Source organism: Hamadaea sp. (genome assembly GCF_013362815.1).
In the GTDB taxonomy this organism is placed as follows: domain Bacteria; phylum Actinomycetota; class Actinomycetes; order Mycobacteriales; family Micromonosporaceae; genus Hamadaea.
This window is the reverse complement of sequence record NZ_JABFVK010000003.1, coordinates 1-50,698: the sequence shown is the minus strand read 5'-3', so window position 1 is coordinate 50,698 and position 50,698 is coordinate 1. Positions and strand designations below refer to the sequence as shown.

32 protein-coding genes and 1 pseudogene are annotated in these 50,698 nt (G+C 68.9%); 11 read left to right on the top strand and 22 right to left on the bottom strand.

The window, feature by feature from the left end; genetic code table 11:
• Both HOV77_RS01550 and HOV77_RS01545 read right to left on the bottom strand, forming a co-directional pair.
• A partial coding sequence (locus HOV77_RS01550; protein WP_290856426.1) for an FAD-binding protein occupies nt 1–960 on the bottom strand: 960 nt, incomplete at its 3' end.
• Nucleotides 961–963: 3 nt separating this feature from the next.
• A complete protein-coding gene (locus HOV77_RS01545) occupies nt 964–1,614 on the bottom strand; it encodes a succinate dehydrogenase cytochrome b subunit (RefSeq protein ID WP_290856440.1) in 651 nt (216 codons plus the stop codon).
• A gap of 201 nt (nt 1,615–1,815) precedes the next feature.
• Here HOV77_RS01545 and HOV77_RS01540 point away from each other — a divergent pair, with 201 nt between their 5' ends.
• The 8 genes and pseudogenes from HOV77_RS01540 (at nt 1,816) to HOV77_RS01505 (ending at nt 11,301) form a co-directional block, all read left to right on the top strand.
• Complete coding sequence (locus tag HOV77_RS01540; protein WP_290856437.1) at nt 1,816–2,751, top strand: LysR family transcriptional regulator; 936 nt, start codon at nt 1,816–1,818, stop codon at nt 2,749–2,751.
• Between the two features lie 32 nt (nt 2,752–2,783).
• Entirely contained in the window at nt 2,784–3,575 is a 792-nt protein-coding gene (locus HOV77_RS01535; protein ID WP_290856420.1) for a TIGR04222 domain-containing membrane protein, read from the top strand.
• Nucleotides 3,572–4,390: a DUF692 domain-containing protein gene (locus HOV77_RS01530; protein WP_290856414.1), complete on the top strand. Its 819-nt coding sequence runs from the start codon at nt 3,572–3,574 to the stop codon at nt 4,388–4,390. Before HOV77_RS01535 ends, HOV77_RS01530 begins: the two co-directional genes overlap by 4 nt.
• Nucleotides 4,387–4,644: pseudogene (locus HOV77_RS01525) on the top strand (hypothetical protein); the annotation flags it as partial. The gene HOV77_RS01530 and the pseudogene HOV77_RS01525, both read left to right, overlap by 4 nt.
• Nucleotides 4,645–4,871: 227 nt before the next feature.
• Nucleotides 4,872–5,996 (top strand): hypothetical protein, encoded by a 1,125-nt coding sequence (locus HOV77_RS01520; RefSeq protein WP_290856411.1) that lies wholly within the window; start codon nt 4,872–4,874, stop codon nt 5,994–5,996.
• An 86-nt stretch (nt 5,997–6,082) separates the two neighbouring features.
• On the top strand, nt 6,083–7,900 hold the full coding sequence (locus HOV77_RS01515; RefSeq protein ID WP_290856409.1) for a beta-propeller domain-containing protein: 1,818 nt from the start codon (nt 6,083–6,085) through the stop codon (nt 7,898–7,900).
• Between the two features lie 39 nt (nt 7,901–7,939).
• Nucleotides 7,940–8,728, top strand: coding sequence for a hypothetical protein (locus HOV77_RS01510; protein ID WP_290856406.1), 789 nt, complete (start codon nt 7,940–7,942; stop codon nt 8,726–8,728).
• A gap of 86 nt (nt 8,729–8,814) precedes the next feature.
• Nucleotides 8,815–11,301, top strand: a complete 2,487-nt coding sequence (locus tag HOV77_RS01505; protein ID WP_290856435.1) for a DEAD/DEAH box helicase — start codon at nt 8,815–8,817, stop codon at nt 11,299–11,301.
• Nucleotides 11,302–11,404: 103 nt separating this feature from the next.
• Here HOV77_RS01505 and HOV77_RS01500 read toward each other — a convergent pair whose 3' ends face one another.
• From HOV77_RS01500 to HOV77_RS01475, 5 genes are all read right to left on the bottom strand, one after another.
• Entirely contained in the window at nt 11,405–12,013 is a 609-nt protein-coding gene (locus HOV77_RS01500) for a hypothetical protein (RefSeq protein WP_290856403.1), read from the bottom strand.
• Complete coding sequence (locus tag HOV77_RS01495; RefSeq protein WP_290856401.1) at nt 12,010–12,342, bottom strand: hypothetical protein; 333 nt, start codon at nt 12,340–12,342, stop codon at nt 12,010–12,012. Before HOV77_RS01495 ends, HOV77_RS01500 begins: the two co-directional genes overlap by 4 nt.
• Nucleotides 12,339–17,186 carry a caspase family protein gene (locus HOV77_RS01490; protein WP_290856399.1) on the bottom strand — a complete coding sequence of 1,616 codons (4,848 nt, stop codon included), beginning with the start codon at nt 17,184–17,186 and terminating at the stop codon, nt 12,339–12,341. Before HOV77_RS01490 ends, HOV77_RS01495 begins: the two co-directional genes overlap by 4 nt.
• 132 nt (nt 17,187–17,318) lie before the next feature.
• Nucleotides 17,319–17,684, bottom strand: a complete 366-nt coding sequence (locus tag HOV77_RS01485; protein ID WP_290856433.1) for an FKBP-type peptidyl-prolyl cis-trans isomerase — start codon at nt 17,682–17,684, stop codon at nt 17,319–17,321.
• 954 nt (nt 17,685–18,638) lie between these two features.
• Nucleotides 18,639–20,108, bottom strand: a complete 1,470-nt coding sequence (locus HOV77_RS01475) for a peptide MFS transporter (protein WP_290856388.1) — start codon at nt 20,106–20,108, stop codon at nt 18,639–18,641.
• Between the two features lie 192 nt (nt 20,109–20,300).
• Here HOV77_RS01475 and HOV77_RS01470 point away from each other — a divergent pair, with 192 nt between their 5' ends.
• Nucleotides 20,301–20,639, top strand: coding sequence for an RNA polymerase-binding protein RbpA (locus tag HOV77_RS01470; RefSeq protein WP_253751942.1), 339 nt, complete (start codon nt 20,301–20,303; stop codon nt 20,637–20,639).
• Between the two features lie 151 nt (nt 20,640–20,790).
• Here HOV77_RS01470 and HOV77_RS01465 read toward each other — a convergent pair whose 3' ends face one another.
• From HOV77_RS01465 to HOV77_RS01410, 12 genes are all read right to left on the bottom strand, one after another.
• Complete coding sequence (locus HOV77_RS01465; RefSeq protein ID WP_290856383.1) at nt 20,791–21,027, bottom strand: DivIVA domain-containing protein; 237 nt, start codon at nt 21,025–21,027, stop codon at nt 20,791–20,793.
• 124 nt (nt 21,028–21,151) lie between these two features.
• Nucleotides 21,152–21,637 (bottom strand): FxsA family protein, encoded by a 486-nt coding sequence (locus tag HOV77_RS01460; RefSeq protein WP_290856431.1) that lies wholly within the window; start codon nt 21,635–21,637, stop codon nt 21,152–21,154.
• A gap of 29 nt (nt 21,638–21,666) precedes the next feature.
• Entirely contained in the window at nt 21,667–23,184 is a 1,518-nt protein-coding gene (gene lnt / locus HOV77_RS01455) for an apolipoprotein N-acyltransferase (protein WP_290856428.1), read from the bottom strand.
• Between the two features lie 128 nt (nt 23,185–23,312).
• Nucleotides 23,313–24,152: an ATP-binding cassette domain-containing protein gene (locus HOV77_RS01450; protein WP_290856381.1), complete on the bottom strand. Its 840-nt coding sequence runs from the start codon at nt 24,150–24,152 to the stop codon at nt 23,313–23,315.
• The gene (locus HOV77_RS01445) at nt 24,149–26,722 is read right to left on the bottom strand and encodes an FtsX-like permease family protein (RefSeq protein WP_290856379.1); all 2,574 of its coding nucleotides are present in this window, start codon (nt 26,720–26,722) and stop codon (nt 24,149–24,151) included. The genes HOV77_RS01450 and HOV77_RS01445 overlap by 4 nt, the downstream gene beginning before the upstream one ends.
• A complete protein-coding gene (locus HOV77_RS01440) occupies nt 26,719–29,709 on the bottom strand; it encodes a hypothetical protein (RefSeq protein ID WP_290856377.1) in 2,991 nt (996 codons plus the stop codon). Before HOV77_RS01440 ends, HOV77_RS01445 begins: the two co-directional genes overlap by 4 nt.
• 229 nt (nt 29,710–29,938) lie before the next feature.
• Nucleotides 29,939–31,234: a glutamate mutase L gene (locus HOV77_RS01435; protein ID WP_290856372.1), complete on the bottom strand. Its 1,296-nt coding sequence runs from the start codon at nt 31,232–31,234 to the stop codon at nt 29,939–29,941.
• Nucleotides 31,235–31,244: 10 nt separating this feature from the next.
• Nucleotides 31,245–31,625: a hotdog domain-containing protein gene (locus HOV77_RS01430; RefSeq protein WP_290856366.1), complete on the bottom strand. Its 381-nt coding sequence runs from the start codon at nt 31,623–31,625 to the stop codon at nt 31,245–31,247.
• Between the two features lie 8 nt (nt 31,626–31,633).
• Entirely contained in the window at nt 31,634–32,383 is a 750-nt protein-coding gene (locus tag HOV77_RS01425; RefSeq protein WP_290856363.1) for an OAM dimerization domain-containing protein, read from the bottom strand.
• Nucleotides 32,380–33,936, bottom strand: a complete 1,557-nt coding sequence (locus tag HOV77_RS01420; protein ID WP_290856361.1) for a lysine 5,6-aminomutase subunit alpha — start codon at nt 33,934–33,936, stop codon at nt 32,380–32,382. The genes HOV77_RS01425 and HOV77_RS01420 overlap by 4 nt, the downstream gene beginning before the upstream one ends.
• Nucleotides 33,929–35,521: an amidohydrolase family protein gene (locus tag HOV77_RS01415; RefSeq protein ID WP_290856358.1), complete on the bottom strand. Its 1,593-nt coding sequence runs from the start codon at nt 35,519–35,521 to the stop codon at nt 33,929–33,931. Before HOV77_RS01415 ends, HOV77_RS01420 begins: the two co-directional genes overlap by 8 nt.
• Nucleotides 35,522–35,525: 4 nt before the next feature.
• Nucleotides 35,526–36,593: a zinc-binding alcohol dehydrogenase gene (locus tag HOV77_RS01410; RefSeq protein ID WP_290856356.1), complete on the bottom strand. Its 1,068-nt coding sequence runs from the start codon at nt 36,591–36,593 to the stop codon at nt 35,526–35,528.
• A gap of 144 nt (nt 36,594–36,737) precedes the next feature.
• Here HOV77_RS01410 and HOV77_RS01405 point away from each other — a divergent pair, with 144 nt between their 5' ends.
• Nucleotides 36,738–38,099: a lysine 2,3-aminomutase gene (locus tag HOV77_RS01405; protein ID WP_290856353.1), complete on the top strand. Its 1,362-nt coding sequence runs from the start codon at nt 36,738–36,740 to the stop codon at nt 38,097–38,099.
• A gap of 64 nt (nt 38,100–38,163) precedes the next feature.
• On the opposite strand, the gene HOV77_RS01400 is transcribed toward HOV77_RS01405, so the two are convergent.
• The 3 genes from HOV77_RS01400 to HOV77_RS01390 form a co-directional block, all read right to left on the bottom strand.
• Entirely contained in the window at nt 38,164–38,643 is a 480-nt protein-coding gene (locus tag HOV77_RS01400) for an SMI1/KNR4 family protein (protein ID WP_290856348.1), read from the bottom strand.
• 4 nt (nt 38,644–38,647) lie between these two features.
• Nucleotides 38,648–49,267 (bottom strand): LamG-like jellyroll fold domain-containing protein, encoded by a 10,620-nt coding sequence (locus HOV77_RS01395; protein ID WP_290856341.1) that lies wholly within the window; start codon nt 49,265–49,267, stop codon nt 38,648–38,650.
• Nucleotides 49,268–49,413: 146 nt separating this feature from the next.
• Nucleotides 49,414–50,148, bottom strand: coding sequence for a methyltransferase domain-containing protein (locus HOV77_RS01390; RefSeq protein ID WP_290856339.1), 735 nt, complete (start codon nt 50,146–50,148; stop codon nt 49,414–49,416).
• A gap of 66 nt (nt 50,149–50,214) precedes the next feature.
• Here HOV77_RS01390 and HOV77_RS01385 point away from each other — a divergent pair.
• The coding region (locus HOV77_RS01385; protein ID WP_290856337.1) for a class I SAM-dependent methyltransferase at nt 50,215–50,698 on the top strand (484 nt) is incomplete at its 3' end.

Genomic DNA, 50,698 nt, shown 5'->3' with positions numbered 1-50,698 from the left:
GTCCTCCGGGATCGCGCCCGGCGCCCGCTGGTCGCCCTTGGCCTTGGGCACCCAGACCCGGCCGTCGTTGCGCAGCGACTCCGACATGAGCGTCAGCTTCGACTGATGGTCGCCGGAGACCGGGATGCAGGTCGGGTGGATCTGCGTATAGCAGGGGTTCGCGAACAGCGCACCCTTGCGGTGCGCCCGCCAGGAGGCGGTCACGTTGCAGCCCTTGGCGTTCGTCGACAGGTAGAAGACGTTGCCGTAACCGCCGGACGCCAGGACGACCGCGTCGGCGAACTCCGTCGTGATCTCACCGCTCACCAGGTCACGGACGACGATGCCGCGCGCCCGTCCGTCGACGACGATCAGCTCCAGCATCTCGTGCCGGGCGTTCATCTCGACGTTGCCCGCGCCGATCTGCCGCTCCAGCGCCTGGTACGCACCCAGCAGCAGCTGCTGCCCTGTCTGCCCCCGGGCGTAGAACGTACGCGACACCTGTGCGCCGCCGAACGAGCGCGTGTCGAGCAGCCCGCCGTACTCACGGGCGAACGGCACGCCCTGGGCGACGCACTGGTCGATGATCTCGACGGAGATCTCGGCCAGCCTGCGTACGTTGGACTCGCGGGACCGGAAGTCGCCGCCCTTGACCGTGTCGTAGAACAGCCGGTGGATGGAGTCGCCGTCACCGCGGTAGTTCTTCGCCGCGTTGATGCCGCCCTGGGCCGCGATCGAGTGCGCCCGGCGCGGGGAGTCCTGGTAGCAGTAGCTCTTGACGTGGTAGCCCAGCTCGGCCAGGGTCGCCGCGGCCGAGCCACCGGCCAGACCGGTGCCGACCACGATGACGGTCAGCTTCCGCTTGTTGGCCGGGTTGACCAGCTTGGCCCCGAACCGGCGGCGTTCCCAGCGGGTCTCGATCGGACCCTCAGGGGCCTTGTCGTCGGCGATGGGATCGCCTTCTACGTAGAACTCGGTCATTGCTCAGCCCACCAATCCGAAGGTCACAGCGAGCGGGACGAGGAGGAAGCCGGCGCTCAGGCCGACCGAGACGACCAGCGCGGCCGCCTTGAGGACGCGCTGCCGCTTGGCGTTGCTGACGCCGAGGGTCTGCAACGCCGACCACAGGCCGTGGCGCAGGTGGAAGCCGATCATCACCATCGCCACGACGTAGAACAGGGTCACCCACCAGCGCTCCGGCGCGAAGTCCTGCACGACCGCGTCGTACGCCTTGCTCCGGTCGCCGACCGGGTTCACCGTGCGCGTGGTGAGGTCGAGGATGTGCCAGACGATGAAGGCCAGGACGATCACACCGCCCCAGCGCATCGTCCGGGCGGCGTAGCTGCCCTGCACCGGCGGGCGGTGGGCGTACTTCACCGGGCGGGCCCGCTTCGCGCGGATGGTCAGCACGGTCGCGGACCAGATGTGCGCGATCACCGCGACGAGCAGGACCGCGCGCTGGATCCAGAGGTACCCCTCGTACGGCACGACCGGCGTGAGGATCGTCCGCAACCAGTGCGCGTAGTGGTCGAACGCCTCGGCGCCGACGAACACCTTCAGGTTGCCGATCATGTGCACGACGAGGAACGCGACCAGGAGCGCGCCGGTCGACGCCATGATCGCCTTGAGCGCGATGGAGCTGCGCTTGCCGACCGGCGCTTTACGGGACGTCGCGCCGCCCGACGTCACGCTGCCGGACGCCGTGCCGCTGGGACTCGCCTTGCTGCCGGGACTCGCGTTGCGGGGAGGAGAAGCTACTGCCACGGGACTGACGCTAGGAACGAGCTGAACCCCGCGTCCAATGCATGCCTGCCCGTTTTCCGATAGCCGTAGACTATCGTCGTGCAGCTCCAACAGCTCCGGTACTTCGTCGCGGTCGCCGAAACCCGGCATTTCACCCAGGCGGCCGACCAGGTCGGTGTGACCCAACCCTCACTGAGTAAGCAGATTCACGCCCTGGAAACCGACCTCGGCGCGGAGCTGTTCACGCGTACGCGGGGCGCCATCGCGCTGACCCCGGCCGGGGAGGCCCTGCTGCCGTTGGCCCGCCGGATCATCGCCGACGCCGACACCGCCCGCGTCGAGGTCCAGGAGCTCGTCGGACTGCGGCGGGGACGGCTGCGCCTGGGTGCGACGCCGAGCCTCTGTGTCAGTCTGGTCGCCCCCATTCTGCGCCGCTACGCCGACGCCTATCCGCGCGTACGCCTGCAGGTGGAGGAGAGTGGCTCCCAGGATCTCGTGCGTCACCTGGTGCAGGGCGCGCTCGACATGGCGATCATCGTGCTGCCTGACGCCGGCACCGATCCCTCGCTGCGAACCGAACCGATCCTGCGCGAGAGTCTGGTGGTGGTGTCGTCGCTGACCATGCCGCCGCCGACGGAGAAGCCGCCGCTGCGGATCACCGAACTGCGCGACCAGCCGCTCGTCATGTTCCGTACCGGCTACGACCTGCGCGACGCCACCGTGGCGGCGTGCGAGCGGGCCGGGTTCACCCCGTCGTTCGCGGTCGAGGGCGGCGAACTGGACGCCGTCCTCGGCTTCGTCGAGGCGGGCCTCGGCGTCGCACTGGTCCCGTCGATGGCGGTGGCCGGGCGCGACCGGCTCCGGATCACCACCCTGGCCAAGCCGGGCGTGCAGCGTACCGTCGCGTTGGCGCACCGCCGTGACGTGACACCTACGCACGCCGCCCGGGCGCTACGGGACACGCTGCTGGCGTACCTGACCGAGGCGTCGGCGTGGAGCACCCTGCCCCCCGGAGTCGACCCCCTCTGAGCGCTGTTGCGCCCAGTACGCACACTGTCGGCATGCGCGATTTCCCGCTCCTCGCCTTCGCTCCGTTCGCGATCGGCGGCCTGATCATCATCATCGTGGTCGTGCGGGCAGTGCGGCAGAGCAACGCCGTCTACACCGGACCCCGGCCGAGTCCGGAAGAGGTGGCCTACTTGGCGGGCGGACGTCCCCGGGCGGTCCAGTCGGCATTGGCCTCGTTGTGGGTCGCCGGTCAGGTCCACCTCCGGCCGATGCACGAGATCCCCGGCGCCACTCCCCTGCAACGGGCGGTCGCGGCCGAACTGGCGCTCGGGCGTACCGGGCGGGCCATCGTCGCAAGTCCCGCCGTCGACAGCGCCCTCCTCGCCATCCGGCAGTCTTTACAGCTCAAAGGGGTGCTGAGCGCATCTGACCGGCGTACGCCGACCGGCAACGCGCTGCTGCGCCAGCATCGCCAGGAGTACGCCTACCTCGCCCCTGCGCAGCAGCCGGCCTGGATGACGTACGGGCCCGCGGCGGCCGGACTCGGCGTCGGGCTGTACGGGACCGCCGCGTTCGCCGGCATCAGCCCGGATCTGCTCGGCTTCTTCCCGCTGCGGACCGCCGCCACGAACAACGCGACGTCGAGCGCGTACTCGTGTGGCGGCTCGGGGACGTCGTGCGGTAGCCCGGTGGACAGCGGGAGTTCCTCGGACGGCGGGTCGAACTGCGGATCGTCCAGCTGCGGTGGCAGCGGATCGAGCTGCGGTGGTAGTGGTTCGAGCTGCGGTGGCGGAAGCTCCTGCGGCGGGGGCGGCGGGGGCGGCGGCTGCGGAGGCGGTTCGTGACCGCGCCGCTCGCCGGAGTCGGCATCGGCTGGCGGCCGGAGATCTCCGGCTACGTCACCGCCCTGCCGGGACTGGCGTTCGCCGAGGTCATCGCCGAATCGGTCCCACATCACGGCCCGCTGCCCGACGGGCTGGCCCGGCTGCGCGGACGCGGCGTGCCGGTCGTCCCGCACGGCGTCAAACTCTCGCTCGGCGGGGCCGAACCGGTGGACCCGCATCGAGTCGAGCACTTCGCGGCCGTCGCCCGCCTCACCGAGGCTCCACTCGTCAGCGAGCACATCGCGTTCGTCCGGGCGGGCGGGCACGAGGCCGGTCACCTGCTGCCCGTTCCGCGGTCGCGGGAAGCAGTGGACGCGATCGCCGCCAACGCCGCGGTCGTGCAGTCCACACTGGACGTTCCGTTGGCGCTGGAACCGATCGCCACCCTCGTGGACTGGCCGGACGACGAGCTGACCGAACCCCAGTTCCTCACCGAGATCCTCGACCGGACCGGCGCGCTGCTGCTGCTCGACGTCGCCAACGTGTACGCCAACGCCGTCAACCGGGGCGAAGACGCGTACGCCCTGCTCGACGCGCTGCCGTGGGAGCGGGTGGCGTACTGCCACGTCGCCGGGGGCGCCGAAGTCGACGGGCTCTACCAGGACACGCACACTGATCGCGTACCCGATGATGTGCTGCAGCTGGTGGCGCATCTCGCCGGGCGGCTGCCCGCGGTCATGCTGGAACGCGACGGCCGATATCCCCCGGCGGCCGAGCTGTCGGCGGAGCTGGACGCGATCGCCGACGCCGCGGGCCTGGACCGGGTGACGGTGTGAGCCTCGCCGAACGGCAAGCCGCCCTGGTCGCAGCGCTCGTGGCCGACGGATCTCCGCCACCGGGCTTCGACCCCGCGCGAGTCGATGCCGTACGCGAACAGCTCCTCCGCAAACGCGCCGGGGAGGTCGCCCGGGTGTGGCCTGCGTTGGCCGCCTCGCTCGGCCCCTCCTGGTACGCCACCTTCCGCACCTGGGCAGTCGGGCGACCTCCTCAGGGGTCCTTGCGGGACGGCTGGGACTTCGCCCGAACCTTGTCCACACTGGACCCGTCGGCCGCTGCCGAGCTGCGCGCTCGCGACGCTCACTGGGCTTACGACGGGCGTACGCCTCCTCGGCGGCGGTCGCGCCTCGCCCGCCTCCTCCGGCCTGCACGTTGATCATGCGCTTGCGGAAGTGATCAGGGCGCTGGGGACACGACACACCGGCCGAGCACGACCGCTAGTTCATGATCGTGCGAACGAAGCGCATTAAGGTGAACCCCGTGACCGCCGCCGCCGAACCCGAGACCGAGACCCGGCCCTGCCTGCACTGCGGCAAACCGGTACCGCAGCGCGCCGGTGCCGGCCGCCCGTTCCGCTACTGCCGCGACAACGACGGCGAGTGCCAGCGGGCCGCCCGCAACACCCGGATGCGCCACCGCACGTCGCCGGGGCTCGCCGGTCAGGTCGCGAAGGCGTACGAGGTCGTCGACCGGCTGGACCAGGTCGTGGAGACGCTGACGGAGGCGCTGCACGCCGAACTCTCCCCCGCCGGGGTCGAGCGGCAGCTCGCCGAAGTGCGGGCCCAGGCCGCTGCCGACGTCGCGGCCGCCCGCAGCGAGGTCACCACCGCAGACGCCCAGGCCGCTCAGCTCCAGTCCGCGATGCGCCGCCTGGAAGAGGAGACCGCGGCCACTCTTCAACGAGTACGCGATGAAGCAGCAGCCACATTGGAGGCTGCGAACGCAGCAGTCGCGGCGGCTGATGCGAACGCGGCCGCGGCCCGGGAAGAGGCGGCGACCGCCGTCGAGCAGGCGCACGCCGAAGCACAGGCCGCGAAGGAGCAGGCCGCGGCGGAGGTCGCCACCGCGCTCGCAGCCGTCGCCTCGTCGGAGGCGGACGCGGCCACCGCTCGGGCAGAGGCGGACGCCGCCCGGGCCGAACGGGACCGGATCGCCAAGGAAGCCGACAACGCCGTCGCGGCGGCCAAGGCTCTGCGCGATGACGCGTACCAGCAGAGGGATCAAGCGCGCGCAGCCGTCGCCGAAACGCAGACCGCCCTGGCCGCGACCGAGAACGAGCAGCGCCGCCTGACCGGCGAGCTGGACCGGGCCACGGCCCGGCTGTCGGCCCTCGACACCCAGGTGACCGGCCTGACCGCCGACCTCGCCGCCGCAACCGCGGACCTGGGCACCGCGACCCGGGAGCGTGACGCCGCCCGACGGGACGCCGACGAAGCCCAGCGGGGCATCGACGTCGCTCAGCGCGACCTTGAGATCGCCCACCGTGACCTCGACGTCGCCCGACGGGACGCGCAGGCCGCCCAGGCGCAGGCAGCTCAGCTCGCCGAGCAGGTCAGCCAGCTCATCGCCGCCGTGGCGCGGCTCGGCGCCCCTACGCCTTCTTGATCAGCGGAAACTCCGCGGTGCCATAACCCCACGTTCACTCCGCTGATCATGGGAACCACCTGTTGTCAGCCTGCGTCACAGGCCTCATGAAGACGAAGCTCGTGGCCACGGTTGCGGCGTTGCTGGCGTTGACGGCGTGCACGGAGGATCCCGCGCCGGCACCCACCCAGGTGGCGGCGCCGGCGTTGCAGCTCGTGTCCTACGACTCCTGCGACAAACTGCTCGCCGACGTACGCACGGCGGCCAAGGCCAGCGTCCAGCCCTGGGGCTTCGGCAACGAGATGCTGTGGCGCGACTTCGCCAGTGGCGGGATGGAACGGGCGACCGGCGGCAAGAACACGGTGCCCGACGCGGCCGGCCCGGCGTACTCGGGGACCAACACCCACGAAGTGGGCGTGGACGAGCCCGACCTGGTCAAGACCGACGGCAAACGCATCGTGACGCTGAGCCGGAGCGCGCTGCGAATCGTCGACGCCGCCCAGCACAAACTTGCCGGGGTGGTGGAGCTGCCAGAGGCGGGCGATCAGCTGCTGCTGTCGGGCGATCACGCGCTGGTCTTCGGGAGTCCCAACTTCGTGTACCGCGGCATCCCGCAGCATCAGCGTACGACGATCTGGCTGGTGGACCTGCCGACCGCGAAGGTGCTGTCCACCTACACCATCGACGGTTCGCTGACCGACGCGCGTCAGATCGGCTCGGTCGCCCGCGTCGTCGTGCGGTCCACCCCGAAGATCGTCTTCAAGCAGGACGCGCGGGGCGATCAGAAGACGCTGATCGCGAACAACCGGAAGGTCATCGACAAGTCGCCGATCGACGCTTGGCTTCCGGCGTACACGAGTGACGGCACCTCGGGCACTGTGGACTGCGGCGACGTCCGCCACCCCGCGACGTTCAGCGGCGCGTCGCTGGTCACCGTGCTGAGCTTCGATCTAGCCGCCGCCCAGCTGGCCGACGGCGTACCGTCCGCGGTGTTCGCCGACGCCGACACGGTCTACGGCTCCGGGGCACACCTCTACCTGGCCAACGACGAACGCTGGCGCGGCCTCGGCACCACGGGCAAGACCGAGCTGTACATGTTCGACATCACCGGCCGCCAGCCGCGCTACGTCGCCGCAGGCACCGTCGGCGGCTGGCTGCTCAGCCAGTACTCGATGTCCGAAAGCGACGGTGTCCTGCGGGTCGCGACCACCACCGGGCATCCGTGGGCCCAGAACACCAAAAGCACTTCCACCGTGTACGCGTTGCGCAGCGACGGAGGCTCGTTACGTGTCGTCGGCAGCATCGGCGGACTCGGCAAAGGCGAGCAGATCTACGCCGTACGCTTCGTCGGCCCGACGGCGTACGTGGTGACCTTCCGGCGGACCGATCCGCTGTACGTGGTCGACCTGCGTGACCCGGCCAAGCCCGTCGTCGCCGGTCAGCTGAAGATCCCGGGCTACAGCGCGTACCTGCATCCGGTGGGCGGCGATCGGCTGCTCGGCGTCGGCCAGGCGGCCGATGACAATGGCCGCGTGCAGGGCACCCAGATCTCGCTGTTCGACGTCGCCGATCCGGCGAACCCGAAGCGGCTGGCCAATCACGAGGTCGGCGACCACGGCTACAGCGAGGCAGAGTTCGACCCGCACGCCTTCCTCTACTGGCCGGACACGAAACTGCTTGTGGTGCCGGTGCAGAAGTGGAACGACGACAAGGGCGACGCGGGAGCGCTGCTGATCAAGGTCGGCGATGGCGGCCTGACCGAGGCCGGCTGGATCAGTCATCCGCAGCAGCCCAAGAACAGCTACTACCCGACGGCGATCCGCCGCAGCCTCGTCATCGGCGACGAGCTCTGGACGGTCTCCGACTCCGGCCTCATGGCCAGCACGCTGGCGAACGGGAAACGGGTCAGCTGGCTGCCCTACTGAGGTGCTAACCTCCGGCGTCGCCGACGATCGGAGAGGTCGATGAACGTACGCCGAGCCGCCGCAGCAGTGGCGACGGGTGTCCTGCTCACCGTGGGGCTCACCGCCACACCGGCGTACGCCGAAGACGTCGACCTCAAAGCCTTCCCGGCGGAGGCCTCCGGAGCTGCCGGGCAGACCGTCGCCGTGACGATCGCCTTCGAGGTACCGACTGCGATCCCCGGGCCGCCCGCGATCCGGCTCGACATCAAGTTCCCGTCGACCGTCACCATCAAGATGGTTCCCTCGCCCGCGTGCCACTATTGGGGTCCGTTTCAGGCCTACTGCTCGTGGGATTCGATCGAAGCGGGCCGCCATGAAGTGAAGCTCCAGGTCACAATGCCTGACACGCCATCGACCAAGGGCACGGCGCACCTGCTGCTCATCGCACAGGGATACACAGATCCAAATACAGCGAATAACACCGGGTCCCTGACGTTGAAGCGGACCGCCGCCACCTCGGCGTCGCCGACGGCGTCGAAGAAGCCGTCCGCCACGCCGACGCCGAAAGCCTCGAAGCGCAGCGCGACGGCGAGCCCGACGACGGAAGAGACCGACGCCGGAGCACCGACCGAGGGCACCCCGACCGACAGCGGCTCGGCGACGGAGATCTCAGCGGTGTCGACCGCAGGGAACGACGACTCCAGCGCCCTGCCCGTGGTGATCTTCGGTGGCGCGGGCGCGCTCGTCGTGGTCGGCGGGTTCCTCCTCTGGCTCGTCCTGCGCCGCCGGTCCGACGAAGACGACGATGACGATGAGTACGCCGACGAGCGGTTCGACCGTTACCGCTGACGACGCGCGCCCGGAGTGAACGGTTCAGGTGACGGCACAGTAACCTTGCGCCGGTGACCTCCGCCTCGCGTACCCTCATCGATCTGCTGCCGCCGCCCGCCGAGGGTGGCGGGCCCAGCGAGCCTGAGGAAGTCCTGCTCGCCTTCGAGGAGTGGGCCGGAAGCCGCGGGCTGAGCCTCTACCCCGCGCAGTCCGAGGCGTTGCTGGAGGTCGTGACCGGCTCCAACGTGATCTTGGCGACCCCGACCGGGTCGGGCAAGAGTCTGGTCGCGGCGGGCGCGCACTTCTCCGCGCTGGCCTCCGGCGAGCGGACCTTCTACACCGCGCCGATCAAGGCGCTGGTCAGCGAGAAGTTCTTCGCGCTGTGCGAGCAGTTCGGGGCGAAGAACGTCGGCATGCTCACCGGGGACGCGGCGGTCAACGAGTCCGCACAGATCATCTGCTGCACCGCGGAAATCCTGGCCAACCTCGCCCTGCGTGAGGGCGCGAAGGCCGACGCGGGCCAGGTCGTGATGGACGAGTTCCACTTCTACGCCGAACCCGACCGGGGCTGGGCCTGGCAGGTGCCGCTGCTGGAGCTGCCGAACACGCAGTTCGTCCTGATGTCGGCCACGCTCGGTGACGTCACCCGATTCCAAGACGACCTGACCCGGCGTACCGGGCGGAACACCGCGGTGGTCACGTCGGCGACCCGGCCGGTGCCGCTGGTGCACGCGTTCTCGCTGACGCCGTTGCAGGAGACCGTCGAGGAGCTGCTCCAGACCCATCAGGCGCCGGTCTACATCGTGCACTTCACCCAGGCCGCCGCGATGGAACAGGCACAAGCCCTGATGAGCGTCAACATGTGTACGCGGGCGGAGAAGGACGCGATCGCCGAGATGATCGGCAATTTCCGGTTCGCCGCGGGCTTCGGCAAGCAGCTTTCCCGGCTGGTGAAGCACGGCATCGGCGTACACCACGCCGGGATGCTGCCGAAGTACCGCCGTCTGGTCGAGCTGCTGGCCCAGGCGGGTCTACTGAAGGTCATCTGCGGGACTGACACCCTGGGCGTCGGAATCAACGTGCCGATCCGGACGGTGCTGTTCACTGCGCTGTCGAAGTTCGACGGCACCAAGATGCGCCACCTGAAGGCCCGGGAGTTCCACCAGATCGCCGGGCGGGCCGGCCGAGCCGGGTTCGACACTCTCGGCCGGGTCATCGTGCAGGCCCCGGAGCACGTGATCGCCAACGAGAAGGCGATCACGAAGTTCGCCGGCGACCAGCGCAAACTCAAGAGCTACGTGAAGAAGAAGCCGCCCGAGGGCATGGTCTCGTGGGGCCAGCCCACCTTCGACAAGTTGGTCGCAGCCGACCCCGAGCCGCTGACCTCCAGCTTCACGGTGACTCACTCGATGATCCTCAACGTCATCGAGCGCGGCGGCGATGTCTTCGCAGATCTGCGCAAACTCCTGACCGACAACCACGAGCCGCGGTCCGCCCAGCTCAAGCTCGTCCGCCGGGCGTTCGCGATCTATCGCGCGCTGCTGGCCGCCGGAGTCGTCGAGCGCGTCTCCGGACCCGGTGAGCCGCTTCGCCTGCGCGTGGTCGAGGATCTGCAGCTCAACTTCGCCCTCAACCAGCCGCTGTCGCCGTTCGCTCTGGCAGCGCTGGAGTTGCTCGACCGCTCGTCGCCCACGTACGCCCTCGACGCGTTGTCGATCATGGAGGCGACCCTGGAGAACCCCCGCCAGGTGCTGTCGGCTCAGCAGTTCAAGGCGAAGGGAGAGGCCGTCGCCCAGATGAAGGCGGACGGGCTCGAATACGACGAGCGCATGGCGCTGCTGGACGAGGTCACGTATCCCAAGCCGCTCGCCGAACTGCTCGAAGCGGCGTACGAGATGTATCGGCGTGGTCATCCGTGGGTGAGCGAGCACGAGGTCGCCCCCAAATCCGTGGTACGCGACATGTTCGAGCGCGCCATGACGTTCACCGAGTACGTCGCCTTCTACGGGCTGGCCCGCTCGGAAGGCATCGTCCTGCGATATCTCGCCGACGCCTACCGCGCGCTGCGGCAGACGATCCCGCCGGACGCGCGTACCGAGGACCTGGAAGACCTCATCGAATGGCTCGGCGAGCTCGTCCGCCAGGTCGACTCCAGCCTGCTCGACGAATGGGAGCAGCTGCGGAACCCGACTGATCCGACGGCTCCCGTCGTGCTGGAGGAGAAGACGCGGGGCGTCACCGCGAACGTGCGGGCCTTCCGCGTACTGGTGCGCAACGCCTTGTTCCGCCGGGTGGAGCTGGCCGCCTTCGAGCGCTACGACACCCTCGCCGAACTCGACCCCGACTTCGACTGGCGTACGCCCCTCGACGCGTACTTCGAGGATCACGACGAGATCGGCGTGGACGGTGAGGCCCGCAGTGCCGGCCTGTTGCTGATCACCGAGGAGAAGGACCGCTGGCAGTGCCGGCAGATCCTCGACGACCCCGACGGCGACCACGACTGGGCGATCACCGCCGAAGTCGACCTCGCCGCCTCCGACGAGGCCGGCACGGCTGTCGTCACAGTGCTGGACCTGTCCCGCCTCGACTGACCCGTTGATCCCCGCCTCTCCCCGTTGATCATGAACTATCGGTCGTGCTCGACCGGCGTGTCGTGCCCCTGGGGCCCTGATCCTTCCCACAACGTGGTGATCGTTAAGGACAGCTCGGGACCTCCCTCAGGAGGCTCACCTTGTCGACCGGAACCCAGAGCTTCGTGTCGACCGGCGACCCGTACTTGCTGGTCACACCGATGTAGCCGGCCCGTTCGAAGGTGACCGGACCGCACGCCACTCCGCCCTCGAAATCCACCCTCATCATCGGCCGAGTCGTCTCGGCGGTCGGCGAGAGCCAGGCGGTGAGCAGCGCCATCGCGATGAGCGCCATCCCGGCGATGGTCCACCGCTTGGCCGCGCCGATGTCCCGGCCAACCCGGTCCACCTCGCCTTCAGTCCATTCGCGCAGGTCTTCCCCGGTGAGCAGGATCCGCTCGTTCGTCTCCCCCGCCGCCGCGCCGAGTGCGAGGAAGATCGCGCGGATCAACGACGCGAACGCGACGACCAGGAGGAAGGCGATCCACCACTGAAGCCACCAGGCGAGCTCCGTGACATCGTCGCGACCCTTGACGATGAACACCGTGCCGAGCAGGGCAGTGACTCCCGTCAGCCCGTTACGCCACGCCTCCGCCTGGCGGCGGGCGACCTCCAGCTGGTTGAACCCCAACTCCCGGGCGCGTTCAGCCCATCGCCGGTCGTCGGAGTTCACGGGAGCATCACCTTCCACGAAGCACCGCACCCGTCGTCGTATGCACTGCCCGGGCGGCCTGCATGGTCATGGCCGCAGTCGCAGTTGATCGTCCGCGGACCAGCTTTCGGGCGTACGACGTCGGGCGAAACGGTCACACCCTTGTAGCCGGGATTGCCGAAATGCCAATCAATCTTGAGATGAGCGCCGCAGGTCGGGCATGAGCCTTCGACCACGTAGCCCGTCCCCTCCGGGTCGGTCATCACGCTGAAGGTCTCCAACAGCCCGAACTCCGTCGGCGCCCACGGCACCGCACGGTGGTTCTCGATGGGCCCTTTCCGCTGCGTCATCCGGCCCTCTCCCCGTCGACTGTCAGGCTGAACAACTCCGCATAGTGGCGTAGCCGGTCAACAATCCATTCCGGAGACTCATCCGTGTGCTCCATCGCTCCCGCGATGTGCTCCTCCGTAGGTGTCCCGCTGATCGCCGGCTCGAACCCGTCGTGAAACTCCGTCAAGATCAAGAGATCCTGCCAGCGAACGATTTCGTCAGAACAAGCGGATGGATCGTATTCGAGCGTCAGACCAAGCGGTGCGAGGCGTTCGAAGCGCTGGTGCGCCTGCTTGACGGTCCAGCCGAATCGACCGGCCGCTCGAACTAGTGAGAGTGGCGTAATCGTACTGACCGGGTTGGTTCCGATGCCCATAGGGCCGGGATCGGCGAGTATCGCCGCGTCACATGCATCGACGTCACCCACGCTGCTGGAGTGCCGTTCCGGGTCGAGAACCGGCAATGGTGCGCCAAGTACCCGGTAGGGCTCAACAGCCGAGAGAACTTCTTCAAGCGGCCGACGCTGTTCCAAGGCCGTGGAGACCAAGCTGTACGCCGTGACGTTCCACTTCGGTTGAGAAGTCCGCCACGTCACAACCGACGATCCGAGTAATGCCTTAGGCATGAATTCAGGCGTCGGATTCGGCAGTGCGTCCAGCACAGACTCTTCGCAATGTGCGAAACCGTCGTCGAACTCCAGCCCGAGATCGAGTCGGGCGATAACCGCCGCAGTGTCTCGTATGCTCAGATCGAGATACCAACTGGCAAGAATCAGCTCGGGTGCGCCGATCCGTCGGCCACGGCAAGCGAATGCGATCAGGTTACGGCACTCCAGGAACCTGCCCGTGGGTCCAAACAGCGGGCGATCGAGCAGCGCATAGAAGATCGACACAACCACATGCCATGAATCCACGAGGACGCCCCGGAAGACAGCGCTGTCGAAGATGACGAAGCGGCTCTGCAATGATTCGCGTTCCGCCTGCGTGGGCAGAAGGTCCGGAAGCGTTCGCACATCGTCAAGGTCTATCAGCCGGGCGTCATGGAGCCTGCTCAATCCCTGTACTACCTCGCCTGTGGTGGACTGAGAGCGGCAGGCGATGGCGAAGATCTGGAATGCCGACAGCTTCGCCCCCACCGATGGCATCAGGCGGAGCGCCTCACGCTCGATCACCGTGGGCACGGCCGGGTAGAGCTCATCCCCGACGACCTGGATGGCCTCAGAACCCCAGGATCGGATTCGGTTCCTCACCTCCTCGATCGACCAGCCCAGCGCGTCACTGGCCGCAACGACGTGCGCCGGTGAGACTTCAGGGCCCACCCAGGGAGCACGCCCGTTCAGGCGAACGCTCAACAGCCGGACGTCCCGCGCGGAGGCGACTTCATCTAGGACACCGGGAGCACGTCGCGCCGGCAAGCCCTCGACCTGCCAGCCGTCCGGCAGGAGCCGACCAAGACGCTGATGCACCTCACGAACGGCCCAGTTGCCTCTCGCCGAAGCTGCGAGGAGCGGCGCAACGTGCGCTCGTCTCGACGAGCCGACAGGAATCGCCGCCGGTAACGCTCTCAACAGCATCCTCATCTCGGTGGATTCGGCGTCGTCAAGATCAGCCGGAATCCGCACGGACGGCAGGTCCCGAGCGGACCTGAGGTCGAGTCCCGCGATCGCGAAGCGGCGAAGGCGCTGGAGATCTTCATAGGGAAGTGCGCGATTTCCCGAGTAGGAGTCAACCAAGTCGTCCGCCTCAGGACGCCCGACCCGCGATAGATAGTTGACGGCTGAGTCCAGATCGGTCAGCGCCAGCGCATCGCGGGGCTCCACCACCGGATAGCCGTCCAGCCGCGCGACGGATGGGATCTCGGCATAGGCAGGTATCAGTCCAGGTAGCTTTCTGTTCCACACTGCCGAACGCCAGACGATCATCCACCACCGATCGGCGAGCGAATACTGCGAATCCTGAAAGAGCTGTTCATCGACAGGAAGGCAGCCGACGTCCATTATCGATGCCGTCAAGCCTTGGCCCCAGGGCCCACCGATGGTGAGATCAAGCCGCCGTCGGCAGGCCTCCTCAAAGATCATCTGAGCCGTGACCGGACTGCTATTCGTCACCTGCCAAAGCCAGTGGAGTGTCAGTCCGGGCCACGCCATCAAGTCCGGGAGCGAACGCTCCATCTGGTCGCGGCCCCAGTCTGCGTTCCAGCTACGGATCTTGTTGCGGTCGATCGTCAGCTGAGGCCGGTTCTGCCCGCGGAGGTTCAGAATCGAGCCGTAAGTCGAATCGCCTGTCCGCAAACCATCCGCCGCAAGACCACCACCGCCGTCGACCCACCACAGGTCATCGCCCACGCGCAACGGTTCGCTGCCGCCGCCCGAGTACCTCAGCTGCTCGGGTTCCCACGTCTCCGCAGCGACATCCACCTCGCTGGCGGTCACCGCGAACTCTGACACCCATAGCAGGCTGCGCAGCGCTCGCAAGACCGACGTTGGTTCGTCTTGAGTGAGGTAGAGCCGCACGCGCGTCCCGCCCGCTGGAATCTCCCGAGAGGGAGTCACCTGGAACAGGCTTCCGCTGCTGGCGATGCGCACCGAAAACGCCTGGCCCGCGATGATGTCGTCCCTACCGACCGGCCGAGTGTGGATCTCGATCTCGTCGGCCAGCATGAAGTAGCTGAAGACACCGACGCCGAACTGGCTGTTCGGGATCATGCGGAGCGGCGGGTCGAGCTCCTGCCACCCGGCTTGCTCCTGCCGGAACTCCGGCCGATACACGAAGCGCTCGCCCGCCGTGGCAAAGGTATGCGCCAGCGTGTATTCGTCCATGCCCACACCGTTGTCCTCGCAATCGATGTAAGCGCGGCCGTTCTCAACCCCCTGCACGAACTTGATTGCGCCCTGCCAAGGTGAGAGGCATCCACTTGTCCTCACCACGTACTCCCGCCGCGTACGCCGGTAGCGGCAGGCATCCAACGCGTTCTGATAGAGCTCACGGATCGCCAGAGACGAGTCGCCATAGACCTGCCGCCCCATGAGCAACTCGCGTACCTTGTCGTCCGACAGGCGAAAGCGTGACAGGGGGATCTTGTACGCGGGCCGTTCGTCCTGGATTTCCGGGCGCAGGCCGCTCGCCGTAACCTTTGCGGGCAGCGCCGCCGCAAGCGAGGCGTCCATCTCGACATCGCTCAAGTTCTTCCGCAGCAGGTTGGCGGCCTCGACGAGATGCTGGAAAGCGTCGTGGAGCGCCGGATGATCACAAACGGCGTGCAGATCCATCGAGCCATCGTCGGCGCGCCGCCAGCGTGCCCGAGCCAGCGCCGTGCGTACGGCGGGCACGGAGAGTTCGGCGGAGATACCTAGGTGGTCGACGATCACCGGCGGCAGGCAGCGGGGATCGAAGGCGAGAACGTTCGCCGTCGCGAGGACTGCTGCAAGTCCGGAAGCGCGAGGGCGGAGCCGCCCGAGTCGCTCCGGATCCACATCGCCGCCGGCCAAGCCGAGCAGACTGCGGAGGTCTTGCGCTACCTCGGCCTCGGTTCGCAGGCCGTCCGTAACCTGGATGATCGATGACGAAAACTGCTTACACAGCTGCATAGCCGATTCCGAGCGCCAGAGCGTGCGCCTGTTCGCAAGCCAGCGATGGACCAGCCACATCGCGACCGCGTCATGAGATCCCCGTGCGCCTCGCTTCGCCAGACCCTCGGCTCGGCGGCAGACGTGCTCATGGATCGCATGGGTAAGCTCCAGGTCCGACCGGGCGCCGTCGGCGTAGGTCCGGCGGAAGTCCGCCGGCGCGATCGCGGCCGCCTCCCGGACTCCGCCCGCGAAGAGGATCTCCCGGAGGAACGGGACGGCGAGCAAGGTCGCGACCTCTCCCGCTGGCAACGAACAGTCCGACAGCAGATCCCCGAGCCGGGCTATGAACCGAATGGGATAGTCGGTATCCGTCCACGGGTCCGACAGGTCGGCCCGGGCCGCCAGGGCCGCTTGCGCCGCAGTCCATCGATTGCTGCACACGGTCAGCAGCCTCATGACTGCCGACCGTGCCGCCATGCGATCGGCGTCGGACCCGACGGCCCGGGTCCACAGCGGCGAGTCCTCCACCGCGCGCCGCCACAAGTCGGTCATGAGGTCGCCGGCACAGATCTCCATGGTGGCCGGGTCGCTGGCCTCGGCCGTTCGCACCCAGACGACGTCGATCTCCTGCGGCTCCGCTTCCACACGTCGCGCCTTGCGCGACATCTGCCGAGTGGCTTCGTCCAGGACCGCCTGAAGGGTACGAGCGGGATTACGGCGGTCCAGCGCCTCCGCCAGTGCCTGGGTGAAGTAGCTTCCGGTATCCGAGTAGAGACTGCGCTGTCCCGGTCGGCAGGCATTGACGAGAACCAGACTTCCACCACCGGGAAGCCGGAGGGCACCGGCCGGAACCTCGGAGGAAGGTGCGCCCGCCGACTGGTCGCGGCACGCGTCCACAGCGAGAACGATCATGCCGGCACGACAGTTCTCCAGACGGCGCGGCAGGAGCGCGACCAGGCTGGCCACGTCGGGTATGCCGTTTGGCTCAAGGTAGGTGTCGCACGGAGCGAGATAGCTCTCACCATCGACTGTGAGTCCGTGCCCGGAGAAGTAGATCAGCAGGACGCCACCCTCGGGGACCTCACTGCAAGCCCTGGAGATCGCGGCTCTGATCCGGCTTCCGGTCGCCTCCTGCCCACTGGGATCGCCGTAACCGCAGTTGCCGATCTGGTACCCCGATTGGCCTAACGACTCGCTGATCCGCAGAACATCGGACTCCACGACGTCGGCGATGTCGCTGAAGCTGCTCGCATCGTAATGAGGTACGCCGATGAGAAGGGCATGCCGTGCGGTCATCCGGGGTCACCTCGAGGACCAAGAGAGCCGGGAAAGATCCACATGATTCCACAGAGGAGCGATCAGCTGGAGCCAATGACAGAAAAGCGACACCGGGGCGAATACCGCCCCGGTGTCGCTGAGCTGACCAGGTCAGGCGTTGATGGAGACGACGTCCACCGCGAAGACCAGCGTCTCGTTCGGGCCGATGACTCCGCCCGCGCCCTGCGCGCCGTAGCCGAGCTCCGGCGGGATGACGATCAGCCGACGGCCACCGACCTTGGCCCCGACGAGGCCCTGGTTCCAGCCCTCGATGACGCGGGCCTGGCCCAGCGGGGCGACGCTGAACGGCTGCGCGCCCCGGTCCCAGGAGGCGTCGAACTGCTTCTGCGTCGACCAGGAGACCCCGACGTACTGCACCGCCACCGAGTCGCCGGCCTTGGCCGCGTCGCCGGTGCCCTCGACGATGTCGGTGACCTGCAGGCTGGACGGCTTCTGGGCGTCACCGCTGAAGGTGATCGTGGGCTTGCTCTTGGTATCGGTGCTGACGTTCACGCCACCGCTGCCTTTCGTCTCAGAGCCGCTGTCGCCGCCACAACCGGCCGCTCCCGCGGCCAGCAGCCCGCCAAGGGCGAGGACGGTCGCGACTCGCTGAATGATTCGCACCCGCGCAGGCTACCCGAGAGATCGCGATCCGCCCGTGCAACCGCGCCCAGCGTCGCATGCGCCTAGACTTGATGGATCTAGTGCGAAGCGCTCGGCGTTCGATCCGCGCTGACGCTGCTTCGGGATGCACATGATGACTGGTCAGATCTCGCCCGATGGCAGGTATCGATGGAACGGCGCACGGTGGGAGCCGCTGTCGCCGGACCGGCGCTGGATTTGGGACGGTTCGCGCTGGCGGCCGGCCCCGGCACCGGCACCGGCGCCGAAACGCCCGTTCTTCTCCATCACGGCGGCGATAGTCGCTGTGGCCAGCGGTCTCGTAGCGCTCTGCTGCGTGGGCATATTCGTGTCTAGCCGCGACCATGATCCCGCACCAGGGCCATCACCGTCGGCGAGCTCGACGAGGCCTACGTCGTCGCCCAGCTCCAACTCTTCGCGGCCGGCGTCGACCGCTCCAGCGTCGCCGAAGCCTGCTACTCCGACTCGGTCCCCGTCGAGCCAGCCGCCGATCGGTCCCCCCACTGCCTCGCCGCCCGCCGTAGCGCCTCCCGAACCCACCTGCCACCCGGGGTACTCGGGCTGCGTACCGATCGCGCCGGACGTCGACTGCGCAGGCGGCACGGGCGATGGACCTGCGTATGTTCAGGGCCCGGTGACGGTCTACGGCGACGACCCGTATCGCCTCGACCGTGATCATGATGGTATCGGCTGCGAAGACGGCTGACCCGTCAGACGTGTAGATCACGGTTACGCAGGCTGAAACGGCGGTGGGAGGCATGCGTACCCGTGATCCGCAGCTGAAAGACGCTAGTGGATGCCCCGCATCAGCGTCCGGATGTGCTTGGTGAACATGAACGCCGCGAGGCCGATGACGGCGGACACGATGCCGAGGATCAGGAAGTACCGGGGTCCGCCGTCGGACAGCTTGGCGACCTGTCCGCCGATGGCGTCGCCGACGGCGGTGGAGAGGAACCAGACGCCCAGCATCTGGCTCGCGTACCAGGCAGGGGCGAGCTTGGTCGTCATCGACAGGCCGACCGGCGACAGCGACAGTTCACCGGCGACCTGGAGGGCGTAGACCGCGACCAGCCACAGCGGCGAGATCAGGTGGTTGAGCGCCTGCTGGGCGGCGGCCGCCATCAGGATGAACGACAGACCGTTGAGGATGAGCGCGACGGCGAACTTCCACGGGGTGGACACGCGCGTGCCGAGCTTCACCCAGAGAGCGGCGGCCAGCGGAGCACCGATGATGATCAGGATCGGGTTGACCGACTGCAGCCACGCGGCCGGGAAGGTGAAGCCGCCGATGGTCCGGTCGGTGTTCTTGTCGGCGAAGGTGTTGAGCACCGAACCGGCCTGGTCGTAGATCATCCAGAAGCAGGCCGCGAAGATGAACAGCCACACGTACGCCCGCATGCGGCTGCGTTCGTCGTCGGTGAGCCGCTTGTCGAGGAAGATCCGGCTGAAGTAGACGACGGCGACCGCCACGGTGAACCAGGCCAGCAGGTCGACGACACTGCCGACGCTGAGCCAGCCGACCAGTGCCAGGAATCCGATGATCACGGCGGCCACCAGTACGCTCACGCCGATCCAGCGCAGCGTCCGCTGACGCTCCGGGCCGACCAGCGGGTGGGTCGGGGCCGCGCCGTTCTCCTTGAGCCGGCGGCTGCCGATGATGTACTGGATGACGGCGAAGGTCATGCCGACCGCGGCGACGCTGAAGCCGACGTGGTAGTTGACGTGGTCGGCGAGCCAGCCCGTGATCAGCGGGGCGACGAAAGCGCCGAGATTGATGCCCATGTAGAAGATCGAGAATCCGGCGTCGCGCCGGGGCGAGTCCTTCTCATAGAGGTTGCCGACCATCTGCGAGATGTTGGGCTTGAGCAGGCCCGTGCCCAGCACGATCAGGATGAGGCCGGGAAAGATGCTCCAGTCGGTCGGGATCGCCATCGTGTAGTGACCGAGGGCGATGACGATGCCGCCGTACAGGACCGAGCGCCGGGCGCCCAGCAACCGGTCGGCAACCCAGCCGCCGGGCAGCGCGGCCAGGTACACCATGCCGACGTAGACGCCGTAGAGCGCGTTGGCCTGGCCGTCCTCCATCCCGAGGCCGCCCTCGGCCGCCGTGGCGGTGAGGAACAGGACCAGGATGGCGCGCATGCCGTAGTAGCTGAAGCGCTCCCACATCTCGGTCAGGAACAGGGTCGACAGCGCTCGGGGATGTCCGAAGAAGGATCGGTCCACGTCTTCCGCGGGGACCGGTTCAGTGATCGACATCCCAGACCTCCGTTTTCGCGATTAACGCCCTAAACTGGACCATAACGGATCTCTCAGGGCGGGTGAGGGCAGTCACCTGATTCCGGGGCCGGGTACCCTTGTGGGAATCTCTGACACAGCCGTGGTCGTTGCACCGTGTGTCCATGGACTGAGCAGGGACCTTGCAAACTTTTCTCGAGGGGTGAGCCGAATATGGGCGAGCGCATGCTGCGCGGAAGCCGACTGGGCGCCGTCAGCTACGAGTCGGACCGCAACACCGAACTGGCTCCGCGTCAGACCCGTGAGTACTTGTGCGCCAACGGCCACCAGTTCGAGGTGCCGTTCGCCGTCGACGCCGAGGTGCCGATCACCTGGGAGTGCAAGTTCGACGGCACGGTGGCCCGCCTGGTCGACGGCTCCGAGCCGGAGCAGAAGAAGGTCAAGCCGCCGCGTACCCACTGGGACATGCTGCTGGAGCGCCGGTCGCTGGAGGAGCTCGAGGAGATCCTCAACGAGCGTCTGGATGAGGTCAGGACCCGCCGGGGTCGTTGATCTCCCGTGCTTCAAGGCCCGCCAGGTTCGCCTGGCGGGCCTTCTTCATGACCTTTATTTCCCAGGTCCGCGGTGGTGCGGACCGCTGCTCCCGCCGGGCACCGGTCGGGCCGCCGCCGGGGAGTGCTTACGCGAGCCGCCAGGAGTGCATTCAGGCGGCCCTCCCTGCCAGCTCCGCTGACAGCCGGTCCAGGTGCGCGTAGACCTGTTCCCGGTCGTAACCGCGCAGCACCACGGGCGGTTTGGCGCGAAAATCTGCGATGGACTGCACCGCCGCTGCGACCACTTCCGGAGTGGGCTGGGCCAGAGCCTCTTGGGCTTTCTGGATCACCTTGTCGACCGACTCCCGGTCATAACCGCGCAGCACTATCACGAAGCTGTGGACCATCAGCTCACGCTAGGCGGGGTGCGCAACCCATCGGCTCGCGGAGCTGGCAGGGAGGGCCGCCAAGCGGCCCGACCGGTGCCTGACGGGAGCGACGGTCTGACCTCCGACGGACCTGGGCGATGACCTAATCGACGATTTCGCCCTCGATGACCTCGTCGGTCTCCGTGGGCTGGGCTGCCTTCGGCGTACGCTGAACGCGCACCTGACGCGGCCCGAACAGGTCGCCCGCTACGTTGGACGGAACACGCTTCTCGGTGATGCCTTGGACGCGGCGCGCCGCGAACTTGCGGATGGGCGGGATGAGCAGGAGCGCCCCGATCACGCCGGTGAAGAAGCCCGGGACGAAGAGCAGCAGCGCGCCGACCGCACCGGCGATCCCGTCGGCCGCCTGGGGCCCGACCGGACTGTTGCTGCGGGCTGCTTCGCGTACTCGCCGCCAGCCGCGCTTGCCTTCGCGGGCGAGCGCGAACATGCCGGCCGCGCTCAGGACGAGGACCGCCAGCAGGGCCCAGCCGAAGCCGATGAGTTGAGCGACGCCCACGAAGACGGCGATCTCGACGATCGCGAGGATCAGCACCGCCAGCGGCACGAAACGCCACCGAGACCGCAAGAGCACCTCCAGAAGTCGGCGCTACAAGCCTACCCGCGCGATCGACGCCGAAGCACCACGGCACCGGCGAGCAACGCCACAGCCGCGAGGCTCAGCACGAGCTCCGGCCAGTACGCCAAGCGCGTCGCCGGCGTCGTCCCGCTGCCCTCGTGCAGCTGGCGTACCTCGACGTCCCGGGTGAAGAAGCCGCTCGCCTGGTGCACCCGTCCCGAGGCGTCCACGAAGCCGGAGATGCCGACGGTCGACGACATCAGCGATTCCCGGCCGTGCTCGACCGCCCGCAACCGCACCATGGCGAGCTGCTGACGGGCCTCGTCGACGTTGAACGTGGCGTTGTTGGTCTGCACGACCAGCAGGCCCGCCCCGTCGGTGACGGTGTCGCGCACCAATCCGTCATACGCGATCTCGAAGCAGATCACGTCGCCGACGGTCGCCGGACCCATCTTCAGTACGCCGGAAGCGTCCCCGGGCTGGAAGTCCGACCGCAGCAGACCGGCTTTGTCGGTGACGATCTTCGCGATCGGCTCGATCCACTTCCGTAGCGGCATGTACTCCGCGAACGGCACCGGATGCTGCTTGGTGTACCGGGCGGTCACGCCCTGCCCGCTCTCCCAGACGAGCCCGACGTTGTAGACCTGGCCCTCCTGCTGGCCGATCAGCACCGCCCCCACGAGGATCGGTACGCCGATCGCCCGAGCGGCCCGGTCGATGGCGTCGGCCGCGTCGGCGTTCCGCAGCGGGTCGATGTCGGAGGAGTTCTCCGGCCAGATCACCAGATCCGGCTTGGGCTGCTTGCCGGAGGCCACATCGGCGGCGAGTTCCTCGGTCGCGGTCACATGGTTGTCGAGTACCGCCCGGCGCTGGGCGTTGAAGTCCAGCCCCATGCGCGGCACGTTGCCCTGGACGATCGCCACTGTGACGGTGGGACCGGACGGTGTGGACAGGGGGACGGCGTACCCGATCACGGTGAGCGCCACCGCGCCGAGCGCCAAGGTCGCCGCCCCGACCCAGCGACGCATCGGCTTCGCCGAAACGGCCGGGCGGGTCAGGGCGAGCAGGAGCAGGCCGCCGGTGACGGCGACGGCGAACGTGACGAGCGGCGCGCCGCCGAGCACCGCGAGGCGCAGCGTCGGAGCGTCGGCCTGACTGAACGCCAGCCGGCCCCAGGGGAAGCCGCCGAACGGCGTCCGGCCGCGCAACGCCTCCTGACCGACCCACAGGACGCCGACGACCAGCGGCCGGCTCCACCGCCAGCGGTCGACGACCGGGCTCACCACGGCCAGGGCCAGCCCCTGCAGGGCGAAGTACGCCGCTTGCAAGCCGACGAGCAGCACCCAGGGCCAGGGGCCGACGTGCGTACTGGTCCAGGAGAGCAGCGGTGCGAAGAACACGACACCGGTGATGAACCCGAACAAAGCCCCCGTACGCGGTCGTCGCCGGTGCACGGCCAGCGCCGAGGCGGCGACTCCGATCGGGGCGAGCCACCAGAGGCTGTAGGACGGGAACGACAGCAGCAGCGCCACTCCGGCGACGGCCGACAGCAGCAGCCCGGCCCAGTAAGGTACTGGCTTCCCGGCGGGCGCGGGATCGGCCTCGGCGACCGGAGTCGGCGGGGCGTCAGGCGGGGCAACGGCTGCGGTCACGGCGCAAACCCTACCGCGTACGCCCGCACTCCTTACGGGGATGCGGGCTTCTCCGCCTCCAGCATGACCGCGCCGTCGACGTCGTCGACCGAGAACAGGGTGCCGGGCGGGTAGCTGGCCAGCATGGCCGGTGGCAACTGCACCGTTCCGTCCCCGGCGACCACCGCGAACTCACGCCCGCCGCGGCCCTCCGCGCCCACGCGGCCGTCGCGGATCGTCACGACCCGGCCGAACGCCTCGCCGACCGCCATGTCGTGGGTCACCGCGACGATGGTCGTCCCGCGGTCGGCGTTGACCCGGTCGAGCGCCTCCAGCACCTCGTCCCGGGCGGCCGGGTCGAGCCGGCTCGTGGGCTCGTCGACCAGCAACAACCCGGGCGACGCCGCCAGTCCGACCGCCAGCGCCGCCCGCTGCTGCGCACCCGGGGGCAGCTGATCGATCCGGCGGTCGCCGTAGCCGAGCAGGCCGACCAGGGCCGCGACCGACTCGGCCGGTTCGACGTCGGCGGGGCGCACTTTGCGTACCCGGCGCTGGGCCAGCCAGATGTTGTCCTCGAGTGTCGCGTACGGCAGGAGGTTCCGGGTGGCTCCCTGCAGCACGACGCCGAGATCCGTGCCCCGCAATCGGGCCAGCTCGCCGTCGGTGAGCTTGCCGATGTCGGTCTGTCCTAGATGGACCCTTCCGGCGCTCGGCCGCATGAGCCCGGCCAGCAACGCGATCAGCGTCGACTTGCCCGAGCCGCTCGGCCCGACGAGGGCGACCTTCTCCCCCGGCGCGATCTCCAGGTCCACCCCGGCGAGGGCGACCACGTCGCCGCCCTCGGCCCGGTAGATCTGCACCACCCGACGGCAGATCACCGCCATTCCGTTCACCGGGTCTCCCCTTCCACCGACCGTCGCAGCACGGTGGCCACGACGAGACTCGTCAGCAACAGAACCACGACCTGGCCCAGCAGGGCGACCGCGAGCAAGCCGGGGCGTTCCGGCAATAGCGGCGTACGCGGGACCCAGCCCCCGTCGGCCACCATCGGCACCACCCCGCGCGCCGTACGCCAGGCCAATCCGGCCACGAGAGTGCCGATCACGGCGGCGACCACCACGAGGACGGCGTACCCGCCGGCGACCTGACGCGGGACCGACCGCGACCGCATGCCCTGTATGCGCAGCGCCCGCATGACCCGGCCGATCTCGTCGTGTTCGGCCGCCCCCACGACCAGTACGCCGGTCACCCCGAGCACGACGGCCGTGAGGCAGGCGACGAGGTAGAACCGCAGGGCCAGCGCGGGTCCGGAGTGGTCGAGCTGTTCGGCCGCCCGAGCGGCAGTGGCGATCGCGACGGGCGTCAGTCCCTGCGTTCGCAGCGCGGCGCGGACGGTCTCCGGCACCTCGGCCGCGAACCACACCTGAGCCTGCCGGACCGGCGTGGCGGCAGGCAGCCCGGCGAGGTCGACCAGACCGCCCGTGGTGCCCAGCCGGGGCAACGCCGAGACCTGGGCGACCGTCGTCACCGCCACCGATTCCGCCGAACCGGCCGCGATCTGGTCGGGTGCGGTTTGGGTGGTGACCATCGGCAACGCCACCCCGGATTCGGCGTGCAGCATCGCGCACGCCTGCTCCTGCGGCAGTTCGGAGTCCGCGCCCCAATAGCCGATACCGCAGAACCTTCCGGCGTCCACCGCCAGTACGCGAAATCGCTTGTCGGGCAGCATCGCCGCCGCCATGGCGTACCGGCCGGACGGGTCGGCGGTGCGGACCGCGTCGCGCAGCGCCCCCGCGGTCGTGGTGGGCAGGCTCCACACCTCGGCCGCGCCGACGTCGAGCTGCGCTCGTTCCGTTCGCGCCCACGCCCCGGCGGTGGTGGCGGCGACCGCGAAGCCGCCGGTGCCGAACAGCACCACCAGCAGCGCGAGCAACCGCGAATGGGTCGGCCGCCGGGCGATCACGAACGCGGCCATCGCCCGGTTGACCCGCCCGCGCCGCAGTCCCCAGCGGCCCAGGCGCTCGGCGACCGGCCCGGTCAACCGGCGCGCCACCAGCCCGGCGGCCACCGCCGTCAGCAGCGGGGTGAGCAGCGCCAGCCCGCCCGGGCGATCCTCGGCGGTGATCTGATATCCGGCCGCTGCCGCCGCCAGCACAGCGCATACCTCGGCCAGCCCGATGAGGACGTTGTGAGCGCGGGCCGGCGTACCGCGCAACTGCGCCGCGATGGGACCCCGGCTCGCCTGGGCGACGGCCACCCCGGCGAGCGCTGCCACCGTCACGATCGCGGCGATCACCGTGAGGACGACCGTCCAGGTCAGCTGAGGGCTGATCCCCGGCGACAGCGTCCACGCCGCCAGGACGCGTACGCCGAGCCACCCGACCGCGAGCCCGAAGGGTGCTGCGGCGACGGCAGGCAGCAGCGTCTCCGCCGCCGACAGCCACCACTGCGTGAACCCCGGTACGCCGCGCAGCCCGGCAAGTCCGCTCTCGGTACGCCGCCGCACGGTGCTGGAGCTGACCGCGAGATACAGCACGACCAGGGTGAGCAGCAGCAACGGCACCGCAGCGACTTGCACCGACCGTTCGAGGCTGGTGCGCTGGGCGGCGATCCGGTCGAGCAGTTCCGGCAGCGTCGTGTCGACGTTGTAGCCGCCCTCCTCGCCCAAGGTCTGCTCCTGGGCGACGACGGCGCGCAGCCCTGCGTCGTCGGTGAAGTCGACGCCGTCGGCGATCAGGTCGGTGGTCTGGAACGCGGTGCTGAACGGCGTCGCGGCGGCCGTTTCGAGCGTGGTGAACACCGCGGGCACGTTCGCCTCCGGCTCCTCGCCCGGCTGCGGAACCCCGGTGAACGACCGCCCGGCCCCGTACGCCCCGGTCAGGTCGCCGATCGCGTACACCCCGACGACGGTGAGCCCGACCGGATCCCCGTCGGCCCGGAAACCGCCGGCCGAAGCCGTTCCGGCGACGAAGCCGATCTCAGCGCCCGGCTTGCGCCCGGCCGACTCGGGCACGATCGCCTCACCGGCTCCGGCGATGCAGCGACCGGCCACCATGCGTACGTTGGCGCACACCCCCGACCGGTACGCCAGCCACGCCGGCGAGCCGACAGGGTCCACATCGGAGACCGCATCGGCGACCGGAGGGGCCGCGGGAGGGACGGTGAGCAGCCCTCCGATCAGCAGGCCGCCGACGGTGGTGAAGCCCGGCCGGTACGGCAGCTGCGGAGCGAGCTTCTCCTCGGGCTGCGGCGGCCCGAAGCCGTGCGACAGCAGCACGGTCCGGGCGATCGACAGCTCGGCCGGCGCGGCCTCGGCCACCTGCGCCGCCGTCACCGCCCGCGCCGCGGACCCCGTGTAGAGCGGAACGGCCGCAGCCGTCGCCGACGCGATCACCGACAACGCCAGCACCAGCAACGCCGTGCCGCGACGACGGCGCAGCATCACCCGCACGATCCGGATCACCGGTCCCCCTCCCCCGAAGCCGACGCAGCGCGGGCCAATCGGCGAGCGCCCAACCATGCGGCGACCGCGATCGGCACCGCCGCCGCGATCACCCCGAGCCCTACGGCGAGCATCGAGACCGACGGGATCCCGGTGGCGGTCCAGCCGTCGGTGAACACGGCGACGCCGCTGCCGCTCCAGCCGATCGCGGCGGCCACCGCCAATCCCGCCCCGAGCAGTACGCCGACCGCCACCAGCAGCCAGGCCGACCAGCTGACTGCGTGTACCGCAGTTCGGGCCGGCAGTCCTTGCCGCCGCAGGTCGAGCAGCTCGGCGCGTCGTTGGCCGTACTCCCCCGTGGTGATCACCGACAGTCCGGCCGCGCCCAGGAACACCCCGAGGGCGGCCGCACCGAGCTGGAAGCGGGCCGCCTGCCCCGGACCCGTACGCACCATGCGGGCGACCCGTTCGTCCACCGTCTCCTCACCGGAGATCAGCAGTCGTCCCCGTAGGTCGGCGAGCACTGCTGACGGGGTGTCACCGCGCGCCCAGACTTCGGCCTGCACGTCGCCGCCGGCGTCGGCGAGCCGGTCGGCGTACTCGTGATCGATGAGGAACCCGTCGTCGCCCGCACCGGGCAACGTCGCCGCCGCGTCCACTATGCGTACCGGCCGGGTAACGCCGTCGAGCACGGGCAGCTCGCGGACCTCGTCGGTCTGGGCCAGCCGGACGTCGCCGGCGATCGCCGCGGGCATCGGCACCGGCGCGTCGGCGAGCAGGACGCGCAGGTCGGTCGAGACGTGCATCGGGTCGCTCGGCTGGTAGCGGGCGCTGAGCCAGCCGTCGCCGTGCAGCACGGTGAGGTCGCCTGGAATCGTCGTGAAGCCGGCCCGCCAGCGTCCGGCCGCCGCCAGCGCGGCCCCGTCGACGATCGTCTTGGCGGGCGACTCCTGCCGGATCGCGGTCAGCCGCAGGCTTTCCGGCGAGGAGGCGAAGCCGATCCAGGCCAACCGGCAGCCGTCTGTGCATTGTGGAACGTCGACGCCATGGGAACCCGTCTCCGGCGCGATCGAGATCGGCAGGATGAGCCGCTCGCCGGCCGTCGTGACCAGCGCGACGCGGACGACCGCTGCGGCGCTGGAGGTCGTCGACACGTCCAGGATCAGCCGACTCCCGGTCAGCTGAACTGGCGCGTTGACCGCCGGGCGGATCTCGGCCGCGATCCGGCGGGCGAGCGGCTCCGCGACGGACGCCACGCGGGCGAGCCGATCGCCTTCGACCGCGAGGACGCTGCTCGTGCCCCATTGCTGCCGGGCCGCGGCGAGCAGCCAGCGCCCGTCGGGATCGGCCGCGTGCACCGCCGCGCGGACAGCGGTGTGATCCGGCCCGACCACCGAGATGACCCGTTCGGCCCCCAGCTCCGCGACCGCGCGCTCGCGCAATGCGTCCGAGGAGGTCTGCACGCCCGACGCGGCCAGCGCCGGAGTCGCGACGGCCACCGCGACCAGCGCCAGCGCGCGAGCGGTGTGCGGCCGTCGCGCCAAGTGCATCGCCGCCAGCCCCAGCCCCAGGTCACCGCGGCGCAACCGGCCCACCCCCAGGTGGGCCAGGCTCCAGGCCACGGCACGCCCGGCCAGCAGGGCCGCCGCCAGCACACTCACCATCGGGGCCAGCGGCGCCAGGCCCGCGTCTCCGCTCGCCGTCACATTTTGGTACGCCAGAAGCAGCGCCACGACAACGACGAGCGCCTCCAGCGGCGCAATCCGAAGCCGCTTCGCGGCTCGTCGAGCGCGCCGCACGGCGTCCAGGACCGGCGTACGCAGAACGCGGGTTTCTGTCGCCGCGACCAGCGCCAGCACGGTCACCAGCACCGCAGCGGCGGCCACACCATCCGTTGTGGACACCGACGAGCCGCCGCTCAGCAGCCCGGCGACCGAACCGAGTACGGCACCACCCAGGACGGCCAGGGCCGACGGGCCGACTGCGAAGAGGAACCGTGTGCGTACGGGCGCGCCGCGCAGCACGCCGAGCGCGGTCTGCGGAGCCCGCCGGTCGGCCGCCGCAGCCGCGGCGAGCAGCAGCACGAAGACGCCGACCAGCAGCAATGCCCCCGCCGCCGCCAGTACGCCGGCCGCAAGCGCACGCCGTCCGGCGGTGATCTGGTCGAACAACTCGGGCAGCAGCCCGGTGGCGAAGAACGAGTCAGGCGGCGCCTGCCGCAGCTCGGTCAGGGCGGATCGGGGACCGCCGAGGTCGGCGGGCAACGCGGCCGGATCGGTGACCGTCGCGTCCACCACGACGGTGACGCTGACGCCGGTGACGCCGTCGGCGGCGATCGGCGTACGCCGCAACGAGGCGTCGCTGGTGGCGATGGCGCGCACGGTGTCCGCCCCGGTCAGCACGGGAGTGTCGGTACGCCGGGGATCGGCGGTCAGGTCCCCGCGCCCCGCCCAGTACGCCCGATCGCCGCCGGGTTGGTAGACCCCGACGACGGTCAGCCGATAGCCGGCCACTCCACCGGTGGTCGACACGTCAGCCGTGAGCTCCTGGCCGGGCTGTACGCCCAGCGCCGCCGCCGCGGCCGCGCCGAGCAGCACGTCACCGGGCCGAGCCGGGCAGTTCCCGATGATCGTCAGGTGCTCGCACGCGCCGTCGCGGCTGACGACCGGTGCGACGAGTTCCCCGCTCGCGGCCTTGATCCGGGCCGGCACCTGCAACGTCGTGTACACGGACAAGCCGCTGCCGGCCGTGGCCCGATCGGCGGCCGCGCGGGCGGCGTCCACTTTGCCGCGGTCACCGGCGGCGTCGAAGACGACCTCGCCCCGCAGGCTGAGCGTACGTTCGAGCGGCGCGGCCGCGGTCACGTGCGCGACGAGCAACCGGCCGGCCGCCGCCCGGGCGTACGCCGGAGCCGCCGTGGCGACTGCGGCCAGCAGGAATCCCAGCGTCGCCAAGATCGCCGCCTGACCGGCGTGGGCGCGTAAGCCGCGCCGGAGCATCCGCCACATGTCCACCCTCTCGCCACCCGAGCCACACGAGCCGCCCGCGCCGCCGCCGGGAGCGCTCCCACACCCAGCGAGCGAGCCTAACGGATCAAGCCCGGCCGCGCCGTCCCCCGATCAGATCAAGGCAGCCCGGCGGGATCACGGATCCGGGTCGTATTCCGCCCGAGATTCGACCGAGATCCCTGATCCAGCCCGCAGAAAGCCCCGCAGAAAGCCCCGCAGAAACGAGGGGTCAGCGGAGCGAATCGAGCAGCGCGAGAGCCGCCGCCGGGTGGTCGTCGGCCAGCAGGCCCGCCGCGGCCAGCACGTACGCCGAATCGATCACCACCATGGGAGCGCGCGGCAACGCCCAGCCGCCGGCGGTGTCCGACAACGCTGCGAGCAGAACCGAGCGGCCGAACGACGGCGAGTTGTGCCGCAGCACCCCGCCCGAGCCGATCACGAGGCGTACGTCGCGCAGGTCGGGCCCGCTGCGGGCGTGGCGGCGCAGCGCGACGGTGGCCGCGAGGGCCGCGATGCGGCCGTCGAGCGGATCGTCCGGACCCGCCACCATCCCGGGGTCGTCGGCTCGAACGGCAGCGGCTGCCGCCAACTCCTCGGGCGAGGACAGCAGTCGTTCGGAGACGGCCGCGGACACCACACCCGGCGCGCTCCAGCGCATCCCGAGATCGCCCTCGACCGTGCGGCTGCGCCACAGCGTCCCGGCCGCCTCCGCGCGTACGTGGGCCCGCTCGGCGTCCGGGGTCAACACCGAGTACACGTCACAGGTCGCCCCGCCGACGTCGACCACCAGCAGATCCTGGCCTCGTTCGTCGCCGAGCAGCTCGACGCCGCGCAGCACCGCGTCCGGGGTCGCCATGCGTACCATGGCGGCGAATCGGGGGCCTTTCGACAGCCGCTTGCCACCGATCACGTGCTTCAGGAACACGTCGCGGATCGCCGCCCGGGCCGGCCCCGGCTCGAGCACCCCGATCCTCGGGAGCACGTTCTCGGTCGCGGTGACCGGCGTTCCCGCATCCTCCAGCAACGTCCGCAGCTCTGTGCGTACAACTTGATTGCCGGCCAGGACCACCGGCACGCGATGGCCGCCCGCGGACAGCCGGGACCGCGCCAGCTTGGTGGCGTTGTGGGTCAAGACCTCCGCGTCGCCGCCGTCGGTCCCGCCGACCAGCAGAATCACATCCGGGTACGCCGAGCGCAGCGCCCCGAGCCCGGCGGTGTCGAGCGGACCCGCCGCGACGTGCACCACCTTCGCGCCCGCCGAAAGGCCGACGCGGTGCCCGGCTTGCGCGGTGACCAGCGCTTCGTAGCCGACCACGGCGAGCCGCAACCCACCACCGGCGGACGAACAGACGCGGACCTCGTCGCACGGTACGCCCGTCGCCGCGACCGCCGCGTCCAGACCGCGCAGGACATCGGAGTCCACTGTGGTCGGATGCGACGCGGTCGCGAGCAGCGCGCCGGTGTCCGTGTCGACGACGGCCGCCTTGGTGAACGTGGACCCGACGTCCACGCACGCGATCTTCACTTGCGGCCGATCATTTGGCGGGCACGACCACCGTGCCGGTCGCCGTCACCGCGACGATCGGCGGGTCGAGCACCTCGGCGGCGGACTCGCTGAGATCGGGCCGGCCCCGGCAGACCACCCGCGCCTCGAAGTCGATCGTGCGGCTGCGGTTGCCCATGCGCGTGACCGTCGCGACGATCTCCAGCACGTCACCGGCCCGCATCGGGGCCTTGAACTGGACGTCGGAGTAGGACGCGAACAGCCCCTCGTCGCCGTCGAGCTGGATGCACACCTCGGTCGCCACGTCGCCGAACGCGGCCAGGGCGTAGGCCCCGTCGACGAGGTTGCCCGCGTAGTGCGCGTGGCTGTACGGGACGTACTTGCGGTGGGTGACGATCGTTCCGATGCTCACTTCGCGGCTCATTTCTGGCTTACAGGTTTCTGGGTGACGAGACGGTGGACGAGGTAGGAGGCGACCTCGCTCGGGGTGGTGCCCCGGCCGAAGACGCGGTCGACGCCGAGGTCGGCGGCCATCAGCTCGTCGAACCGCGGTCCGCCGACGATGAGCAGCGGCCGCTTCGCCGCTGGCATCGCCTCGCGGAACGCCGCCGACATCTCGCGGGTGTTGTGCAGGTGCGCGTCGCGCTGGGTGACCACCTGCGACACCAGTACGGCGTCGGCCTTCTCCTGCCGGGCGGCCTCCACGAGGTCGGGCACGGTGACCTGGGCGCCGAGGTTGACCACCTTGAGCTCCCGGTAGTACTCCAGGCCCTTCTCCCCGGCGATGCCCTTCACGTTGAGGATCGCGTCGATACCTACGGTATGCGCGTCGGTCCCGATGGTGGCCCCGACGACCGACAGTTTGCGCCGCATCTTCTGCTTGACCGCCGTGTTGACTTCCTTGGCGCTCAGCAGCGGGAAGTCACGCTCGACGACCTGCACCTTGTCCAGCTCGACCAGGTGGTTGACCTTGCCGTAGACCACGAAGAAGGTGAACCCGTCGCCCATCTGCTTGGCGTGCACGAGCATCGCCGGGTCCATCCCCATCTTCGCCGCGAGCTGCAGCGCCGCGCCTTCGGCCTTCTTGTCGTGCGCGATCGGGAGGGTGAACGACATCTGCACCATGCCGTCGCCGGTGGTGTCGCCATACGGCCGGATTACAGAACTCACTGTGCGGCCTCCAGCAGCTCGGTCGCGGGGTTGTAGTAGCCGTCCTCGTGCTTCGCGACGCCGTCGAGGCCCTTGCCCCGGTCGGCGGGCCGCTTCATGATCCCGAAGGTGCCCTCGCCGATCGCGGTGAGCAGCCCCTTCTTCTCGATCACTTCGAGCAGCTCCACGGCCTCGTCGAGGACCTGATGCGCGCGGCGCTGGATGAAGCCGCCCTCGGCCGGGACGAAGTCCTCGTGCAGGCCGCCGCAGGCGTTGAGCACGTAGCGGACGTTCTGCAGGGCGATGTCGCGGTCGGAGAGCCACGGCGTGACCACGGCCTCGGTCATCATGCCGACGAGCAGGATGCCCTGGCCGGTCAGCGTGCCGACGAGGTTGAAGAAGCCGTCGAGCAGGTTGCCCCGGAACACGTCGCCGGTCATGTGCTTGGTCGGCGGCATCCACTTCAGCGGCGCGTCCGGGAACAGTTCCCGGGCCAGGAGCGCGTGGGCGAGCTCGAGCCGGAACGACTCCGGGATGTCCGGGTTGATCTCGAAGGCGTGACCGAGGCCGAGCTGGTCGTCGGCCAGCCCCGCTTCGTGCGCGAAGTACTCGTTGAGCAGCTGCGACACCGTGACGGTATGCGCCTCGTCGACCGCGTCGGCGGTGGTGAGGTAGTTGTCCTCGCCGGTGTTGATGATGATCCCGGCGCGGGCGTGGATCTGCCGGGAGAAGCGCTGGTCGACGAAGGTGCGGATGGGGTTGATGTCGCGGAACAGGATGCCGTACATCGAGTCGTTGAGCATCATGTCCAGCCGCTGCAGACCGGCCAGCGTGGCGATCTCCGGCATGCACAGGCCCGACGCGTAGTTCGTCAGGCGTACGTAGCGGCCGAGTTCCTTCGAAGACTCGTCCAGCGCCGCCCGCATCAGGCGGAAGTTCTCCTGAGTGGCGTACGTGCCGGCGAAGCCTTCGCGGGTGGCGCCCTCGGGCACGTAGTCCAGCAGGGACTGCCCGGTCGAGCGGATCACCGCGATCACGTCCGCGCCGGCGCGGGCGGCCGCCTGCGCCTGCGGAATGTCCTCGTAGATGTCCCCGGTGGCGACGATGAGGTAGATCCAGGGGCGCTGCTTCGGATCGCCGTACTTCTTGACCATGCGATCGCGCTCGGCCCGGTTCCGGTCGATCGTCTTGATCCCGGCCTTCACCGCCCGGTCCGCCGCCTTCCGGGCAGCGGTGCGCCCCTTGCCCTCCGGTACGCGGAACCGCACCGATCCGGCCGCCGCCTTCTGCGCCAGCACCGTTATGTCGGTCTCGCCCTCGGAGAGCATCGCGTCGAAGACGGGCAGCGCGACTCCGTGACCGAGCCCGGCGTCGGCGCGTACGGCGTCCACCAGGCGGTTGGCCCACGGAATGCCCTCCGCGTCGGCTCCGGTGATCCCGGCCAGCCGGAGCACCGCCCGTTCCACCGAGACGGTGGTGTGGCTGCGCGCCAGGTCCACCACCGGCGCACCGGCCCGGCGGGCCAGCTCCCGGGCCTTCGCCACGACGTCGTCGTCGAGGTGCAACTTACCCATAGATCTTCTCTCCACGAAGGACGGTCAACCGGCAGTCCGGCAGGTCGGGCAACGGCTCGTCGGGCAGGGCGGGCAGCAGTGCGGGCAGGGTGCCGACCAGCCCGGCCGGGGCCTGCCAGACGGCGAAGGTGGCGGGCTTGCCCGGAGCGAGCACGCCTTCGTCATCCCGGTGCGCGGCCCGCCAACCGCCCCGCGTATGCGCAGCGAACGCCGACTTCAGGCTCATCCGCTGGGCCGGGTTGAAGTGGTTGGCCGCTGCGCGTACGGAGCCCCAGGGGTCGAGCGGAGTCACCGGGGAGTCCGAGCCGAAGGCGAGCATCACCCCGACGGCGTGCATCTGGCCCATAGGGTTGCTCGCCAGCGACCGGGCGACCCCGAGGCGCTGGGCGTACATCTGATGCTCGCCGCCCCACAGCCGGTCGAACGCCGGCTGCATGCTCGCCACGATGCCGTACTCGACGAACCGGGCGATCAGCGCCTTGTCCACGATCTCCACGTGCTCGATGCGGTGCCGGGACTCCCGCAGCACCTCCGCACCGGTGACACCGTTGCCGCCGAGCTTGGCCGCCGCCAGGGCGAACCCGTCGAGGACGGTGGCGATGGCGGCGTCGCCGATGGCGTGGAAGCCGCCCTGCACGAAGCGCCCGGTGGAGCTGTGCCGGTGGCAGTCCAGCAGATGGTCGCGTACCTGCTCGGCGGTGACGTAGCCGAACCCGCAGCCGTCGCCGTCGAGGTAGTCGCTGGTCAGATGCGCCGTACGCGATCCCAAAGCGCCGTCGGCGTACAGGTCGCCGCCTGCGCCGACCGCGCCCAGGTCGACCGCCTTGGCCGCGCCCATCAGTTCGCCCCAGTAGCCGTAGACCTCGGGCAACTCAGGCAACCGCCCGAGGGCCAAGACGTCGGTGAAGTCGTCCTCAGAGGAGGTGCCGGGGCCGCCGCACTCGTGGATCGCCGCGATCCCCAGCGACGCCGCGTGCTCCAGCGCTCGCCGTTGCGCCGACTGCCGCTGCTCGGGCGTGATCCCGGCGAACGCCGCTTCGCGGACGACGTGGTGGGCGTCTCGGCGTACCCAGCCGGACGGGTCGTAGCCCGGCGTCGCCTCGGCGAGCTTCAGCAGTCCGGTGCTGACCAACGCGGAGTGGATCGACGCCTGCGACAGGTAGACGGCCCGCCCACCAGCCGCGCGGTCCAGTTCAGCCGCGGTCGGCGGGACCTGGGACTCGCGCGGCCAGGCGGACTCGTCGAATCCGTGTCCCAGCAGCACGGCGCCCTCGGGCAGGCTCGCCGCGAACGCCGCAACCGCGTCCAGCACGTCGCGAGCGCTGCGGGCCGCCGAGAGGTCCAGCCCGGACAGCGCCAGGCCGCTGTCGGTCGCGTGCACGTGCGCGTCCACGAACGCCGGGGTGATCAGGGCGTTCTCCCCCGCCAGCGCCTGGACGTCCACGACGGAGTCGGCGGCCGGCGCCTCGTCCACCGGGCCCAGCCAGGTGACGATCCCGTCCTCCACGAGCAGGGCGGACAGACCGGCGTGCACCGGCAGGGCGGGGGTCCGGATGACGGCGTTCGTGTACAGAGAGGTCGACATGAGATCAGTCTGCCGCTAGTCGCGCCTCGAAGAGGCTCCGCACGCCAGGAACCTCGCGCAGCAGGTCCAGCGCCAGGTCCGCGTGCCCCGGGGCGTACCCGTTGCCGATCAGCATGGTGACGTCCGCGGCGAGACCCTCCGCGCCGAGCGCGGCCGCGGCGAAGCTCGTGGCCATCGAGAAGAAGATCACCGTGCCACCGTCCGCGGTGGACAGGATCGCGCCGTGCTCGCAGCCCGGCACGTCGACGCACACGACCGTGACGTCCGCGCGCCGCCCGAGCGCCGTCTCCACCGCTGCGGACAGCGCCACCGGGTCGCGCGCGTCGGCCAGGGCCACGACGTCCGCGAGCTCCGCGGCCACGAGTCGCTCCCGCTCGCTTTCCACCGGCACGATCCCAGTGGTACGCACAGCGCCGGCCCGTCGCGCGGCGGCCAGTGCGAGCGAACCGGACTTGCCGGCTCCCCCGATGACGGCGACGGTCGGCGCCGGGGAGGGCTTGCCCGAGCCGCCAGGAGTGCGGTCAGCGTACTTCTTCACGACGCGCTCGGTCAGCGCCGGAGCACCGCAGACGTCGAAGACCGCCAGGGCCAGCTCGGGATCGAGGTCGGCGGGCAGTTTGGCGGCGATCGAGCGGCCGAACAGGATCGCGTAACCGACGGCGGGCACTTGCTCCGACAGCCCGTCCCACCGGTCGAGACCATCGATGATGTTCAGTGGAGTGAGGGTTAGGCTGACGAGCGTAGCCACCCGATCACCGGGCTTGAGGCCCAGCGGCGATTCGGGGCCGACCGCCTCGACCGTGCCGATCAGCATCCCGCCGGAGCCCGTGACCGGATTGTGCATCTTTCCGCGGGTTTCGATGATGTCGAGAACTTCCGCGCGCACCTTGTCGCCGTCGCCGCCGTGCTTGGTGAACAGCTGCCGGAAGCTCGCCGCGTCCAGATTCAGCTTCTCGACCGCGATCCGGACCTCGTCCGCGCCGATCGCCGGGTCGGTGGACAGCCGCTGGGCCGCCTGCGGCAGCACGCCGTTCGGCTCGAGAACCCGGTGCAGACCTACGGGCGACGTCATCGTCAGATCTCCTTGCATGCCCTTGATACGTACAACAGCCGGTGCTTGGCGAGCGCTGGCGGAAATTCTCCGGCAGAATAGTTCCTACACAAAAAATAATCCAGTAGTGTGACGCCGTCACCCCCACCGCTCGAGGAGGAGCAGATGTCGACCGAAGCAGGCCAGCCGTACGAGTACCGCCGCGTGGAACTCGTCGAACCCGACTGGACCCGCTTCCCCGGCTGGCGCGACATCACCGCCACCCAGTGGGAGAACGCCCAGTGGCAGCGGGTGAACTGCGTCAAGAACGTCAAGCAGCTGCGCGCCGTCATGGGCGACCTGCTCGACGAGCGCTTCTACGCCGACCTCGAAGCCGACATGCAGCACACCGCGACCATGTCGATGCTGCTGCCGCCGCAGATGCTCAACACGATGGTCCCGGCCGGAGCGGCCGCCGGCGCTGCGTACACCGAGGCGTTCTACGCCGACCCGGTCCGCCGCTACATGCTCCCGGTCGCCTCCGACCGGCTCCCCGAGTGGACGTCACACCCGCACGCCACCCGGGACTCGCTGCACGAGCACGACATGTGGGTCGCCGAAGGCCTCACCCACCGCTACCCGACCAAGGTTCTCGCCGAGCTCCTGTCGACCTGCCCCCAGTACTGCGGCCACTGCACCCGCATGGACCTCGTCGGCAACTCCACTCCGGCGGTCGCCAAGCTGAAGCTGGAACTGAAGCCGGTCGACCGGTACGACGCGCACATCGCGTACCTGAAGAACCACCCGGGCGTACGCGACGTCGTGGTCTCCGGCGGCGACGTGGCCAACGTGCCGTGGAAGCAGCTCGAGGCGTACCTCATGCGGCTGCTGGAGATCGAGACGATCCGCGACATCCGGCTGGCCACCAAGGCACTCATGGGCCTGCCCCAGCACTGGCTGCAGGCCGACGTGGTCGAAGGCGTCGAGCGGGTCGCCCGCACCGCCCGCCGCCGCGGCGTCAACCTGGCGATCCACACCCACGTCAACCACGTGAACTCGATTACGCCGATCGTCGCCAAGGCAGCCCGGACCATGCTGGAAGTCGGCGTACGCGACGTCCGCAACCAGGGCGTGCTCATGCGGGGCGTCAACGCCCACAGCCACGACCTGCTCGACCTGTGCTTCGCCCTCCAGGGCGAGGCGAACATCCTGCCGTACTACTTCTACATGTGCGACATGATCCCCAACGCCGAGCACTGGCGCGTCGCCGTCTGGCAGGCCCAGCAGCTGCAGCACGACATCATGGGCTACCTGCCCGGCTACGCCACCCCGCGGATCGTCTGCGACGTGCCGTTCGTCGGCAAGCGGTGGGTGCACATGGTCACCGAGTACGACCGCGACCACGGGATCTCGTACTGGACCAAGAACTACCGCACCTCGATCGAGGCCACCGAGGCCGACGCGCTCACCAAGCGGTACGCCTACTACGACCCGATCGACACCCTCCCGGAGTCCGGCCGCCGCTGGTGGGCCAAGCAGGAGGACTGACCGAGCCTCCGCGGCGGGCGGTGACCATGCGGTGCGGGCAGCACCGTCCGCCGCGGATCTTCCCTCATCGGGTGGGCGGTTCTCCGTCGCAGGCGACCAACATCCCGAGGAACTCCGCAAACGATGCGGCGACCCGGCGAGGTACGCGATCCTCGTCGACGTATGCCACGGCCGGCTCGCCGACGGGCCCACATTCCGAGTAGTCGAGCATGACTGCGTCATGACCGCCGGACGGCATCGCGCAGACGACGACGCCGACCTCCGGGTAGCCCCACTCCGCCACCAGGTACGCGCTGCCGTCCGGCGTATCGATTCCCCGGCTCCCGCCGACTCCGAGCACTGCATGGATCTCGAAATGATCGGGTGCCCACGAGGTCGGGAATGGGGTGGGACAGCAACGGTTCACCGGTGTGCCGCCGTTGCGCTCTCGCAGCACGTCGAGGTAGCTGCGTGGCAGCTTGACTCCGAGGGATTCCTCAGCCCGGCGTATCAGCTCATCGCTGAGCGGCGGCCCGGTGAAGTAGGCGCTGTCCTGCAACAGCATCACGTCATCGCCCTCCCGAGAAGCCGCCGGTGTGGCCCGTCAAACGGTGGACATCATAGTCAATCAGCTGCATCAGCCCAGGTTCTTGATGGTGATGCCACGTATATCCCTCAGGCGTGCCATCGAGACCCGCCGCTCGGTTCGCCCGGGCGAAGTCCGTCGATCGATTACCCGAGAGCTCGATGCGGACATCGGGGACATCCGGGTGCCGCCAGGCCGAGAAGTCGGGGAATCCGTTCTCGTCGAACGGCACGTCGGTCCTCGGGTGTACGCCGCCCGCGAGGGCCCCGTTCCGTACCCTCGGGATTCCGCCATTGGCGCAGTCACAGCGCTCCGGGTGACCGGTGACCTCGCCGCCGCAGTTGTGGACGAGGACCGGTGCGGCGCCGGCGAGGACGTAGTAGGTGTGGACTTCGGCGACCGTGAGGTCGCGCATGTCGGCGAGGCCGGTCCAGGTCTTGACGGCGACGACGATCTGGGTGGTACGCCCGGCGACGTCCCGAAGACGGTCGCCTGGTTTCAGGGCGGACGCGTCGACCCAGTCCTTCGCGGCGACGCTCCAGAACGGGTGGTGCTGCGTCGTGTGCACTGTGGACGCCTTGCCGGTCTTCGTGTCGCGTACGCTCACGTCGGCCAGGTCGGAGTCGGTGTTCTTGTGCAGCACCGTCACCGGCTTCGCCATGGTCTTACCCGTTGCCGGGTCGGTGGCGAGCACCTTGTCGCCGACCTTGACGTCCTTGATCGCCTTCGTCGACCCGTCGGCCATCACCACCCGCGTCGCGGGCTGGAAGCTGTGGCAACTCGGGCCGTCGCGACTGCCTCGGGTGCCGGTGATCGCGCCGACGCCGCCCGAGATCGCGACCCCGGTCCAATCCACCCGGCCCGTGGTGACCAGCTGGGATGCGGTGTCGCTGATCGCGCCGTCGGTGAACCCGGCGATCATGCGCCCGCCGACCTTCGCCGCGAAGCCGCCCATCGCTCCGGCCACCTTGCCCGCGACCAGCCCGCCGACGCCGCCGGTGACGACGCCGACGCCGCCCTGAATGGCGCCCTGACCGAGGGAGCCGAGCGCGTCCTTGAAGCCGTGGATGTTGCCTTGGGCGCTGTCCTTGCCGAGGTTGATAAGCGCCGCGGCTCCCACCGCACACGCCACCGCACCTGCTCCCGCGGTTACCGCGGTGCACGCCAGGCCGGCCGCCACCCCGGCGACGATCGCGCCGATCTGGATGAGGGTGTCCTTGTGCTCCTTCACCCAGGTGGCGGTTGCGTGATAGGCGTCCTTGACCGTGTTGGCCACCTGTTTGACGGTCTTCGTGACCTTGTGCACGACCCGCTGGCCGGCCTGCTTGATTCGGTGGTAGGTCGTCTTGACCTTGTGTTTGACGTGGTTGATCGCCTTGGCCACCGAATGTTTGACTCTGTGGACGGTCCGCTTGACCGCGTGAACGGCCTTCTTGTACTTCTTCTTGACGTAGTGGACCGCTCGGTGGACGGTGTGTTTGATCGCCCGCGTGACCCGGTGGACCGCCTTGCGTACGGTGTGCGCGGCTTTCTTGACCGTATGCACGACGGTCCGGGCGACGCTCGTCACCGCGTGCCAGGTGGACGTCGCGTAGTACGACACATAGTTGTAGGCCGACGAGGCATAGCTGGACACGGTGTTCACCACCGTGGAGACGGCCTTCTTGATCGCCTTGATCGGGTTCCAGCCGAAGTGGCCGGTCGTGTCGATGGTCTGCAGCGGGTTGCCGTCGCCGTACTGGTAGTGGTTGGCGTCGATGGAGTCCGGGACCGGGTCGTTGTCGACGGTGTCGCGGTTGTCGAACTGGCCGGTCGCCGGGTTGTACCAGCGTGCGTGCATGTTCACCCGGTTGGCGACACTGTCGGTCCACTCCGACTGATAACCCAGGTTGCCGACCTTGCCCGCGGTCGCGGTGACCGTCCCGAACGGGTCGTACGTCGACGATCCGGCCAGCGCCGCCCCGGTCGCGGTGAACTGCCCGACCAGGTCGGTGTGCAGATCGGCCCAGGCGAACACCCCGGTGCCAGAGGTGGGTTTGACGCCGAGGACGTCACCGTCGGGGTCCCGGCTGTAGGTGGCCGTCCCGTCGCCGGCCACATCGTTGGCCAACCCCGAATAGGACAGGCTGGTGGTCCCGGCGGTCAGCACCCGGCCGAGACTGTCGTAGGTGTACGCCTGCCCGCCGATCGCGGTCTGCTGCCCGTAGGCGTCACTGGCCAGGGTTTGGGTGGTCGACCCGGTGACCGTCGACTTCAACGTGCCCCGGGCGGTGTAGGTGTAGGTCGTCGACCCGTCCCCGACGAGCTGGTCGCGTTCGTCGTAGACCATCGCCTTCGCGCCGAGCTGCGTGCGGTTGCCCGACGCGTCATACGCGTACGTGGTGGTCGTGGCGCCGTTGTTCCACGACGTCAGCCGACCGGCCCAGTCATAGCTGTAGGTGTGCGCCGCCGACCCGGCGAATCCGGTCGTGGTCTTCGACGTCTCCCGCCCGTCCAGGTCATACCCGTAGACGATCGAGGCGACCGTTGCCCCGGCGGAGGTCTTCAACGTGTCCGACGCCAACCGGCTGGCACTGTCATACCCGAAGTTCCGCGAGTCACCGCTGCCGTAGGTCTGCTTGGTCACCCGCGACAACCCGTCATAGGTGTACGACACGCTCTGACCAGTCGCAGCGTCGGTCACCCCGGACAACCGATCCACCGTGTCATACGAGTACGTGCTGGTCCCCGACGCATCCGTCCGCGACGAGACCAAACCATCCGACGTGTAACCGAACGACGAGACACCCGACGGACCGGTGGTCGCCGTGAGCAGACCACGGTCGTTGTAGGCGAACGTGTCCGTGCCCGACCCGGCCTTCATCGACGTCAACTGCCCGGCCAGGTCGTAGCCGAACGTCCGGTCGGCCGAGGCGACCTCCGCCCCCGACCCGGTCTGGGCCGTGAGGTTGCCGACGGTGTCGTAGGTGTTGGCGACCACCACCCCACCGGGCTGGGTCTGCTTCACCGCCCGCCCCGCCGCATCGTAGGAGATCGTCCACGTCCGGTCGTTCGGGTTCGCCGACGTCGCCGGCTCGATCTGCGACTCCAGCAACCCCCACGAGTTGTACGTCGACAGGTGCTTGTTGCCCCGCCCGTCGGTGTACCGAGTCCGGTGGCCCTCCACGTCATACCCGAACGAGGTCGTGATCGACGCCGTGGCCGAGATCGGCTGCGTCTCCCCGGTCACCATCCCCGTCGCGTCATACGCAAACGTCGTCGTACGCCCGAAAGCATCCGTGGCTGAGACACGGTTTCCGTTGCCGTCGTACGCCGCCGAGATCTTCGAGATGAACGCGCCGTTCGTGGCGTACGCCTTGGTCATGACGTTGTTGCCCGGCTCGTCGTAGACCGCCGTACGCTTCGACCCGTCCGGGGCGGTCACCGCCACCTGCCGACCGAGGTAGTCATAGGCGAACTTCGTGAGGTTGCCCGCCGCGTCGGTCTGCGTGATCACATCACCGGCTGCATTACTCGTGTACGACAGGTACGACCCGGACGGCTGCGTCACCTTCTGCAGGAACCCGGCACTGCTGTACGCGTACGACGTGGTGAAGGTGCTGGACGTGGACCGCTCGAACGACGAGTCGGTGATCTTGCGGCCGAGATAGTCATAGGTGGACTCGGCGTACGCACCCAGCGGATTCACCGTCCGCAGCAGCTCGTCGTTCAGGTCGTACGCGTACGTCGTCACTCCGCCGTTGGGAGCGGCCGCCTTCGACAACCGCCCGAACTGGTCGTACGAGTATCCGGTGACCTTCCCGAGCGCGTCCGTCGTGGAAGTGACGTTCCCGGACCCGTCGAACGTCTTCGACACCGTCGCGGTGATGGGCGTACCACCGGGCGGTGTGTAAGACGGCAGCTTCGTCGAGGTCGGCCGGCCGGACGCGTCCCGGGTGATGACGGTGACGTTGCCGTCCGGGTCCCGCAGTTCGACCTCGTCGCCGAAAGTGTCGAATCCGGTGGTGGTGACCGGCCGCGAGCTGACCGGCGTACCACCGTTGGTCTCGGCCATGACGGCTGCGCTCGTCGTGGCGACGAGGTTGTCGGACTCGTCGTACTCGTAGTACTCGGTGTTGCCGAGCGGATCGGTCTCCGAGAGCTTCAAGCCGCGCTGGTCATACGCGTAGGTCGTCGTGTTACGGATGCTGCCGAGCGGCTGACCCGACTGACCGTTGGAGTACAGGGTGGACACGTCGCTCGGCGTCAAAGCGCGCTGGTACAGCTGCACGTTGGCGACGGATCCGTTGAACGGCAGGTCGTTCGCTCCGTTGTAGCGCTCCCGGCCGATGACCAACGGTCCGTTCGCCGCGATGGGCGTCGGGTCGGTCGCCGTTCCTTGCGCGGTTCCGTTGGCGTACAACGTCATCTGGCCGTTGCCCGAGTTGAAGACGCCTACCAGATGCGTCCACGTGTTCAACGTGGGCGCGGCGGTGGACAACGCCATCGCCGAGCCGGAGTTCGTGATGTCGGTCAGGTTCCGGGTGAACGACCAGCGGTTCGAGCCCTTCATGTACATGAGGTTGAACCCGGAGTTCACCGACGCGTCCTGCGACACCGCAGTCTGCCCGATGGTGTTCGCGGCGAGTTTCACCCAGGCCGAGACCGTGAAGCTCTTCGTGGTGTCCACCGCCGGGCCCGCTGCCGTCGCCCAGCCCGTCGTCCCGTTGAAGGCGGCGGCACCGCCCGACCAGGTCACCCCGCTGGTCAAAGTGGCGGTGTTGTCACCACCCGAGCTGTCGACCGCAGCCGAGCCGGCCGAGGCGTCCAGCCGCCACCAGCCGTCGGGCTTGCCCGCGCCGAGCGTACGCGCCCAGTCGGAGGTCACCCGGCCCGCGGTGTCGAACGTGCTGCCCACCCCGGTGACATAGCCGGTGTTGTCCGAGAAGTACTTGGCGGTGACGAGGTCGTCGTTGTTGTAGGTGTAGCTGGTCCTGCGAGCCACCCCGTTGGGGTCGAGCGTCTCACCGGTGACCCGGCCCACCGCGTCCACCGTGTACTTGGTCTCGGTGACGTTGTTGTTACTCAGCTCCCGGATCACGTTGCCGGCCGCGTCGTACTCGGTCTGCTCGGCGACATACGACTGGCTGCCGTCGGCGTTCTTCTTGATCACCGCAACCTGGAGGTTGTTGTCGGTGTAGGTGAACGCCGTCACGAACCCCATCGCATCGGTGATCGACGCCAACCGGCCCGCCGGGTCGTACGCCCGCGACTCGGTCACCAGATCCCGCGCCGTGATCGGATTGTTCGGATCACCGGTGTACCCGATGAGCGTGGAGGTCAGCAGATGCCCGTTCGCGTCGTACGCGTACCGCGTCTCCACCCCGGTCTCGTCGACCTCCCGCGTCATGTTCCCGTAGAGGTCGTAGGAGAACGTCGACACCTTGCCACTGGCGTCCGTCGCCGTCGCAATATGCCCCAACGCGTCATAGCTGTTCTGCAACGTACGCGCGGCGTCCCCGCCGGTCGCGTCGCTGACGGTCTGCTGGGTGATCTGCCCGTCGAAGTTGTAGACCGTCGTCGTGACCGGGGTATGCACAGCGCCCGTCACCCGGTTGGTCGTCGCCGGATCGGTCTGCCGAGTAATCCGGCCGAGCTTGTCGTAGACGACCTGTGTCACGACACCGTTCGGATAGCCGTCGGAGATCTCGGTCTTGGTGACCACCCGACCTTGGCCGTCATAGGCGAGTTTCGTCACCAGCCCGGCGGGGTCGGTCACCTGTGCCACGTCACCGTTGGCGAAGTACGTGGTCGTCTGCACCTGACCACCCGGCGACGTCGTACGCCACGGCAGTCCGGCCGGGGCGAACCCGACGTCGGCTGCCGCGATCGTCGTACCGTCGGTGTACTCGGTCTTGGCAATGCGGCCCAACGCGTCGGTCGTCTTCGTCTTGTTGCCCAGCGCGTCGTACTCGAACTTCGTCAGATACGTGTTGTCCGTCGCGCTGGCCGACCGTCCGTCCCTGACCTCGGTCAGCTGGTCGTTGCGGGGATCGACCACCGACGAGGCGTTCAGATAGTAGGTGTAATAGACGGTCGAGCACTTCCCGGCCGACCGGTCCTGGCAGGTCTGCTCCGAGATCGTGTTCCCACGTGCGTCATGTTCGCTGGTGGTGACGTTGCCGTTGGGGTCGGTCATCGTACGCAGATAGCCGTCCTTGTAACCGTAGGTCGTCTGCCGTTCCTGCGTACCGTCGGTCCAGATCTCCGCCACCTGACGGTTGCCGTTGTCCACGTCATACAGGTAGGTCGTAGTGGCGTTCATCGGGTCGGTCACCACGATCTTCTTCGCCAGCGCCGCACCCGCCGCGTCCGCCGACGCCTTCTTGCTCGCCGCCATCTGGTCGGCGACCTGCGCTGCGGTCAGCTGCGTCTTGTAGAAGGCGAACTCGCCGATCGATCCCGGGAAGTAGCCGATGCTCGCAGTGCTGTGGGACGGCCAGTTCCCCTCCCATCTCCCCGCGCCGACATACGCGTACGCCGCGCCGGTGGTCACGACCGCGGCATTCAACGTCCCGACCACCGCGCCGTCGAGATACAGCGTCTGCGAGGCGGTCCCGGCCGCGAGCACCACGTGGTGCCACTTGCCATCGGCCACCGACGCAGTACTGGTGATCCGGGTGGTTGCGCTCCCGGTCCACAGACCGCCGCGCAGCTTGCCGTCCACGCCCACATACAGCGCGGGCGTCCACCAGCTTCCCGTCAAATCAGTCAAGGGCATGCCTTGGTACGCGTAGAGCACGCCGCCCTTGGTCGACCCCGAGGGCATGCTGAACCACATCGAGATGGAGTTCGGGCCAGTGGTCGGGATGTCGGTCGCCGGTAGCTCCACATAGGAAGACGTGCCGTCGAACCTGCCCGCCGTCGCGTCCGCGAACGGGCCCGGCGAACCCAACGTCACCGTGCTGTACGTCCCGGTCCCGCCGTTGACCTCGTTGACCGCCTCCGACACACCGGTCTCGTTCATCCGCAGATAATCAGCCGGGCCACCGGACAACACCGACGCCGCATACACCTGCGACGACCCGGCCACCGTCGACGAGCTGATCTTCCACGTGCCGTTGTGCTCATCGACCACCTGCGTCACGACCCCGCTCACCGGGTCATAGGAGATCTGCGCCGCCGTCGCCCCCGACGGGCGCACGATCTTCGTCAACGGATGCGCCGCCACCGAAGCCGCCCCCCGCAAACCCGCCACATCCGCAGCGGTCAGCGTCCGGTCGAACAGGGCGACATCCGAGATCGACCCGGTGAAGTAGTTCGCAAACCCCTGGCTGGAGGTGCCCGACTGATGTGACTGGTCTGGCCACGCCCCACCCAAGAACCCGGCCCCGACGTATTCGTGGGTCGCGCTGTACGCGTCGATCAACGTGATCAAACCCGTCCGGGAACCGACGACCTGCCCGTCGAGGTACAAGGTCTGGGTGTTGCCGGCCCCGGCCAGCACCAGGTGATGCCACGCGCCATCGGTCACCGGGTTCGCCGACACGATCCCCGCGCTGACGTCGTTGGTCCAAAACGCCGCCCGCAACTTCCCACTGCTGCCGATGTAGATACCCGGGGTGTAGTTACCCGCCGTCGTGCCGCCGGTGATCGGATCCTTCTGATAGGAGAACAGCACCGCGTCGGGGGTGGTCGTCTTGAACCACATGCTCACCGACTGGTAACTCGCCGCACTGACCAGCTTGCCCGGCACCTCCACGTAGGAGGAGGTGCCGTTGAACCCGGCAGCCGTCGCCGCCGACCCCGGCAACGGACCCGCCTGACCCAACGTGACGTTGGCGTAGGTCGCCGCGTCCGTGCCCCCGTTGTCCAGGACATCACTAGCGGCCTTGACCGCACCCGCGCCTTCCGACAACCGCCAATATGAGTGCGGACCCGCATCGAGCAACGCCGTCGGATACTGCGACCCCGTCCCATACTCATACGTCGTGCAATGCGTGTAATCCGTCGGCGGGCACACTCTCGTCAACTGATCCCCGCTGTACGCGTACTGCCACGTGGACGCAGTGTTCCAGTCGCCGGCGACCGCCGGATCGGTGAACACCGTGGCCACATGCGCCTTGCTCGCCCCGGCCGGCGTCGACCAGGTCAGATGCAGTGCCCGGCCGGAGGCGGACGTCATGGTCTCGACCTGCCCCGCCGCGTTGTACGCCAGCGCCAGCGTCCGCCCGGCCGCATCCTTGATCGACGTGATCGCGTACACCCCGTCCATGCCGGGCGTTCCCGCGACCTGCCGGGTGAACAAATAGGTCGTGCCGTCCTTGTCGATCAGCGAATAACCACCCGTCACCGTGGTGAACACCGCGTACCGGCCTGACGGCGGATTGAACGACCCATCCGCGTTCCGCCCGAACGCCACCTCGGTACCCGTCGGATACGTGATCACCGCAGTCTTGCCGTTAGCGCTGGCCATCCGCTCGGTCACATTGGCATCGACCACCGTGGACCAGCCCGCGCCGAACGCCAACCCGGTACGCGGATCACGACTGTTGTACGACCGCTGCACCGCCAACGCCGGACCCACCGTGGCGACCTGGGCGTCCATCGCCTCCGTCGTATAGTTGCCCGCGCTGGGCTCGAACCCACGCCCACCGGCATCCTGCGACAAGCCTGAGGTCACCAAAGGCTGCGGTGGTGGCGTCGACAACGGGAAGTAATACGCCACATTCAACGGATCCGGGCTCGTCGCCCACCCGTCGTACGACACCACCCACCAGTAGTAGGTCTTCGACCACTGCAACTTGCCCGCCGGCACCGTCCAGCTCGACGAACTCGTCCACCCCGACGTCGCCACCAAAGCACCCGACGCATCATTGACCTTGTAGTTGTACTGAACCGCCGCCTTCGGCCACACATCCGGGTCATGACCCCGCGCCAGCAACTCCGGCGTCAACGACGTCGCCTGATAATCCCGCGGCGGATACTGCGAATCGATCTGCGGCGCAACATTCGGCGTATACGTCACCGACAGATACGGCGCACACGTATGACTGTCACACACCGCCCCCGACGGACCATTCCGCGACGTGAACCGCTTGAAATCCGTCGTCGCCGTCTGCGACGCATCCAACCCCAAACCATTGTTCGCCAGCGTCCCGCTCAACCACCCGTCCAACGTCGCCTTCGTCAACGGCACACTCACCCACGAACCGACGGCGCGATTGCCCGCCGTGTTGCCACAGGCTTCGGCGTAGTTGGTGGGAGTCGCCGTGCCGATCTGCGCACCGAACGCCGGGCCGGTGTAGCTCACGCTGCCGTACCGGACAGTGCTGAACGACCACGGCTCGGTGATCGGGTGGACGGTGAACGGCTGCGCCGAACAACTTCCCTGCCAGGTCAGGAACAGCTTGAGGCTGGCCGAGGTGATCCGCAGGCCGGTGAAGGTCGCGGCGAAATCGGTCGACGAGAGCAAGCCCTTGCCACGATGGCCGCCCGCATCCCAGGTCCCGATGGCGATGTCGTCGTCGGCCGAGTGGTCGACGTCGTTCCCGTAGTACACGTAGGTGTCGCCGTCCACCGTGAGGTCGGCCGTGGGGTCCACCGTCACCGGGTAGACGCGCGCCGGGTCGTCGAGCCACTTCTCGTCCGCGGCCACCCGGAGGGCGACGCCACTGCTGGTTTGGACGAGGTCGTACTTCACCGCGTTGGAGCTGGTGAACTCGCCGCTCGCCTGGTCGAACTTCGAGTCGTGCATGAGGCCGGGCGGGATGCGGCCCTTCACGGTGCCGTTGGCATCGGAAAGGATGACGCCGCCGCTGTCGTCCAGGCTCGGGGTCAGCCCGTCGAGCTTCAACGGGAACACCCACTCCGACGTGGTGCCCCGTTCCCGCAGGACGATCGACTCCTTCACGCCGTTCGCCCGGGACTCCAGCACGAGATCCGTTCTCGGCAGCACCTCGGCATAGGTGACCGAGTACGCACCCGTCTGTGCGGGGACGGAAGCCGCGCCGAGGAGCGAATAGCCGAACCCGACGCCGTCGAACTCCGCCGAGACCAGCCGCTGATCATCGCCGCGCCGGGCGAACTGCAACCCCAGCTGATTCGCCCGCTGTCCCAGCCGATCCCCGGCCGACGTCACCTGCGGATCGATCCTCTGCCAGGCACCCTTGGCGTCCCGGTAGTTGATCGCACCCTGAGACACCTCGCGCGTATAGCTGCCGTCCGGGTTGGCGAACAGGTCCGAGCCCGCCGTCGAGTCCTTCGCGCTGCGTACGCTCCGGCCGGGTTCGAAGCCCTTGATGTCCGGAGTAGTCAGTTGCTGAACCTTACCGTCCCGGCGTTCGGCGGGTGCCTTGTCCGGAGCCCGGCCCGCCCCACCGGATGCCTTGGTATCGGCGTACCCGACGTAGTGGCCCTTCCCCGCCGCCGATCCGCTCTCCTGCACGGGACCGATCGGCTTACCCCCGGCGAACGCCGACGGCGCGGCCAGCCACGACCACAACCAGCTCACCTTCAGGCCCACCGGACCGAAGACCGTCGTGGGTTGTGGTGTGGCTGTGACCAGCAGCATCACCACCGTCAAGAAGAATCCGACGAGGAAACGAGGGCGACGGCCATCCATGGTGGACTCCTCTCGAGCACAACTCCGGTGGGAGCTGACTGGGAGTCTCCTTCATGGATTTCTCTTTGGCAATACCTGTATGTACCGGTATTGCATCGCCGGTCGCCGATTTTTCGCCGGACCTGGCAATGACCGGCTTCGCTGGCTCAGCGCGCCCGCCGCCCGAGGTTCAGGCTCGTCTCCAGGCGCATGTGGACCACGCCACCGGTGGCCTCGACCGCCTCCCGGATCGCGCCGAGCAGCCGCTCCTGTGCGTCCGCGGCCCGCAGCCGGAACGAGGAGAAGGTCTGCAGCATGCGCACATACTCGTCCGCTGAGAGCGACAAGTCGGAGTCGAACCGCTGGGTGATCGCATCGTCGAAGAGCCCGCTGTCGCGCAGGTCCGTGACGATCCACTCCGAGTTCCGCTCGGCCTCTCGATAGCGCTCGGTCGCGAACGCCGCATGGAGCGCCAGGCGCTGCTCGTCGTCGGCGAACGCGTGTTTGCGGCCGATCACGGCGATCACCCCACCGTTTTCGAGCAGGGAATGCGCGCGTACGCACCGCGTAGCCGGATCGAGCAGATGCCAGATCAGCGTGCCTGCCAACACCGGCAGCGGCCGGGACGGCGTCCAGCTGTCGAAGTCTGCGCTCACGACCTCGGCCTGGGGGAACTTGGCCCGCAGATGCTCGGCCATCCGGGGATCCGGCTCGACGCAGAGCATCGGCGCACCCAACCGGCTGAACAACTCGGTGCCCTTGCCCGTGCCCGCGCCGATCTCCGCGATCAGCTCAGGAGTCCCGCCGAGATACGCGCTCAACGCCTCAGCCATGATCGCCGGATAGCCCGGCCGGATGTCGTCGTACTGCGCCGCTACTTCACCGAAAACCGTCGTCGCCACGGCGGCCATGCTGCCACACTGGCTGCCGGCGCCGATGCTGGTGAAGCCCGAAGGAGGTGCCGTCGAATGAGTGACGCGTTCTACGCCGACGCGAGGCTGTACGACCTGCTGTTTCCTGGTGGCGGGCCGCCCGTCGACTTCTATCGGGCCCAAGCCGCTCGGCAAGGTGGGCGCGTCCTGGAACTGGGGTGCGGCACCGGGCACAAGCTGATCCCCATCGCGGCCGACGGGCACTCGTGCACCGGCCTGGAATTCTCGGCCGGCATGTTGGCCGAGGCTCGGCGTAAGGCGAGCGAGCGCGGTGTCGCGGTGGAGTGGATGGCGGGCGACATGCGAGCCTTCGATCTGGGCCGCCCGTTCGACCTCGTGTTCATCGCAGCCAATTCCCTACTGCACCTGCATACGGCCGAGGACATCGTGAGTTGCTTCCGCTCGGTTCGGCGGCATCTGGCCCCGGGAGCGAGGTTCGTCTTCGACGTGTTCAACCCGAGCGTGCGGCAGCTTGCCGAAGCCGATGGCGTACGGCGCGCCAGGGAGTCGTTGTCGTTCA

Excerpts from the sequence above, each read along its gene's own strand:
- HOV77_RS01535 (WP_290856420.1), top strand. The coding sequence starts at position 2,784 with ATGCGCGATTTCCCGCTCCTCGCCTTCGCTCCGTTCGCGATCGGCGGC.
- HOV77_RS01515 (WP_290856409.1), top strand. The coding sequence starts at position 6,083 with ATGAAGACGAAGCTCGTGGCCACGGTTGCGGCGTTGCTGGCGTTGACG.
- HOV77_RS01510 (WP_290856406.1), top strand. The coding sequence starts at position 7,940 with ATGAACGTACGCCGAGCCGCCGCAGCAGTGGCGACGGGTGTCCTGCTC.
- HOV77_RS01495 (WP_290856401.1), bottom strand. The coding sequence starts at position 12,342 with ATGACGCAGCGGAAAGGGCCCATCGAGAACCACCGTGCGGTGCCGTGG.
- HOV77_RS01490 (WP_290856399.1), bottom strand. The coding sequence starts at position 17,186 with ATGACCGCACGGCATGCCCTTCTCATCGGCGTACCTCATTACGATGCG.
- HOV77_RS01475 (WP_290856388.1), bottom strand. The coding sequence starts at position 20,108 with ATGTCGATCACTGAACCGGTCCCCGCGGAAGACGTGGACCGATCCTTC.
- HOV77_RS01470 (WP_253751942.1), top strand. The coding sequence starts at position 20,301 with ATGGGCGAGCGCATGCTGCGCGGAAGCCGACTGGGCGCCGTCAGCTAC.
- HOV77_RS01465 (WP_290856383.1), bottom strand. The coding sequence starts at position 21,027 with ATGGTCCACAGCTTCGTGATAGTGCTGCGCGGTTATGACCGGGAGTCG.
- HOV77_RS01440 (WP_290856377.1), bottom strand. The coding sequence starts at position 29,709 with ATGTGGCGGATGCTCCGGCGCGGCTTACGCGCCCACGCCGGTCAGGCG.
- HOV77_RS01420 (WP_290856361.1), bottom strand. The coding sequence starts at position 33,936 with ATGGGTAAGTTGCACCTCGACGACGACGTCGTGGCGAAGGCCCGGGAG.
- HOV77_RS01415 (WP_290856358.1), bottom strand. The coding sequence starts at position 35,521 with ATGTCGACCTCTCTGTACACGAACGCCGTCATCCGGACCCCCGCCCTG.
- HOV77_RS01410 (WP_290856356.1), bottom strand. The coding sequence starts at position 36,593 with ATGACGTCGCCCGTAGGTCTGCACCGGGTTCTCGAGCCGAACGGCGTG.
- HOV77_RS01405 (WP_290856353.1), top strand. The coding sequence starts at position 36,738 with ATGTCGACCGAAGCAGGCCAGCCGTACGAGTACCGCCGCGTGGAACTC.
- HOV77_RS01400 (WP_290856348.1), bottom strand. The coding sequence starts at position 38,643 with ATGCTGTTGCAGGACAGCGCCTACTTCACCGGGCCGCCGCTCAGCGAT.
- HOV77_RS01395 (WP_290856341.1), bottom strand. The coding sequence starts at position 49,267 with ATGGATGGCCGTCGCCCTCGTTTCCTCGTCGGATTCTTCTTGACGGTG.